This is a genomic window from Paraburkholderia sp. 22099, from assembly GCF_052045835.1.
Lineage (GTDB): Bacteria > Pseudomonadota > Gammaproteobacteria > Burkholderiales > Burkholderiaceae > Paraburkholderia > Paraburkholderia terricola.
Genome location: NZ_JBQEPU010000020.1, coordinates 1 through 57671 on the forward strand (window position 1 = coordinate 1; position 57671 = coordinate 57671).

Sequence of the window (57671 nt, forward strand, 5' to 3'; positions counted from 1 at the left end):
TGTCTGAGGCTCATGGTGTCTCTTGCGTTCCAGGGCATGGTCGGGACCGGGCGTTTTCGTACCCGGAAGTGTCAACCATGTCCTCGCACACCTGTCAGCTATGTCCCCGGTCTGTACACGGCCGGCAAAGAGAAGTAGGTGCCGCCCCGCACAGGGGCAACGCTAATAGACCACTAACAAATCAAGCAAAGGCCAACAAAAACAACACCAAAACCACCACCGCCGAGCAGGCCAAACCACCAAAAACCATCAAACCACAACAGCCTCCCCCCTCACCAACGACTCCCGCATAGCCACCCCAATCCGAGTAGCCTCAACCGCATCCTCCAATGTGGCGCCGCCCTGCCCCCGGCCCTTCCCCCCACCCCGCACCGCCGCGACAAACGCTCGCGCCTCATGCAAAAACGCCTCCTCGAACCGATCAAAAAAACTCGGCGTGCATTCATTGCGAACACCGGTCGCATCATAAATCTCGACACGGTTCGCACGCGGATTGCGCCCGATCGCCAGCGCACCGCCCGTGCCGATCACCTCGCTATGCGTGTCATTCCCATGCGCCTGCGTGCGCGACGCATAGAACATCGCGAGCTTCCCACCTTCGAATTCACAAATCGCCACGCCATTGTCGACATCGCCGAACTCACGCAGCCCCTCGTGCAGCGCAATCGCGCCCGCCGCGAACACCCGCTTCGCGCGCGGCTTGCCCAGCAACCAACGCGCGACGTCGATGTCGTGCACGGTGCAGTCCAGAAAAATGCCGCCGGAGGTTGCCGCAAACCGCACGAAGAAACCATCGGTATCGTTCTTGTCCGTGGTCTGCGAGCGCACGAGAAACGGCCTGCCGATCTTGCCGGCTTCGACCATGTCGAACGCGTTTCTATAGCTCGGATCGAAACGCCGCATGAAGCCGATCGTCGCCTGAAGATGCGGATAGCGCGCGGCCTCGGCCAGCACGCGCTCGCATTCGGCGAGGTCCAGCGACAACGGCTTCTCGCAGAACACATGCTTGCCGGCGTGCAACGCATCCACGATCTGCTGCGCGTGCAACGACGACGGCGTCACGAGCCACACCGCATCCACCTCGGGATCGGCGAGGAGGTCGGCGTAATCGTCATAAAGACGCGGTTCGGGCAGCGCCTCGCGCGCCCACGCCCGCTCTTCCTCCAGAGGGCTGCAAGCGGCGACGAGCACCGCGCCGGGCACGCGATACGCGAGATTCTCCGCATGACGCTTGCCCAACCGCCCAAGACCGACCATACCCAATCGAACCCGCCCCGCGGCCGCCTTCATCACGACGCCTCGCCGAGTTTCACCGCGCGGCCCTCGCGCCACGAACGCGTGGCGGCGTCGGCGAGTTCGAGCGCTTTCAAGCCATCGGCGACGGTCGTGCGCACCGGCTTGCCGTGCGTGACCGCGTCGAAGAAATGCGCGATTTCCAGCGCGTAAGCCGCGCGATAACGCTCGAGAAAAAACGCTTCCGGCACGTCGCTCGACACTTTGGTTCTCGAGTACGCGGTCACTTCCGTGGGCCGCACGTTGCCCGCCTGCAGCATGCCGGCACTGCCGAGCACTTCGAAGCGCTGGTCGTAACCGTACGCGGCGCGGCGCGCGGTATTGATCTGGCACAACCGCCCGCGCTTCGTGCGGATCGTCACCGCGGTCGAATCGATATCGCCCGCTTCCGCGATCGCCGGGTCGGACAGACAACTGCCGGTGGCGTGCAGCGTGTCCGCTTCGTCGTCGAGAATCCAGCGGAAGATGTCGAAGTCGTGAATCAGCATGTCCTTGAAGATGCCGCCGGAATGCTTGATGTACTCCACCGGCGGCGCGCCCGGATCGCGGCTCGTCACCACCAGCATTTCCGGCGTGCCGATCTCGCCGGCATCGATACGCGACTTCAGCGCGGAGAACGTCGGATCGAAGCGGCGCTGAAAGCCGATCATGCACACCACGCCCGCGCGCGCGACCGCTTCGGCGCAGGCGCGCGCACGCTCCAGCGTGAGATCGACCGGCTTCTCGCAGAACACGTGCTTGTTCTGCGCGGCCGATTGCATGATCAGGTCCGCATGCGTGTCCGTGCTCGAACAGATCACCGTCGCGCCGATCGACGCATCGCCCATCGCGCCGTCGATATCCGCGACCTGCGCGCCGTGTTCGGCCGCGAGCGCCGCGGCCGCCTCGCGATTCACGTCGACCACGTACTTGAGCCGCACGCCCGGTTGCCGCGCGAGATTGGCCGCATGAATCTTGCCGATGCGCCCCGCGCCGAATACCGCTACGTCGATCGTCCTTACCGCGTCAGTCATCGTATCCTCCCATGTCCTTGGATTCTTCCACGTTCAATTCGAGCTTGTACGCCAGCGCGATGAACAACGCCTGGCACAAGCAGATCGTGCTGGTCAGCGAGCGGAACGCGAACGCGCTGCCCTCTTTCACATACAGTTGCGTGGTGGCGTAGCGCGCGAGCGGCGACAGTTGGCTATCGGTGATGACCAGCGTCTTCGCCTGATGATGGTGCGCCACGCGCAGGCAATACTGCGTTTCCTTGCCATAGGGCGCGAAGCTGATCGCGATCACCACGTCGCCCTTCTTCACGCTGCGAATCTGTTCGCGGTACATGCCGCCGAATCCCGACACCAGATGCACGCGCTTGGGCGTGTGTTGCAACGCGTAGACGATGTAGCTCGCCACCGGAAACGAGCGCCGCACGCCGACCACGTAGATGTTGTCGGCCTGCTGCAGCATTTTCACGGCGGCGTCGAACTGCTTGTCGTCGAGTCCCGCTTCGAGTTCCTCCAGACCGCCGCGCGAAGCCGCGATGAATTCGCGCGCCACCGAACCGCCGGACAATGCGCCGGGCTTCTCGTCGATCAGCTTGCGAATCCTCTGCTGATAACTCGGCGACGACGTGCCCTGCCCCGTGTAAGCCTGACGGAACACCGCCTGCAAATCGGAGAAGCCGGAAAAGCCGAAGCGCTGCGCGAACCGCACCACGGCGGACGGATGCACGCCGCAACTCGCCGCGATGTCGCTAGTGCGATCCACCATCACGCTCGACCGATGCTGCTCGATATACGTGGCCACGTTTTTCAACTGACGCGGCAACGCTTCGTAGTTTTCCGCGATGCGCTGCATCAATTCATCGACGCTCGGCAATTCCTCGGTGCTCTCTTCCGCCATGGCTCTCTCTCGGGTGCTTTATTGCAGTGCGACAGACGCTTGCAACGCCCGCCCACACTGCCTCCTGACGCTGCCGATTATAGGCAGGGCGCCGAGCAAATGGAACGTATTTTCCATTTTTATTTATCATGAAATTTTCATTGCAACGCTTCGGAAGATGGCCTAATCTTGGTCGTGAGCAATGGTGCAAGGGCGACCCCATACCGGCCGCAAGCGGATGAAAAGCCGCCCGCCAGAGGCTCCCTTCAATAACGACAGACCGAGAAAAGGTGGAGACAATGAGACTTTGCAAGGGCAAGGCTACGCTCAGGATTCTGGTAACGGCATTGACGTTGGCGACGGGATTCGGCGCGGCTTCGGCCGCCCGCGCGGCTGACGCCCACTTCGTGCTGATCAGCCACGCGCCGGATTCGGATTCGTGGTGGAACACCATCAAGAACGCGATCAAGCAGGCCGACGAGGACTTCAACGTCGAGACCGACTATCGCAATCCGCCGAACGGCGACATCGCCGACATGGCGCGTCTGGTCGAACAGGCGGCCGCGCGCAATTACGACGGCGTGATCGTCACCATCGCCGACTACGACGTGCTGAAAAGCTCGATCAGCAAAGTGACCGCGAAGAAGATTCCGCTCGTCACGATCAACTCGGGCACCGAGGAACAAAGCGCGCAACTGGGCGCGATCATGCACGTGGGACAACCCGAATACGTCGCCGGCAAGGCGGCCGGCGAGAAAGCGAAAGCAGCCGGCGTGAAGTCGTTCCTGTGCGTCAATCACATCGCCACCAACACGGTTTCGTTCGACCGTTGCCGCGGTTTCGCCGAAGCGCTCGGCGTCGACTACAAGTCGTCCACGATCGACTCCGGCCAGGACCCGACCGAAATCCAGTCGAAGGTCAGCGCCTATCTGCGCAACCATCCGAACACCGGCGCGATCCTCACGCTCGGACCGACCCCCGCTTCGGCCACGCTGAAAGCGGTTCAGCAGATGGGCCTCGCGGGCAAGATCTATTTCGCCACGTTCGACTTCTCCGACGACATCGCCAAGGCGATCCAGGCCGGCACGATCCAGTTCGCGATCGACCAGCAGCCGTACTTGCAAGGCTATATCCCGGTGGCGGTGCTCGCGATCGTGAAGAAGGAGCACACCACCGATCCGGCGAAGATCCGCCAGATTCTCGAAGCCAATCCGAAGTTCAAGGCGCGCCTCGATACCTACGGTCTCGCGCCGTCGTATGGACCGAAGAACATCCGCTCGGGTCCGGGCTTCATCACCAGGGACAACCTCGACAAGGTCATCAAGTACGCAGGGCAGTATCGCTGATTCTTTCCTCTAGTTAGTCACGCGCGCGGCGGGCGGCCGCTTCGATACGGGCGGCACGCCCGCCTCCACCGCGCATTTCACCGGCTGCCGTTCTCACTCCGCCTTCGCGCGTGAACCGAGACACAGCCGGGCTCCAAGGAGACGTCATGGGTGTAGCCGGCAAACACTTTCCCCCGCCTGTCGAAACGAGCAACACCAATGCGGCGCCGTCGCATTCGGATTCCGATGAGCGCGTGCGCAAGGAATCATGGTTCGGTCATTTGCTGAACCGGCCGGAATTCGCCGCGATTTCCGGCGCGGTGCTGGTGTTCCTGGTTTTCGCGCTGACCGCCGGCAGTTCCGGCATGTTCAATCTCGACGGCGTGATGAACTGGTCGCAAGTGTCCGCCTATCTCGGGATACTGTCGGTCGGCGCATGTCTGTTGATGATCGCCGGCGAGTTCGATCTGTCGATCGGTTCGATGATCGGCTTCTCGGGGATGATGGTCGCGATTCCGTCCGTGTATTTTCACTGGCCGATCTCGCTCGCGATCCTGTTCGCATTCGCCGGCTCCATGCTGCTCGGCGCGCTGAACGGCTATCTGGTGATGCGCACGCGCCTGCCGTCGTTCATCGTCACGCTCGCGTTTCTGTTCATCCTGCGCGGCCTCACGCTGGCGCTATCGATCATGTTCGCGGACCGCACCATCGTTTCCGGCGTGGGCGATCTCGCGCAAAACGACTGGCTCGCCAATACGCTGTTTCATGGCGTGGCGTTCAACGGCTTCTTCACGATGCTCGCGCAACACGGCATCGGCACCATGCTCGATAACGGTCATGCGCTGGTGCCGGGCATTCCCAAAGTGATCTTGTGGTGGATCGCGCTCGCGGCTGTCTGCGCCTTCGTACTCGCCAAGACACGCGCGGGCAACTGGATTCTCGCCGTGGGCGGCGACGCGAACGCCGCGAAAAACGTCGGCGTGCCGGTGCGCCGCGTGAAAATCTCGCTGTTCGTGCTGACCGCGTTCTGCGCATGCCTGTTCGCGGTGCTGCAAGTATGCGACATCGGCTCGGCCGCAGCGGACCGCGGCTTGCAAAAGGAATTCGAGGCGATCATCGCCGCGGTGATCGGCGGCACCTTGCTGACGGGCGGTTACGGCTCGGTGGTCGGCGCCTGTTTCGGCGCGCTGATCTTCGGCGTCGTGCAAATCGGCATCACGTACACCAACGTCAGCTCCGACTGGTTCCGCGTGTTCCTCGGCGTGATGCTGCTGATCGCCGTGCTGTTCAATCACTACGTGCGCCGCCGCGTCGCGCAATCGTAACGAGGAGACGATCATGTCCGATACGACGAATACGGTAAGCACCGCAAGCGCGGCGCAGGACGACATCATTCTCGCGCTGGAGAACGTCAGCAAGTATTTCGGCAAGGTGATCGCGTTGAGCGGCGTGACCTTGCGTCTGAAACGCGGTGAAGTGCATTGCCTGCTCGGCGACAACGGCGCGGGCAAGTCGACGCTCATCAAGACGCTCGCCGGCGTGCATCAGCCCTCTTCCGGCCAGTATCTGGTGGACGGCAAGCCGGTGCTGTTCGAGTCGCCGAAAGACGCGCTCGATCTCGGCATCGCCACCGTCTACCAGGACCTGGCGCTGGTGCCGCTGCTCTCGGTCGCGCGCAACTTCTTCATGGGACGCGAGCCGCAAAAGAAACTGTTCGGCTTTCTGAGCGTGATGGACCTCGAAACCAGCGCAACCACCGCGCGCGACAAACTCGCGGAAATGGGCATCAACGTGCGCGACCCGCATCAGCCGATCGGCACCATGTCGGGCGGCGAGAAACAGTGCCTCGCGATTGCACGGGCGATTCACTTCGGCGCACGCGTGCTGATCCTCGACGAACCGACCGCCGCGCTCGGCGTGAAGCAGAGCTTCAACGTGCTGAAGCTGATTCACAAGGCGCGCGCCAAGGGCATCTCGGTGATCTTCATCACGCACAACGTGCACCACGCGTATCCGATCGGCGACTCGTTCACGCTGCTCAATCGCGGCAAATCGCTCGGCACGTTCACCAAGGACACCATCAGCAAGGACGAAGTGCTCGACATGATGGCCGGCGGCGCCGAGATGCAGAAGATGATCGGCGAACTCGAAGGCGCGGAGATCTGATTCATTCGCGCGGCGTTCCGGTGCTTGCCGCGCCGGTCGCCGCGTACAGCCACTCAGGAATATTCATGGATCATTCCAGCACATCCAGCGGCGCCGCAACCGGAGTCGGGACGGCGGCCAGCCGCTTCGCGCCGGACCGCGGCCGCGACGTCGTCTGCCTCGGCCGCCTCGCCGTCGATCTCTACGCGCAGCAAGTCGGCGCGCGGCTCGAAGACGTGTCGAGCTTCGCGAAGTACCTCGGCGGTTCGTCGGCGAATATCGCGTTCGGCTGCGCGCGCCTCGGCCTCGCCTCGGCGATGCTCGCGCGCGTCGGCAACGATCACATGGGCCGCTTTCTCACCGAAACCTTGACGAAGGAAGGCTGCGACGTCAGCCATGTGCGCGTCGATCAGGAACGCCTCACCGCGTTGGTGCTGCTCGGCCTGAAGGACCGCGACACCTTTCCGCTGATCTTCTATCGCGAGAACTGCGCGGATATGGCCGTGGATGAAGCGGATTTCGACGAAGCGTTCATTGCGTCGTCGAAAGCGCTGCTGATTACCGGCACGCACTTTTCCACCGAGCAGGTGAACCGCACGAGCCGCCGCGCACTCGATTACGCGCGACGCAACCAGGTGCGCACGGTTCTCGATATCGACTACCGTCCGGTGTTGTGGGGGCTTACCGGCAAGGCGGACGGCGAAACCCGCTTTGTCGCGAGCGAAGGCGTGACCGCGCATTTGCAGCGCATTCTGCCGCTGTTCGATCTGGTGATCGGCACGGAAGAGGAATTCCGCATCGCCGGCGGCAAAACGGACCTGGTCGACGCGCTCGCGATGGTGCGCGCCGTCACGCCCGCCACGCTGGTGTTGAAGCGCGGGCCGATGGGTTGCCAGATCATCGACGGCAAGGTGCCCGCCTCGCTCGACGACCTGCCGGTTCACGGCGGCGTGGAAGTCGAAGTATTGAATGTGCTCGGCGCGGGCGACGCGTTCGCCTCGGGCTTTCTCTCGGGATGGTTGCGCGATCAGTCGCTCGAAGCCTGCGCACGCGCCGCGAACGCGAGCGGCGCGCTGGTGGTTTCGCGCCACGGCTGCGCGCCGGCCATGCCGACGCCGGCCGAGCTCGACTACTTCCTGCGCGAAGCGAAAGCCGACCCGCAGCGCATGCGCCGCCCCGATCGCGACGCGACGCTGGCGCGCTTGCATCGCGTCTCGCCCGCGCGCAAGCAATGGAACGAAGTACTCGGCTTCGCGTTCGATCATCGCAACCAGTTCTTCGAACTCGCGCAGCAAACCGGCGCCGATGAAACGCGCATCGCGCGGTTAAAAGGGCTATTCGTCGAAGCGGTGGCGCAGACCGAAAGCGCGTTGGGTCTGCAAGGCCGCATCGCCGTATTGATCGACGACCGCTATGGTCAGGACGCGTTGAACGCCGCGACCGGCCGCGGCTGGTGGCTCGGGCGTCCGGTGGAATTGCCGGGCTCCGTGCCGCTGGTATTCGATCATGGCCGCTCGATCGGCACGACGCTCGTCGCGTGGCCGCGGGAGCATATCGCCAAGTGCCTCGTGCAGTTCCATCCCGACGAACCGATCGAACAGCGCCTCGAACAGGAAGCGCAATTGCGCGCGCTTTACGACGCGGCGCAAGCGAGCGGCCACGAACTGCTGCTCGAAGTGATTCCGCCGAAGCACGCCCATCTGCCACAAGGGCCGGACATCGTGTATCGCGCGTTGAAGCGCCTCTATAACATCGGCATCTATCCGGAATGGTGGAAGCTCGAACCGATGGACGCCGCGCAATGGCAAGCCGTCGACGCGCTGATCGCCGAGCGCGATCCGTATTGCCGGGGCGTGGTGCTGCTCGGTTTGGCGGCGGGCGTCGAACAGTTGAACGAGGGCTTTCGCGCGGCGGCGCAATCCGCGACGTGCCGCGGCTTCACCGTGGGCCGCACGATCTTTCACGAGCCGAGCCATGCGTGGCTCGCCGGCGATATCGGTGACGACGAACTGATCGCACGCGTGCGCCGCACATTCGAAACACTGATCGCATCGTGGCGCGCGGCTCGCGGCACATCAGCCGCGCAGTCCGCCACGGCGAGCCATCACCAGGAGCAGGCGGCATGAACCACCGCGTATTGCATCATGACGATGCGGCGTCCGCTCGAGGCACCGGCGAAGCAAGCTCGCGCCTCGCCGGCACCGTTCGGCTGACGACCGCCCAGGCGCTCGTGCGCTATCTCGCCGCGCAACGCGTCGCGACCGAGGACCGCAGCGGTAGCGAGCCGCTCTTCGGCGGCGTGTTCGCGATCTTCGGGCACGGCAACGTCGCGGGAATGGGCGAAGCCTTGTATCAGCACCGCGACGCATTGCCCACGCTGCGCGCGCATAACGAACAGGCGATGGCGCACAGCGCCATTGCGTATGCGAAGGCGCATTTCCGCCGCCGCATGATGGCGGTCACGACTTCCATCGGGCCGGGCGCGACCAATCTGATCACGGCGGCCGCGCTCGCGCACGTGAACCGTCTGCCGGTGCTGCTGTTGCCCGGCGACATCTTCGTCTCGCGCGCGCCCGATCCGGTCTTGCAGCAGGTCGAGGATTTCAACGATGGCGGCGTGTCCGCCAACGACGCCTTCAAACCCGTGTCGCGTTACTTCGATCGCATCGTGCATCCGGCGCAATTGCTCACCGCGCTGCCGCGCGCGCTTCGCGTGCTGACCGACGCCGCGCTGTGCGGTCCCGTCACGCTCGCGTTGCCGCAGGACGTGCAGGCGCAGGCATGGGATTTCCCCGCGGACTTTTTCGCGCCGCGTGTCGTGACTTTTCATTCGCCCGCGCCGCGCGACGACGAGATCGACGCCGCATTCGCGCATCTGCGGCGCGCCAGGCGTCCGTTGATCGTCGCGGGCGGCGGCGTGCTGTATGGGCGCGCCAGCGACGCGCTGCACCGCTTCGCCACCACGCACGGCATTCCGGTCGCGGAAACGCAGGCCGGCAAGAGTTCGCTTGCATGGAACGATCCGTTGAACGCCGGCGCATTGGGCGTGACGGGCTCGCCCGCCGCGAACGCGCTCGCGCTCGACGCCGACTGCGTGCTGGCGATCGGCTCACGCTTGCAGGATTTCACCACCGGCTCGAACACGCTGTTCACCCAGGCCGAGCTGATCGGCATCAACGCCAACGCCTTCGACGGCGTCAAGCATCGCACGTTGACGGTCGAAGCCGACGCGCGTCTCGCGCTGGAGGCGCTCGCGGAACGCTTGCAAGGCTGGCACGCGGACCGCGCGTGGACGGCACGCGCGCACAAACTCGCGGCGAGCTGGCGCGACACGGTGAGCACGCTCACGCATGCGCCGCAACGCGAGACCGTGCTGCCTTACGAGGGCGACGTGATCGGCGCGGTGCAGCGTTCGAGCGCGGCGTCGGATAAGGACGATATCGTCGTGTGCGCGGCCGGCACCTTGCCCGCCGAATTGCACAAGCTGTGGCGCGCCGGCAGGCCGGGCGCGTATCACGTCGAGTACGGCTATTCGTGCATGGGCTACGAGATTGCCGGCGGTCTCGGCGTGAAACTCGCGCGCCCCGAGCGTGAAGTGATCGTGATGGTCGGCGACGGCAGCTATCTGATGATGAACAGCGAGATCGCGACTTCGGTGATGCTCGGCGCGAAGCTGATCGTCGTGGTGCTCGACAATCGCGGCTACGGTTGCATCAATCGGTTGCAACAGGCCTGCGGCGGCGCGCCGTTCAACAACCTGCTCGACGACTGCCTGCAAGGCCCGCTCGGCGCGCCGCGAATCGACTTCGCCGCGCATGCCCGCGCGCTCGGCGCGCAGGCCGAGCACGCCGCGAATATCGCTGAACTCGAAGCCGCGCTGCAACGCGCGCGCGCCGCCGATCGCACCTACGTGATCAGCATCGACACGGACCCCGCCCGCACCACCGACGACGGCGGCTGGTGGTGGGAAGTGGCCGTGCCCGAGGTGTCGGCGCGCGATAGCGTGCGCGTGGCGCGTGCGAAATACGAAGCACAGCTCGCGGCACGCGCCGAACCGATGGCCGCCGCCGACCGCACCGACAAGGAATGAGGACGCCCGCATGACCACTTTCGACGTACGCATCGGCATCAATCCGCTCTCGTGGATGAACGACGATCTGCCTTCGCTGGGCGGCGAGACGCCGCTCGAATTGGCGTTGACGGAAGGCCGCCAGATCGGCTATCAAGGCTTCGAGCTCGGCAACAAGTTTCCGCGCGAACCGCAGGCATTGAAGACGCTGCTCGCGCAATACGACCTCGCCCTGGTATCCGGCTGGTATTCGGGCCGGCTTGCGCGGCGCAGCGTCGAGGAAGAAATCGCCTCGGTCGGCCCGCATCTCGAACTGCTCGCGCAAAACGGCGCGACCGCAATGGTGTACGGCGAAGTCGCCGATTCAATTCAGGGCGCGCCGCAGCCGCTGTATCAGCGCCCGCGTTTTTTCAGCGAAGCGCAATGGGCTGAATATGCCGCACGTGTCGATGAATTCGCGCGTTACACGCAAAGCCGCGGCGTGCGGCTGGCTTATCACCATCACATGGGCGCTTATGTCGAAACGCCCGCCGACGTCGATCAATTGATGTCGCGCACGAGCGATGCTGTCGGCCTGTTGTTCGACGCGGGGCACATCACGTTCGCCGGCGGCGATCCGCTCGCGGTGCTCGACAAACATATCGCGCGCGTATGCCACGTGCACTGCAAGGACGTGCGCCCCGCGGTGACCAGGCTCGCGCGCAATCGCAACTGGAGTTTTCTCGACGCGGTGATCAATGGCGCCTTCACGGTGCCGGGCGACGGCGCGGTGAATTTCCCGGCGATCATCGACCGGTTGAAGCGGCACGGCTATCGCGGCTGGCTCGTGGTGGAAGCGGAACAGGACCCGGTGGTGGCCCCCTCGTTCGAGTATGCGCAGAAGGGCTACAGAACATTGCGGACGTTGGTCGACGCGCCGCTCGGCGCCGCAAGCAAGACTGAGCAGGAGGCAGCATGAGTTTATTGGTGAAGGCGCAGCGCGAAGGCCAGACGATCGCGCGAGTGACGCCGGAATCGGCGTGCTGGCGGTATGTGGGATTCGCCGCCTACCGGATGGGCACGAGCGAGGTGGTGCATCTGTTCGAGCCGTCGCGTGAGATGTGCATTGTCGTGCTCACGGGTTCGGTGGATATCGAAACCGCGGAGCGCACGTGGAGCTCGCTGGGTTCGCGCGATAGCGTGTTCGAGGATGCCGCGCCATATGCGGTGTATTTGCCGCCCGGCGTGCGCGCGACGGTGCGTGCGCGTCGGGATGCGGAGATTGGCGTGGCTAGCGCGCCGGCGAAGGGCGAGTATGTCGCGAGGTTGATCGAACCTTCCTCGATGAAGCGCTCCACGCGGGGCAAGGGTCTGAATACGCGATACGTATGCGATATTCTTCCGCAGACGGAGCCTGCCGAGTCCTTGCTTGTCGTCGAGGTCAGGACGCCTGGCGGGCACGCGTCGAGCTATCCGCCGCATAAGCATGATACGGATAATGTGCCGCATGAGAGTTCGCTCGAGGAGACTTACTATCATCGGCTCGATCCGCCGCAGGGGTTCGCTTTTCAGCGCGTGTATACGGACATGCGGGATATCGATGAGTCGATGGCCGTTGAGAATCATGACGTGGTGATGGTTCCGCGTGGGTATCATCCGGTCGTTGTGCCTTATGGGTATGACTCTTATTACCTGAATGTCATGGCCGGGGCGCGGAGGGTTTGGCATTTTCGGAATGATCCGGCGCATGAGTGGATTGTTGGGAAGGAAGGTTGATGTTTTTGCCTGCTCGGCGGGTTGTTGTCTACGTGCCTGCGGTGTTGGCCTTTGCTTGATTTGTTAGTGGTCTATTAGCGTTGCCCCTGTGCGGGGCGGCACCTACTTTTCTTTGCCGGCCGCAAAGAAAAGTAGGCAAAAGAAAGCGGCTCACACCGCTAATTCTTAAGTGGGTCCCCTGGCTCGGAGGGGGTAGTGGTGCATCTGGAATCCGTGTTCTCGCACATTCCGCATTAGTGACAAAGCCGTCATTAGCTCCCACTCCGCACTGCGTGCGTCGCGGATGGGGCTGCCAGGGAAACCAACGGGGCGGGGCGTTTGTGCGCCTTGGGGGCCATCGGCTTCGCCTCGGCGATGCTCCGTCGTGAATCGATTGATTGGCGACGTGCCGCGACGGTGCGCGCCGCGTTTCCGCGTGTACGCGTCTGCACACACTGCGACGCTTTATCGCTTCAATATGCGGTCGTCGCATGTTATTTCCAACCTCATGGCTAACATCGAGACGCCTGCTTCGGCCAAAAACATTGGCAAAAACAGGACGCGTCCAATTGAGTCACGCCATGCTTATGGAATACCTTAGCAGGCTATCGAGTCATGCACCCGGTCTTCCAATGACCGATCGTGCTATGCGCCCTCGTCATCCCGTGTTAACTGAACCAGCTTTGGAGCACGACCCATGGCAATAAAAGTCATCGCTGCGGATAGCCATCCGCTCTTTACGCTGGGAATCGAGTCCGCGCTCAGCAAATGCGACGACGTCGACCTGGTCGGAATCGCACACAGTAGTAGCGAACTCTTCACTTTGGCCGCTGACACTCCCTGCGACGTGCTCGTTATCGATCACTGCTCGTGCAGGTGGGAAGGCTTCGGCTCATTGATGTCCGCGCTTCGTGCCGCTCACCCTCATTTGAAAATGGTCGTGCAGGTCTGCATGCACAATGCCGCGCTGCTGGCAACGATGTCGCGCTTAGGCATCGGCGCAGTGTTGCACAAATGCGATGCCGTCAACCACCTGGCGCACGCAATCCAGGCGGCACACGCCGGCGCCATCTACGTATCTCCCGCTCTTCAGTGTCTAAAGCCAATGGCGGGCAATCTCGACGTATCTTGCGTACTGACCGCACGGGAAACGGAAATTCTGCGGCTGTTCCTATCCGGCCTTTCGGTATGCGAGATCGCCCGTAAGCTGCACCGCGCCAAGCAGACAGTCAGTGCCCACAAATCGAAGGCGATGAGAAAGCTGGGCGTGGAGTCAGACGCAGAACTCTTTGGTCTCAGGTATCTGGATGCCCTGTTCGCGATTAATGGTTTCCAGGAAGCTACGCAGACGTGATTGATCTCGCGGCCATTCTTCCACGATTAAGCGACTATCAAAGGCCATGCGTATGAATGCGCAATTCACGGCGCGGCAGTCGATCCATGCGGTAATTGCCCCCTTGCTTGTTTCGGCGCTTAGCGGATGCTCCAACCCATTTGCGGATCACTACCGGCAGTTCGCCAATCACGGTACGTATCTGCCGGACTTCGAAAAGTCGCCGGACCTTGTCGCAACCGAAGCGTTAGAGAGCCGCCGTAATGAACTGAAAGCCCGCAACATGGTTCAGATCGGCCAATCTGTTTTCAGGGAATCGAAGTACGGATGGGCCCTCGAAGACGCGTTGGCACAGGGCCGCGTCACTGGCGCAAGGGTCGTGCTGTTCTCCGAGAGATCGGCTGGCGTACAGTCGAGCACGTTAGCCGTTAACGTCCCGCAAACAAGGCAAGAATACGAGCGCTGGTTGACACGCGGCCACCGCTCCGCGGCATACAACGGCCACGATTCGGGCGACGAGGCTTTCTGCAAACCGGGACAAGCACTGGAAGGCAGGTCACCGTTGGGGTATCCCATGAAGCAGCGCCCAGATGCGACGACATCCTGCATCGTGTCCACGGTCGATGTCGTGGATTATCTCGCTGAGTACTGGGGCGAGAAGCGAGCAGTTGATGCTCCTGCATCGAGCAACGCCGTAGAAAACTGACTCCTATTTTTAATTCCGCAGTACCCCCGCTGCTACGAGGCAGACCAGACTAAAGGGCGTTACGCATGCAACTAACTCGGCGAAGATTGGAAGTGCCCACCGGTACATCGAAGGCGGATACTTTTCAGTTTTCATCCCAACGTATTTCCGTCAATCCTCTGACACTGCTGCGCTCAATTTCGCTCATAACCGCGAGTGCGCAGCAGGCCTATCCCGGCTCATCGTCATTTGAACGCTTGAGGCGTCTACGGTTCTTTTGCAGATCACTGCTGTGGTGGCGGCCTACTGTCAGTTGGCTTGGCTTATGCACCCAACCTCCTCTGGCACACCTGGCGCGACACTGTCCGACCATGCTCGAACGAATGCACCGTCCTTTTCTGCATGGCAGTTTTACCGCGGAGCAGGCTTTTATCGTAAGCGCGCAACACCAGGCATTTACGCAGGCTTCGATTCCGGCGATCGTGAACAGTCTCGCTGCCGGCCATGGGCACAGGGTGGCCAAGTTCGAAGTCGAGTCCGAGAACTGGCATGTGCTCATTGAATCGCTTGACCGATTCCAGAAGGAGGGCGACTGGACGCTCAGCGTCCGTGATATTGGAGGATGGCGCCTGGTTTCATGCACATTCTCGCTCGCGCACATAGGTGGACGGATTTGTCGACCCCGGCTCTTGATCGGATGTGTGCAAGGCCCGGATCGCTCTGCCGGAGGGCAAGACCTTTTTCGTTCGCTGACGCGGAAATGGCACGGTTTACGGCCCAAGGACCTTATTGTTTATTTAGCTCAATCCCTGGCATTCGCGCTCGAAATCCGCAACGTCATGATCGTATGTCACGAGGCGCACATCTATTCGAGCTGGCGCTATCGATTCGGAAGAAACCGGATCGCCGCCGACTACGGGGCGCTCTCGAATCAGAGAGACAAGCGCAAAGTCTGGAAGGGTTGGTTCGTTCTCGGCAAGCCTCGATGCCCACATGAGGCGACGTTCAGGCAAACGACCAGTGCGCCGACTCGTCGGCAACGTCGAGAATCTCTGAAGGCGTCGCTGCATGTTCAGATCGGATCCGCCGTGGCAAGAGCCAGAGAAGCGAATTGCGCTCAAGTGAAAGGCCAGCCATGCAGGCACAGACGTTATCGGCGCCATTGATTACCTCCGCCATTGCCTATGACGTCGTCCGACATTGTCGGTTCGCAATGCGCCAATAGCGCGCTTAACCCTAAAGCTATGACCTACGCCATTCTAAGCACGCCCGATATAGCGGATTTAGTGACCGAAGTGGATTGCGACGCATCGAAATGGATCGAATACACGGACGGCGATTCGGTGTGTATAGCGAGGTTCCCCTCGCCAGTCAGCGAGACAATGCGCCAAGGGCTGCACGAGTATGCTCGCTGGAGTCTATGGGGAAACTTGTTCAGTTCCGGCGAGCAGCCGGTCACCGACGCTGACGTCGTCGACACAACATTGAATTGCCAGGCTGCGCCCACTGCGATCAGTTGGGGAGGATTTCTGGTGACCGCATACGACCAGCGCTCGCAGCATTTTCTGGTGTTCGCGGACCCGACCGGCAAGTTGCAGGCACAGTATCGCCAGGACGAACACGGGCATTTGCACGTAGGCCAAGTGCCAAGGCCATGCAGACGAAGGGAGCCCGTGCAAAAGGCTGGACGGGATCGATTTCCTGCTCGCAACACGTTTCGTGCACACGAACGCCACAGCAACCGTGCGCGCCGGGAGTTCACTGTTTTGCCACAGGGGGCTGTCCTCTTATTCCGAAGCGGAGAGCTAAGCCTGCTGAGTCACATCTACCCGCGGAGCCCGGCGAAGGTGTTAAGCATTATCCAGAGGGCGAAGCTTCGCGTCGGCAATGCCTCTTGATGGAGTACTAGCGCTCCCCTCGAGCCAGCACCGAAGATCGCCAAAAGTACCGCGACGGCGCGCGCAGCGCCGCCGGAAGAATGACTGCTGTGTCACGAACGCGGAGTGCGCGAGAACACGGATTCCAGATGCACCACTACCGTTACTGCGCGAGGGCTCCACTTAAGAATTAGCGGTGTGAGCCGCTTTCTTTTGCCTACTTTTCTTTGCGGCCGGCAAAGAAAAGTAGGTGCCGCCCCGCACAGGGGCAACGCTAATAGACCACTAACAAATCAAGGAAAGGCCAACGCCAACGCCATGTAGTGACAACAAACCCCAAACACCACACCGCAATAAACCAGCCAGGCACCACCCCACCCTCACCCCACGCCAAGCCATTCCCTCGCCACATCGGTCCGCCGCAAAAATACCGCGAGCTCGCCGTCGAACACGATCTCGCCGTGCCCCATCACCGCGACCCGGCTGGCGATGTCCTGTGCGATCACGAGCCGCTGTTCGATCAGCAGCATCGCGACACCGCGATCCCGCAGCATGCGCAGACACTGCGCGACCTGCGCGATCACCTGGCTTGCGAGACCCTCGCCAGGCTCGTCGATCACCAGCAAATCGGGGTCGCCGAGCAGCGCGCGGGCAAGCGTCAGCATTTGCTGCTCGCCGCCCGACAGCGCGCCGGCACGCGTGCGCTTCCGCTCGCGCAAGACGGGAAACAGCGCGTAAGCATCGTCGAAGCTAAAGCGCGGCATGCGGGCGCGCGCATGCGGCACGACACCGAGTTGCAGATTTTCGTGGACGCTCAGCGTCGGGAAAACGTCGCGCTGTTCGGGCACGTAGCCAAGCCCGAGACGCGCGATCTCGAAGGTGCGCAGCCCGCCGAGCGCGTGACCGGCGAAATGCAAGCCGCCCTCGCTGCGCACGAGGCCCATGATCGCGCGGGCGAGCGTCGAGCGGCCCGAGCCGTTGCGCCCGACGAGCGCCAGCACCTCGCCCGCCTCGATCCGCAACGTGACGCCGTGCAGCGCCTGGCTCGCGCCGTACCAGGCGTTGAGTCGACGAATGTCGAGCAAGGCCGTCATGCGCGGAATCCGTCGCCGAGATAGGCGGCGCGCACCGCCGCATCCGCGCGAATCGCCGCCGGTGTGCCGGTCGCGATGATGCGCCCTTGTACCAGCACCGAAATGCGATCGGCGAGTGCGAACACCGCGTCCATGTCGTGCTCGACCATCAGCAGCGTGCGGCCCGCCGTGGTCGCGCGAATCAGCTCGATCGCGCGCGCCGCTTCGGCGCGATTCATGCCGGCCGTCGGCTCATCGAGCAGCAACGTGTGCGCGCCGCCCGCGAGCGCGAGACCGAGGTCGAGCGCGCGCTGCTCGGCATAGCTGAGCGTGCCGGCCTGAAGGTGGCGGCGCGCGCTCAAGCCCACTGCGTCGAGTACCTGGTCGGCGCGCGCGTTCACCGTGGCCGAGCCGGTGAAACGCTGCCACCAGCGCGTGCGGTCGCGCTCGGCGAGCATCGCCGCGCAGCGCAGGTTGTCGAACACCGTCAGCCGGGCAAACACGCTGGTGGTCTGGAAGCTGCGCGCGAGGCCGCGGCGCGTGATCGCGGCCGGTGCGAGTCGCGTGATCTCCGCGCCGAACAGGTCGATGCGCCCCGCGTTCGGCCGCGCGCCGCCGGCGATCAGATTGAAGAGCGTCGACTTGCCCGCGCCGTTCGGGCCGATCAACGCATGGCGCTCGCCCGGCTCGATCGCGAGATCGACGCCGCGCAGAATCCGCGTGGAGCCGAAGCGTTTTTCGATGCCGTACAGCGCGAGCGCCGGGATCATTGCGTGTCTCCGGCGATTCGCGTGGAGCGCGAGTTCATCGCAAGGCGCGCTTGCGCGCGAACGGCGCGCCGCGCCGACAGTGCGCCCAACGCGGCCAGCATGAATACGACGCCGCTGAACCATAGCGCCGACGACGCCATCCACAGCGGCAGGCCGTCGACGCCGAAAGACGCGCTGTCATCGATGCCGAATTGCACCGCGTATGCCCATTGCACCGCGAGCACGACAGCCAGCGTCCACAGCAACGCGGCAGCCGCGCCCCATAGATACATGGCGCGGCACATTCGCCAACCGCATGCCGCGACGCGTGCGATATGCCGTTGCATGAAGCCCGCGATGCCATCGGGTGATATCACCACGACCACGACAAAGAACAGCCCGAGATAGAACAGCCACGCCCGCGTGACGCTCGCCACCGCGACGCTGAAAAACGTCAGCACGACCGCGCCCGCGACCGGTCCGAAGAACGCCGCCGTGCCGCCGATCACCGTCGCGATCAGCACCGCGCCCGAACGCATCATGCCGACGCTTTCGCTCGACACCAGTTCGACGTTGATCAGCCCCAGGGTGCCCGCGACGCCCGCAAAAAACGCCGACAACACCACGACGCCATGGCGAACGCGACGCGGATAGCAGCCGATCGCCGCGGCGCGCGCCGGGTTGTCGCGCACGGCGTTGGCAAGGCGCAGGAACGGCGTGCGCGACAGCGCGAACAGCGCCGCGCTCGCCAGCAGGCACCACAGCGCGATCAGCGCATACGCCTCGCGGGCCGGCCCGAAGCTCCAGCTTCCGAGCGCGTGGCCGCTCGCGCGATCGATCGCCACGCCCGCCTCGCCGCCGAACCAGTCGGGCAGCGTCCATGCGGCCGCCGACACGAGTTCGCCGATGCCGAGCGTGATCATCGCGAAGGCCGTCCCGGCACGCCGCGTCGAGATGAAGCCGAACACGATGCCGCACAGCGCGCCGCCGAGTCCGCCGATCAACGGCAGCAGGACGAGCGGCACGCCGACGCGATTGAACACGTGCGCGGCGACGAGCGCGCCGAGTCCCGAGTAGGCGGCATGGCCGAAGGACAACAAGCCCGTTTCGCCGAGCAGCAGGTTGTACGAGAGCGCGAACACGATCATCGTCGCGGTCTGCGCGAGATAGGCGAGCAGCCAGCTTTGCGGCCAGATGAACGGCGGCACGGCGAAAAACAGCACGAGCGCGAGCCACGGCGCGATCAGCCGCCACATGCGGCGCGACGCCGAGGCGGAGGTGGCGGTCAACGCGGACGGTCCGAAGGGCTCACGCATGCTCGTCGCGCCGCCCGAAGAGTCCGCGCGGACGCAGCGCCAGCATCGCGACGAGCAGCAGATAGGGAATCAGCGGCGCGAGTTGCGCGAGCGTCAAGGCGTCCCATTCGGCGGGCAGCGAGGCGCCGAACGCCGCCAGCACGCCGCCCAGCGACACGTCGCTCGCCACCGCGAAGGTCTGCACGCAGCCGACCAGCAGCGACGCCGCCAGCGCGCCGCTCAACGAGCCCAGGCCGCCGATCACGACCACCACGAACACGATGGAGCCGAGCGATTCCGCCATCGCCGGTTCGATCACGAAGAGCGGCGCGCCGATCACGCCGGCCAACGCCGCGAGCGCCGTGCCGGCCGCGAACACGCCGGTGAATACGCGCGGCACGTCGTGGCCGAGCGCTTCGACGGCGCTCGCGTGCGTGAGCGCGGCGCGCACGATGAGGCCCGTCTTCGAGACGCGCAGCACCGCGTACAGCAGCGCGAGCATCACCAGCGACACCGCCATCATGAACGCCCGATAGCGCGCGAACGCCGCGCCGTAGAGCGTGAACAAAGGGCCGTCGAGCGCGGGCGGCACCGTCGCGCTCAATGGACTCACGCCCCAGCCGAGCTTGACCAGTTCGCCCAACAGATACGCCGCGCCGAACGTCAGCAGCAACTCGGGGAGGTGGCCGTGCACGCGCACGCGACGCAACAGCCAACGCTCGAGCGCCGCGCCGATGGCGCCGACGATCAGCGGCGCGATCACGAGCGCGCTCCAGAAACCCGCATGCGCCGCCACCGAGAAACCGACGTAAGCGCCGAGCATGTAGAAGCTCGCATGCGCGAAATTCAGCACGCCGAGCATGCTGAAAATCAGCGTCAAGCCGGCCGACAGCATGAACAGCAGCAAGCCGTAGCTGACACCGTTGAGCAGATTGATGACGAACGACTGCACGCGCCTAGCCCGCCTGCCCGGCTACGTTTAGCGGTTCGAGCGCCGCGCGCAGATCGGCGGGCAAGCTCACGGGACGACGCGTGACGCGATCGACATACACGTGCACGAAGTGACCCTGCGCGGCGGGCTCGTCGTCGCCTTCCTTGAAGAGCCCCACTTCATAGCGCACGCTCGACGTGCCGAGCCGCGCGACCCGCAAGCCGGCCTCGACGCGATCCGGAAACACCAGCGGCGCGAAGTAATTGCAGTGCGTCTCGACCACCAGACCGATCGTCGCGCCATGCTCGAAGTCGAGCACGCCGGTGCGGATCAGATAGTCGTTCACCACCGTGTCGAAGTAGCTGTAATAGACGACGTTGTTGACGTGCCCGTAGACGTCGTTGTCCATTCAGCGCGTGGTGATCGGCAGGAAATGCGGGTACGCGGCGCGCGCGGCGGGGGCGGGTTTGTTCATGGTGGCGTGGCGTCGGGGGTGGGGTTGCGTTTTGGCTGCGTTTTGGCTGCGTTTGGGTTGCGTTGCGGCCGCGTTTGGGCTGCGTGTGCGTGCGCCGGGCGGGGGCGTTATTGCCCCGGCTTCTCGACGAACTCGAAGGGCAAGCCGCGCCGCCGCATCCATTCGCCGAGCGCCTGGCCGGTGCCCGCTCGCCACGGCCGCAACTTCGCCGGCTCCACCAGCCGGTATTCGAGCAATTCCGGCGACAGCGCGATCGTTCCATACGCCTTCACGTGATACGCGATGATCAGTTCGTTCTTGCGGATGAATTCATACACGCCGATCAGTTCGACGGTCTCCGTGTGCAGCGAGGTTTCCTCGAGCACTTCGCGCGCAATGCCTTGTTCCGGCGTCTCGCCGTTCTCCAGAAAGCCGGTGATCAGCGCGAACATGCCCTCCGGCCACGCCGCGTTGCGCGCCAGCAGAATCTTGCCCTCGTACTCGACGATCGCCGCGACCACCGGCAGCGGGTTATTCCAGTGGACGTAGCCGCATGCCGTATCGGGACAGGTTTGACGGATGCGACCGCCTTCATGCTCGGCATCGGCGCGTTCGATCAACGGCGTGGAACAGCGCGGACAAAATCGGTATTCGGTCATGGCGAGTGGGCGGGTTTCGTGGCGTAGTTCGTGGTGTTGGGCCGGCTAGGTTTTGCGTGTCGTGTCGTGTCGTGTCGTGCGTGTCGTGCGTGTCGTGCGTGTCGTGCGTGTCGTGCGTGTCGTGCGTGTCGTGCGTGTCGTGCGTGTCGTGCAGGTCGTGCGTGTCGTGCGTGTCGTGCAGGTCGTGCAGGTCGTGCAGGTCGTGCAGGTCGTGCAGGTCGTGCAGGTCGTGCAGGTCGTGCAGGTCGTGCAGGTCGTGCAGGTCGTGCAGGTCGTGCAGGTCGTGCGATGCGGGTGTTCAGCAGGTGGTTCCGTGGCTGGTTTTACGCCTGACTTCAACGTGCGGCTATCGCACTTCGCTCGGTATGCGGCTTCAGCACCGCGGTCGACGCGCGATCTCAACGCGAGCGCGGCACCGATGCGGCGTCCAACTCCAATACGAACTCACGCCGCGCACAAGTCCCGCAGTTCGGCGGCGAAACGCTCGACGGTTTCCGGCTGCGTGTCCCACGCGCACATCAGCCGGCAACCGCCCGCGCCGATGAACTCGTAGAACTTCCAGCCGCGCGTGCGCATCGCGCTCGCGGCTTGCGGGGGCAACTGCGCGAAGACCGCGTTCGATTCCGCGGAGAACATGATGCTCACGCCGGGGATTTCCCGCAACCGCGTCTGCAGCAATTGCGCCATTGCGTTCGCATGACGCGCGTTGCGCAGCCATACGTCGTTATCGAGCAGACCGAGCCAGGGCGCGGAGATGAAGCGCATCTTCGAGGCCAGTTGGCCGGCCTGCTTCAGCCGGTAGGCGAAATCGTCGGCGAGCGTCCGGTCGAAAAACACCACCGCTTCACCGACCGGCAAGCCGTTCTTGGTGCCGCCGAAGCACAATACGTCGACGCCCGCGCGCCACGTGATCTCCGACGGATGCACGTCGAGCGCGGCGACCGCGTTCGCAAAACGCGCGCCGTCCATATGCACTTTCAGATGACGCCGTTTGGCGGTCGCCGTGATCGCCCGCACTTCGTCGACGCTGTAGACGGTGCCGACTTCCGTCGATTGGGTCAGCGTGACGACCTTCGGCTTGGGGTAATGGATGTCGGCGCGGCGCGTGACGACCGCTTCGATCGCCTCCGGCGTGAGCTTGCCGCCGACGCCCGGCGCGGTCAGCAGCTTCGAGCCGCCCGAGAAGAATTCCGGGCCGCCGCATTCGTCGGTTTCGATGTGCGCGAGTTCGTGGCAGATCACCGAGTGGTACGACTGACACAGCGACGCGAGCGCCAGCGAATTGGCCGCCGTGCCGTTGAACACGAAGAACACTTCGCAGTCGGTCTGGAACAGTTCGCGCAGACGGTCGCAGACCTGGTTGGTCCAGGAGTCGTCGCCGTAGGCCGGTTCGTGGCCGCTGTGGTTGGCGGCGATCAGCGCCTCGAGCGCTTCGGGACAGATGCCGGCGTAATTGTCGGACGCGAAATGTTGCATGGATGGCGGCGCGTCCGGCGACGGGCGCGCTGAGATGGCGGAAAAGCGGTCATTTTAGAGCGCTGCGGGGTGATTTGTTTTTTTGGCGGTGGGTTGGGTGGCGGTCCGGTGGCGGTTTGACTTGCCGTTGGTCGATGCGTTGGTCGCTGCGGCCGAGGGGGCATGCGTCGACCATCGCGGCGATGGCGCGCGGCCACTTACGGTTTAGGGGCGGCGGTCGGCAGCAGTATCAATCGCGCATTCGGCGATGGTTGCGGCGATGGGCCTTGCGGCGGGTTCGACACGCCATTCGTTGCAGCGGCAAGCGGGCAACCGGCGGTGACAGCGGACAGGTTCGCTACGGACGCGTCGATACGCCCATTAATCGCAATCCGGTGACGGTTACGGCGAACGCCCCTGGCTTGGCACGCCATGCGTTGCAGCGGCAAGCGGCGGTGGTCGCGAACATGTCCGCTACGGTCGCGTCGATACGCCCATTAATCGCAGTTGCAAGCGGCCACCCAGTGACAGTTACGGCGAGCGCCCCTTAGCTCCGCACGCCATGCGTTGCAGCGGCAAGCGGACAACCGGCGGTGGTCGCGAACATGCCCTCTCCGGTCGCCTCGATCCTTCCCTCAACCGCAGTTGCAGGCGGGCATCCGGCCGCGTCCGCGCGACATCCGCGTCACGACGATCAGCCCGGCCGCGCCCAGCAGCAACGCGCCCGCCGCCAGCCACAAGGCGGGCGAAAACGATCCGGTTCGTTCAGCGATCGGCGCGGCGACAAGCGGACCGACGATCTGACCGACGCCGTAGGCCGCCGTCGCGTAGCCCATCAGACCGGCCGCGTCGTCGCCGCGCAGACGCCGCGCCTCGCGCATCGCGAACAGCGTGATCGCGGTGAACGGCAGGCCGATCAGGATGCTGCCGAGCGAAAAGCCGCCCGCCGTCGGCCAGACGATGCCGAGCGCGATGCCCAGGGCCTGTAGCACATAGCAGCCGGCGAGCAGCGTGCGGTTATCCCAATGCACCGGCAGGCGCGCCGCGAGCAGTGCGCCGACCATCAGCGCCGCGCCGAACATCGGCCAGAACAGATCGGGCCACGACGAGCCCGGCAGCGCATGGCGCGCGATCACCGGCAGGAAAGTTGCGGTGATGATGTAGCCGAAGCCGGGGACGCCGTAGAGCAGGATCAGCCAGAAGGCGTCGGCGCGATGCGGGGTTCCGGTCGCCGGGGTTGGGGTCGGCGAGATCCGGTTCGGCGAGGTTGGGTTCGGCGAGGCTGGGTTCGCCGAGGCCGGATTCGCCGAAGTCGGATTCGCCGAGGCCCGGTTCGCCGAGGCCCGGTTCGCCGACGCCGGGTTCGCCGCAGTCGGGTTCGCTGAGGCCGGATCCGCCGGCGTCGGATTCGCCAGAGCGGGATTCGCCACGCTTGAGCCCACAACGTATTGGCTCGTGGCGTGTCGGTCTGCAACACGCTGGTTTGCATCGGTTGCGCCGGCGGAAGCGGCCGCGCGCGCATTCGCACTGCCCGTACTGCTCCCACTGCGCGCCGACGAGCCCGCCGCCGCCCCGAAAACTGGCCAAACCACGATCGACAGCACCGCCGCGATCAGCCCAAAGCCGATCCACCCGGCCGTGGCGCCGTAGCCGCCGGCGGCGCTGACCAGCAAACCCGTCCCGGCAATCCCGAAGCCCGGCCCCGTATAGATCACCCCGCCCCAGCCATGCGCGCCCAGTTCGGCGAGCCGCCGCAAGCCCCACTGCGAGGCGAAAACGAAACTCCACGCGCTGACCGCACCGGCGACGAAGCGTACCGCCGCCCACACCCAGAACTGATTCGTGACGCCCATTGCCAGGGTCAGCAGGGCGGTAGCGACGAGCCCCGCACGCACCATGCGCGCCGGTTCGACCCGCAGCGCCGCGCAGGTCACCGCGCCGACAAAATAGCCCGCGTAGTTGAACGACGCGAGCCAGCCGCCGTGCTGGATATCGATCTGCGGCTGACCCGACGCGCCGCCGTGGAGCATCAGCGGCAACAGCGGCGTGAAGGCAAAGCGCCCGATACCGAGGACCACGGCCAGCGTCACCATGCAGGCGAGCGCCGCGCGCCGGGCGGCGTCCCGTTCGGACGAAACGTGCTGCGTGGGGGAAGCGAGATCGTTCATGAGCAGGCGAAAAATGATATCGGACCCGGCGGTCACCGGTCTCAAAGCATATTAGCTTGACCTTTGGATCATGAAAAATGAATAATTTGGATGCCAACCATCGCTAGGAGAGAATCGTGGATCTGGCCGCCTTGACCATCTTTCGCGCCGTCGTGCGAGAAAACGGCGTGACGCGCGCCGCCGCCAAACTCAATCGCGTGCAATCGAACGTCACCACGCGCATCAAGCAGCTCGAGCAGCAACTGGGCACCGACCTGTTCATCCGCGACGGCCGCCGTCTCGTGCTGACGCCCGCCGGCGAGACGCTGCTGCCCTACGCGGAACGTCTGCTCGCGCTCGCTGACGAGGCGCGTCATGCGGTTCGCGAGGACCGTCCGAGCGGACGCTTGCGGTTGGGCACGATGGAAAGCGTCGCGGCAACGCGTCTGCCGGCCTTGCTCGCGCGCTATCACCAGCAGTGGCCGGCTGTCGCGCTGGAACTCGAGACCGGCACGACCGGCAAGCTGATCGAACGGGTGCGCGAGTTCGAGGTGGATGCGGCTTTGGTGGCCACACCGCCGGATCCGGCCTTGCTCGGTGAAATATTCGAGACGGTGTCGGTGTTCAGGGAAGAACTGGTGATGCTGACGCCGCGCGGGCATCGGCCGATTCACGAGGTGCGGGACATTGCGCTATCGACGCTGATCGCGTTCGAGCGCGGGTGCGCTTACCGGAGCTACATCGAGAATTGGTATCTGGAACATGGCGTGAGGCCGGCTCGCGTGCTGGAGCTGGGTTCGTATCACGCAATCGTGGCATGCGTGGCCGCGGGCGCGGGGGTGGCCGTGGCGCCACGGTCAGTGCTGAATTTGCAGACCGATGCCAGCAATATCGCGGTTCATGCGCTACCGGATATCGGCGTGATCGAGACGCTTCTCGTGTGGCGGCGCGGGCATTTTTCGCCGGCGCTCAATGCGTTGAAGCAGACGCTGCTGGCTCGCGACGATGCGGTGGAATCGCCCGCGGTTACAGCGGTTACAGCGGTTGATGCCGGCTGATCGCAGACCACGCGGGACGCTAAAACCGCAGCGCCCGCGTGGCACACATCAACCTCGACTCAAAGCTGGGCCTCGACCCAGCCCTTGACGCCGGCAAGCGCCGCCGGCAGATTCGCCGGCTCGGTGCCGCCCGCCTGGGCCATGTCCGGCCGGCCACCGCCCTTGCCGCCGACCTGCTGCGCGACGAAGTTGACCAGCTCGCCGGCCTTGACCCGCTTGCTCGCATCGGCCGTCACACCGGCAATCAGGCTCACCTTGCCGCCCTCGACCGAGGCCAGCACGATGGCCGCGCTCTTGAGCTTGTCCTTCAGCTTGTCGACCGTCTCGCGCAGCGTCTTCACGTCCGCGCCGTCGAGCGTTGCCGCCAGCACATGCACGCCGGCCACTTCGATCGCCTGACCGGCCAGTTCGTCGCCCTGGCTCGACGCCATCTTCGACTTCAGCGCGCTCAGTTCCTTCTCGAGCGATTTCACCTGGTCCTGCACCTGCACGATCCGCTGCGTCAGTTCCGACGGCTGCGCCTTCAGCGCGGCTGCTGCCGCGTTGATCTTCGCATCGAGGTCCTGCACGAAGCGCACGGCGTTGTCGCCCGTGATCGCCTCCACGCGACGAATGCCCGCCGCCACGCCGCCTTCCATCACGATCTTGAAGAAGCCGATGTCGCCGGTGCGATGCACGTGCGTGCCGCCGCACAACTCACGCGAGAAACCCAGATCGAGCACGCGCACTTCATCGCCGTACTTTTCGCCGAACAGCGCCATCGCGCCGCCCTTCACCGCTTCGTCGAACGGCATGACGCGCACGATGCCCGGCGCGTTCGCGAGCACTTCGGCGTTGACGATTTCCTCGACGCGGCGGATCTGTTCGTCCGTCATCGGCGCGTTATGCGCGAAGTCGAAACGGGTCTTGTCGGGATCGACCAGCGAGCCCTTCTGCTGCACGTGCGAGCCGAGCACTTCGCGCAGCGCCTTGTGCATCAGGTGGGTCGCCGAGTGATTGCGGGCCGTGCGGGCACGGCGCACCGCGTCGATTTCCGCCTTCACGACGTCGCCGACCTTCAGCGTGCCCTGCTCCAGCGTGCCGTGATGACCGACCACGTCGGCCTGCACCTTCAGCGTGTCGGCGACGGCAAAGCGCACGCTCGCGTTGGCGAGCAAACCCTGGTCGCCGACCTGGCCGCCCGATTCGGCATAGAACGGCGTGTGGTCTAGCACGACGACCGCTTGCTGGCCGTGGCTCACTTCCCGCACCGACGCGCCGTCCACGTACAGCGCGATCACCTTCGCGTCGTCGAAGACAATTTCCTCGTAGCCGTGGAACGTGGTCTTCGCGCCCGAGTATTCGAGGCCCTGCGCCATCTTGAACTTGCCCGCCGCGCGAGCCTGTTCGCGCTGGCGCGCCATGGCTTCGTCGAACGCGGCTTCGTCCACCGTGACTTCGCGCTCGCGGCACACGTCCGCCGTCAGATCGAGCGGGAAGCCGTAGGTGTCGTGCAGCTTGAATGCGAGTTCGCCGTCGAGCGTCTTGCCGCCCTTCGCTTCGAGATCGGCCAGCGCGCTTTCGAGAATCGACATGCCGTGCTCGATGGTCTCGAAGAAGCGCTCTTCTTCCTGGCGCAGCACGTCGGTCACGCGTTGTTCGGCTTGCTTCAGTTCAGGATAGGCGCCGCCCATTTGCGCGACGAGGTCGGCCACCATGCGATGAAAGAACGAACCCTTCTTGCCCAGCTTGTAGCCATGCCGGATCGCGCGGCGCACGATCCGGCGCAGCACGTAGCCGCGGCCCTCGTTGCCCGGAATCACGCCGTCGACGATCAGGAACGAGCACGCGCGAATGTGATCGGCGATCACCTTCAGCGAGTTGTTCGTGAGGTCGCTCACGCCGGTTTCGCGCGCGGCGGCCTGGATGAGCGCCTGGAACAGGTCGATCTCATAGTTGCTGTGCACGTGCTGCAGCACCGCGGCGATACGCTCCAGGCCCATGCCGGTGTCGACGCACTGCTTGGGCAGCGGCGTCATGTTGCCCTGGGCGTCGCGGTTGAACTGCATGAACACGAGATTCCAGATCTCGATGTAGCGGTCGCCGTCTTCCTCAGGCGATCCCGGCGGGCCGCCCCACACCTCGGGACCGTGGTCGTAGAAGATTTCCGAGCATGGGCCGCACGGCCCGGTGTCGGCCATCTGCCAGAAGTTGTCCGACGCGTAGCGCGCGCCCTTGTTGTCGCCGATGCGGATGATGCGCTCGACCGGCACGCCCACTTCCTTCGCCCAGATGTCGTGCGCCTCGTCGTCTTCCTGATAGACCGTCACCCACAGCTTGTCTTTCGGCAACTGATAAACGCCCGTCAGCAATTCCCACGCGTAGTGGATCGCGTCGCGCTTGAAATAGTCGCCGAACGAGAAGTTGCCCAGCATTTCGAAGAACGTGTGGTGACGCGCGGTGTAGCCGACGTTTTCCAGATCGTTGTGCTTGCCGCCGGCGCGCACGCTGCGCTGCGCGGTCGTGGCACGCGAGTACGGACGCGACTCCGCGCCGAGGAACACATCTTTGAACTGCACCATTCCCGAATTGGTGAAGAGCAGCGTGGGGTCGTTGCCGGGCACAAGGCTCGACGAGCGAACGATCGTATGGCCCTTCGATTCGAAGAACTTGAGGAATTTCTCGCGGATTTCGGCGGCTTTCATAGCGTGCGGGGGACGGGTTTGCCAGTTCCCTGGCTGTTACCGGCGGCATCGTAGGATGCGCCAACTGTTTGTTTCTTAATCGGCCGATTATACGGGATCGGCGCGCCTGCGCGGCAGCGCGCCGTGCGGGTTGGCCGTTCGGCCAGGATTCGTCGAGCCGGATCGGACATCGCCGGCGCGTCGTTCGTCCTATGACGTTCGGCCGACTCCACCCGCGTGCCGGAATCGCTTAAGATCGCCTCACATCCGCGGCGCGAGATGCGCCGCCTCGGCTACCAGGAGACAACGACGAATATGGGCGCTCTCAGTCACATCCGCGTGCTGGATCTCACACGCGTGCTCGCCGGACCGTGGTGCGCGCAGACCCTCGCCGATTTCGGCGCCGACGTCATCAAGATCGAGCGCCCGCGGGTCGGCGACGACACGCGCCACTGGGGGCCGCCATACCTCAAAACGCCGGACGGCGCGGATACCCGCGAGGCCGCGTACTACCTCGCCGCGAACCGCAACAAGCGCTCGGTCACCGTGGACATCGCATCGCCCGAAGGCCAGCGGATCATTCGCGAACTGGCCGCGCAAAGCGACGTGGTGCTGGAGAACTACAAGGTCGGCCAGTTGAAGAAATACGGCCTCGATTACGCGTCGCTCAAGGAAGTGAAGCCCGATCTGGTCTATTGCTCGGTGACCGGCTTCGGGCAGACCGGGCCGTATGCGCAGCGAGCGGGCTACGACTTCATCGTGCAGGGCATCGGCGGTTTCATGAGCATTACCGGCGAACGCGACGGCCAGCCGGGCGGCGGTCCGCAAAAGGCCGGCGTGGCGATCGCCGACCTGATGACCGGCATGTATTCGACCATCGCCGTGCTCACCGCGCTCACGCATCGCGACCGCACGGGCGAAGGCCAGTACATCGACATGGCGCTGCTCGACGTGCAGGTGGCGATGCTCGCGAACATGAATTCGAATTACCTCGCCAGCGGCCAGCCGCCAGTGCGGTGGGGCAATGCGCACCCGAACATCGTGCCCTACCAGACCTTCCAGACGAGCGACGGCTGGATCATCGTCGCGGTCGGCAACGACGGGCAGTTCCGCAAATTCGTCGAGGCGGGCGGCCGCGCGGAACTGGCCGACGACGAGCGTTTCGCCACCAACCCGGCCCGCGTACGCCATCGCGAAGTTCTCGTGCCGATTCTGGCGGAAATGGTTCGACTGCAGGGCAAACAGCAGTGGATCGCGGCGCTGGAGGCGGCGGGCGTACCGTGTGGGCCGATCAACGATCTGGGCGAGGTGTTCGAGAACGAGCAGGTGGTGGCGCGCGGCATGCAGGTGGATCTGCCGCATCCGTCGGGCGGCACGGTCAAGCTGGTGCGCAACCCGATCAATATGACGGGCACGCCGCCCGAGGCGTTGACGCATCCGCCCACGCTCGGCGAGCACACCGAGAGCATTTTGCGCGACGTACTCGGTTACGACGAGGCAAGGATCGCGGCGCTGCGGGCGCAGTCGGTGATTTGAGCTTGCCGGCGCGGCGCGGGCACAAACGTCGGGCTCAACCTCGCTCGCCGAATGAGGCCAGCCAGCGCCGCCCTTCTTCCCAATCGCCGAGCCCGCTATCGGCGTTGATGTGGCCGCGCGGACCGAGGTCGATCCAGCGGCTGCCCCAAGCGTTCGCACAGGTCTGAGAGAACGGCACGCCGCCATACGGATCGTCGCTGCTCGCCACGACGATGCTCGCGAACGGCAAGCGCGTGAGCGGCACCGGCGCAAAGCCGCTCGCGTCCTCTGGAAAATGGGCCTCGGACGGATCGGGCACCGCCACCAGCAACGCGCCCGCCACCTTCGCAAGCTGCTTCGCGCTCGCATATCGCGCCGCCCAGAAAGCGGTCGTCAGGCAGCCCAGGCTATGCGCGGCCAACACCACCGGCGCGCGCGCCGCGGCTACGGCGGCGTCGAGCGTGCGGCACCAGGCATCGCGCACCGGATGATCCCAGTCGGGCATTGGCACCCGCAGGCACGAGGCATCGAGGGCTTCCCAGCGCGTTTGCCAGTGACCGGCGCCGGAGTTTTGATAACCGGGCAGGACCAGTGTGGTCATGTTTTGTTGTGTGGTTGCGTGTTGTGTCATTGCGTTCCCCGCCGCCGTTTGCGACGATCTTCGTTGCCATTCTTTCTGGCCGTTGGCTTTGCAGTTCGTTTCGCTCGCGCGGCCGGCGCCCGCTTCAACGGATCACGCGAGCCACACCCGCGCCGCGCGGATCCGCCGCCGGCTCGGGCAGCGTGCCGTCGATGCGAATCATCTGCACGTCGCCGTTGAACGACTGCCCTTCCAGCGCGTAGCCCATGCCTTGCAGTTGCTCGGCCAGCTCGCCCGTAATCGGGTGATACGGCTCGAAGTAGATCGTCTTCGGTGGCAGCAACTGATGATGGAACCGCAGCGCGGCGAGCGCATCGGTGGGCGTCATGTTGAAGTCGTAGAGATCGGTCATCACCTGGAAAATCGACGTCAGGATACGCGAGCCGCCCGGCGTGCCGATCACGAGCGACACCTTGTCGTCCTTCAACAGAATCGTCGGCGTCATCGACGAGAGCGGTCGGCGTCCCGGCGCAATGGTGTTGGTGTCGAGGCTGTTCACGCCAGGCTGACTTGCTCCCGCAGCGCTCGCGCCGCTCGGCTTCGTGACGAAGTCGTCCATGGCGTCGTTCAGCAGAAAGCCGCCGCCGTCCACCACCACCCCCGAGCCGAATGGCCCGTTCAGCGTGTAGGTGTTCGAGACGGCATTGCCCCACTTGTCGACCACCGAGAAATGCGTGGTTTGCGCCTTTTCCGGCATCGCGTCGCCGAGGCCGGGCTTCACCGGCGCCGCGCCCGGCACTTCGTCGGGCTTGACCTCGTCGGCGCGTTGCGCGAGGTAGGCGTCGTCGAGCAGTTTGTCGACCGGCACCTTGAACGAATCCGGATCGCCCATGTATTGCTGCCGATCGGCGAACACGCGGTCCTCGATCTGCGCGATCAAATGGATGTACGGCGCGGAGTTCAACTCGACACCGTCGAACGCCTGCTTCAGTGCGGCCTTCATTTTCAGCATCTGGATCAGGCCCACGCCGCCCGAGCTCGGCGGCGGCGCCGTGACCACCCGGTAGCCGTTCCAGTCGGCGGTGAGCGGCTGGCGCCACACGGCCTTGTATTGAATCAGGTCCTGTTTGGTGACGAGACCGTGGCCGTACATTTGCTGGGCGATCAGTTCGGCGGTGCGGCCTTCGTAAAACTCACGGCCGCCGTCGTCGGCGATACGCGCCAGGGTTTGCGCGAGTTCCGGCTGGCGGTACGTCACGCCCGCCTTGAGATTCGAGAAGTAGGCGTCGAAGTTGGTCTTGCCCGCGAAGGTCTTCACCACGGCGTCGCGGCGCTGCTGCAGCCAGGGCTCGGCCTGGAAGCCGTCGGTGGCATAACGGAGCGCGGGCGCCAGCACCTGCTTCCACTTCAGCTTGCCGAAACGGCGCTGCGCCTGCCACATGCCGTCGACCGTACCCGGCACGGCCACCGCGCGATGGCCGACGGCGCTCATGCCCGGCACCGGGTTGCCCTTGTCGTCGAGATACATCTCGCGGGTCGCCTGTTGCGGCGCGCGCTCGCGGTAGTCCAGAAAGTACGGCTTGCCGTCCATGAACACGGTCATGAATCCGCCGCCGCCGAGGTTCCCCGCGTCCGGCGCGGTCACCGCGAGCGTGAACGCGATCGCCACGGCGGCGTCCACCGCGTTGCCCCCGGCGGCGAAGATCTGCTGCGCGGCGTCCGCGCTGTAGCGATCGGGCACGGCGACCGCCGACGCGTCGAGCGCGGCCTTCGGCGGCGGCGTTTTCGCGAGCGCCGGGGCCGGCGTGACGACGCTGCCGGCGAACGCGACGACCACGGCCGAAACCATGACGAGGCGGGCGAAGGAAACAGAAGCGAAAGGCGCGCGAGGCGCGTCGTGCGTCGGGACTGACATCCGAGAAACTCCGGAAACGAAGGGCGCCACGGGGCGCGAGCAGACAGGATTCGGGCGCGGTGGCAAATGGGCGGTGCGTCTTGCAAGGGCGGCTGCCGTGCTTCTCGCGCGGTGCGGCTTGTGCGGAAATTCAAAGGCGGCGGCGCTTCCCGCGCGGCTCGCATCCCGAACGGCGCGCCTCCGCGCCGCTCGCATCCTAAGTCGGCGGCGCGCGCGTCGACAAAACGTTTTACCTCCTGTTACAGCGCCCGGCCCCGCCCTTGAATTTCCGCGCAAACCGCCCGAACATGGGCCGCGCGCCGCACTCGCCTGCCGCCAAGGGCCTCGTCAGGTAGAATTAACGGATAAGTGGGCGCATTGCGCACCCCCGACAGACTTTCACCTTCTCGCATGAATACCGAACGCAACGACGCGCCAGCGGCATCCAATTTCATCCGCAACATCATCGACGACGACAACCGCAGCGGCAAGTGGGGCCAGCGCGTCGAAACGCGCTTTCCGCCCGAGCCGAACGGCTATCTGCACATCGGTCACGCCAAGAGCATCTGCCTGAATTTCGGCGTGGCGCGCAGCTACGGCGGCGTGTGCCATCTGCGTTTCGACGACACGAACCCGGAAAAGGAAAGCGTCGAATACGTCGACTCGATCATCGACGCCGTGCGCTGGCTCGGCTTCGAATGGGAAAAGGACGGCAAATCGCAGCTCTACTACGCGAGCGACTACTACGACAAGCTCTACGAATTCGCCGAACTGCTGATCGAGCGCGGCAAGGCGTATGTGGACAGCCAGTCGGCGGAAGAAATGCGCGCGAACCGCGGTTCGGCAACCGAGGCCGGCACGCCGTCGCGCTTTCGCGACCGTTCGGTGCAGGACAACCTCGACCTGTTCCGCCGCATGAAGGCCGGCGAGTTCAAGGAAGGCGAGCACGTGCTGCGCGCGAAGATCGACATGGCCTCGCCGAACTTCAACATGCGCGACCCCGTGATCTACCGGATCCGCTTCGCGCATCACTACCGCACCGGCGACAAGTGGTGCGTGTACCCGATGTACGACTACACGCACTGCATCTCGGACGCGCTGGAAAACATCACGCATTCGCTGTGCACGCTCGAGTTCGAGGACCATCGTCCGCTGTACGACTGGATCCTGAACGAGCTTGCCGACGCCGGCATCTTCACGCGTCCGCTGCCGCAGCAAATCGAATTTTCGCGCCTGAATCTGACCTACGCGATCACCAGCAAGCGCAAGCTGCTGCAACTGGTGAACGAAGGCCATGTCGACGGCTGGGACGATCCGCGCATGCCGACCATCGTCGGCGTGCGCCGGCGCGGCTTCACGCCGGAGTCGATCCAGTTGTTCTGCGAGCGCATCGGCGTCACCAAGGTCGATTCATGGATCGACATGAGCGTGTTCGAAGGCGCGCTGCGTGACGATCTCGACGAAAAAGCGCCGCGCATCGCGGCCGTGCTCGATCCGGTCAAGCTGATCATCAATAACTTCCCGATGGGTCTCACCGAGCCGTGCAGCGCGCCGGTCCATCCGCATCATCCGGAACAGGGCATTCGCGAGTTCCCGATCTCACGCGAGCTGTGGATCGAGCGCGACGACTACACGGAAACGCCGCCGAAGGGCTACTTCCGCCTCTTCCCCGGCAACAAGGTGCGCCTGCGTTACGGCTACGTGATCGAATGCACGGGCGCCGACAAGGACGAGAACGGCAACGTCGTCGCGGTCCACTGCAACTACTTCCCGGACAGCAAATCGGGCACCGAAGGCGCGAACAACTACAAGGTGAAGGGCAACATTCACTGGGTCAGCGCGGCCGCCGCGTACCCGGCCGAAGTACGCATCTACGACCGTCTGTTCAAGGAGCCGCAACCGGACGCCGGCGGCCGCGACTTCCTCGAAGCGCTGAATCCCGATTCCAAACGCGTGGTCAACGCGTACCTCGAGCAGGGCGCACACCACGCGCTGCCCGAGCAGCGCTATCAGTTCGAACGCCACGGCTACTTCGTCGCCGACCGTGTCGATTCGAAGCCGGGCAAACCCGTATTCAATCGCATCGTGAGCTTGCGCGACAGTTGGGGCAAGCCGGCGTAAGCTGAAGCGGATGCCGCTCGCGGCATGACCAGCGCTGATCGACGGCGTGCATTCCGCTCACGGGGTGCACGCCGTTTCGTTACCAGTGTTCTATCGACAAACGCGGCGCAGCCATGTTCACGCGCCGGCCCGGAGATCCGATGAAAGTTGCAGCCCGCCGCGAAGCGACTCCAGGGAACACGGCAAGCGGACCGCATCGTCATGCGGGCGCCGTTGCCGCCGCGCACCTCGCGCGCTCATCCCGTGCCGCACGTTTCGCGCATCGCGCGCGCCGCGCGCTCGTGGCGTTGGCGACATTGGGCGCGGCGTCGCTCGCCTGCGCCGCCAACACCGAAGAGCTCACCGGAACGCTGAAAAAGATCCACGACGACGGCGTCGTCACACTCGGCGTGCGTGAAGCATCGATTCCCTTCTCGTACTTCGACGGCAAGCAGACAGTCGGCTATTCGCAAACCATCGCATTGCAGATCGTCGACGAGATCAGAAAGACGCTCGGCATGCCGCAACTGCAAGTGCATGAAGTCACCGTGACCTCGTCGAACCGCACGCCGATGCTGCTGAACAACCAGATCGATCTGGAATGCGGCTCGACCACGCATACGGTGGAACGCGAAAACGCGGTCGCTTTTTCCAACAGTTTTTTCCAGTACGCGGTGCGCATGATCGTGCGCAAGAGCAGCGGCATCAGCGATTTTACGGACCTGGCCGGCAAGACGGTCGTGACCACCGCGAGCACCTCCGACGAACGCCTGCTGCGCCGTCTCAACGCAGACAGGCATCTGAACCTGCGCATTACCGCAGCGCGCGATCACGCGGAAGCATTCGCGGCGCTCAAGGAAGAGCGGGCGGTGGCGTTCGTGATGGACGAGCCGATCGTCTACGGTTTCAAATCGACCGACCCGCGTCCCGGCGACTTCGTGGTGACCGGCACGCCGCTCGGCTACGAGGTTTACGCGTGCATGTTTCGCAAGGGGGACGAGCCGCTCCGCAAGCTCGTGAACGGCGTGATCGCGCGCGGACAAATTTCCGGCGACGCGGAACGGTTGTACAAACAATGGTTCACGCAGCCAATTCCGCCGCACGGCATCAACCTGAATTTCCCGCTGTCGGAGCAGAACCGCGCGCTGTTCGCTCATCCGAACGATCGCGCGCTGGACTGAGGCCGGCTGGCGTCCGGCTGCGATCGACACCGATTGAACTTGCGACTGCCGGCGCGCCGGGGTTGCGCGCCGTCGCGGCCTATAACGACCGATGCAGTTCCGCCAGCGATAGCGTGGTCTGAAAGAGCCGCGTGAGACTGCGGCTCGCATATTTCTCGACTTCGTGCGGCGCGACCCAGCGGTATGAATCCATCTCGGGAATCAGCGTGCCGTCGGAGCGGCGCGGAAACATCGACGTGCAGGTGCATGAACTCAGATCGAGTTCGCATGCCTCGGCGCGTGCCGCGAACAGATGCAGATCCTTGTCGCGCCGGTAGACGAACAGGCCGAGGTCTTTCAGACGCCCGGCCTCGATCGCGATGCCGGTCTCCTCGACCATCTCGCGCAGCGCCGTGACGTGCGGCGCCTCGCCCTCCTCGCCATGTCCTTTCGGAATGTCCCAGTGCGACGTTTCGGTGGCGTGCGCAAGCAGCACTCGCCCGTCCGGATCGAGCAGCACGATGCCGCAGGAGACGACCCGCGCGGCCATCATCGGCGCACCGCGCCGGCCGGATGACCCGCGCCGGGACGCACCCGCGGCAAGCCGACGCGCGTTGTCATGCCGGCTCGCATGCTCAGTGCTTTTTCTGCAACTGCCAGTTGCCGCTGCCCTGCTTGCAGAATTGCGGGCGCAGGTTCATGGATTGCCCCTTCGCATTCAGCACGACGCCGACGTCGCGGCAGGTGCGCTCACCCATCTTCGCCGTGTTCCCGGCGGTGATGGTGGCGTCGATCTTCACGCTATTGCCGGTGCCTTCGTTGAGCCAGTTCGCGCTTTCGCCGTCCTGCTTGTCGTTCAGCACGGCGAAGACGGCCTTCTTGATCGAATCGACGTCGCGTTGCTTCATGTAGCTGACCGGCGTGTCGTTCAGAAAACCGAGATTCGCCGCTTGCGCGCCTACTGCGGTGGCAATCAACAGGGCGCCGGCGGTCAGATGAAGCAGGACGCGAGTTCGCATCGACATGAAGAATTCTCCTCGAGAAGTGTTTGGGGCGGTCTCGAACGCGCTTGTCGCGGCTCGTGATTGGACCCCAAAAGCATAGCATGCCGACCTCGATGCGCCGCCGAAGCAGTGACCATGCCGCGGCGAAATTCGCCGCATTCACCGACGCCCCGATCCACGCGCCGCCGTGGCACACGAACGATCAGGCATGGCAAGCGCTCCGTGTTTTCGGACCCGTCAAGTATGTTTTTATCGGGCGTGTTCCTAAGATCGCTCTATTGCGCACAGCGCGCCAGCGAGCCTTATTCAACACCTCAGATGAACGTCTATCTCACCCTCGAAACGCTCGCCGTCGCGCTTGCGCTGCTTTGTGTGGCGCTCATGCCGGCCTCCATCCGCATCGATACCGGTCTCGCGCGACGCATCGTGCCACTGGACAGAGTGCCCGGCATGCGCTGGCCCGCTCTGCTGACCCGCGCCGGGCTCGTGTGCCTCCTCGCATCCTTCGTCCTGCTGCTCGTCGCCTGCTATTACATTCTGGCCGGCACCGGCTGATAACCGCGGCCTGGCGGCCGCTGTCCTCTTTCATCGGTTCAGTTCGCGGCGACTGCCTTGGTCTTTTCGGCGACCACCTTGCCGCCCGCTTCATATCCATCCGTGAGCGTATTCAGAAACGCCACCACGTCCTTGATTTCCGCCTCGTCGAGCGCCGGCTTGTCGCCCGGCTTGCGGTCGAACGGCGGCTCGGTATTCAGGTTGTCCCAGTAGCGCCGCGGCAAATCGTCGAACTTCCGCACACGGCCGTTGACGACCGGATAGAACTTCTCCGGATGCGTGTCCCGCTCGGCGTAAAAGCGCAGCACCTGTTCCAGCGAATCGTAGATGCCGTTGTGGAAGAAGCGCTTCTTCAACGCGACGTTGCGCAGCGTCGGCGTGCGGAACAGGCCGCAAAACTCGGCGCGGCCCTTCAGATCGGTACGCTCCGGTCCACACGCGCCGAGGTCGTAAAAATGCGGATCGCGATTCACCGGCAACGCGCGATTGCGTGGCACGCCGATCGCGATCAGGCCGAAGTCGCTGAACTGCGGCGGCGCGCCGTCCCGCGTGCGCTGGCTGATGTGGCAGCTCGCGCAATTGCCCTTCGTTTCGTCGTTGAACAGTTGCAGACCGTGAAGTTCGGCCTGAGTCAGTTGCGCCTTGCCCGCCAGAAACGCATCGTACTTGCTGGTGTACGGATAGAAAATCCCGGGTGCCTGTTCGAACGTTTCGAGCGCCTGCAACACGGCTTTGAACGTCGCTTCGTCGCTATCGAAAATGCGCGCGCCGAACGCCGCGCGGAAAGCGTCGGCATACGGCGCGGCTTTCACCGCGGCCGTGACCCTGGCCGGCGTGCTGCCCATTTCGAACGACGACAGCAGCGGAATGCGAGCCTGGTCGGCGCCGCGGTCGACGCGGCCGTCCCATGTCAAACCACCGGTCGGCCCCGCGTCCACGCTTTCGTCGCCTTCGTCGTCCGACTCGTGATAGTGCTCGGCGAACGCGGGCACCGATTGCAGATATTTGAGCGTGGGCGCGGCGCGCATGCCGGTACGGTGCATGTCGCTACCGCCCAGTTGCACGGGCAACGCATTGGCCGGCGAAAACGCATGGTCCGGGCTATGGCACGACGCGCAGGCGAGTTTGCCCGAGCCGGATAACGACGCATCGAAGAAGAGCTGTTTGCCGAGCGCCGTCATTTGCCGCACGGATTCGTAGACTTGCGCGCGGCTTTGACCGGCCTGCTGGCCGGCGACCGGTGTGGCTGAAGCCGCCGTTGGCGCGGCCGCGCGCGATCCGCTGACGGCAGCGCTCGCGCCACTCGCGGCGCTTGCAGCGGCAGCGAGCGTCGCCGCAGCGCCCGCGGCCGGCGCCCCCGCATCGCATGCGGCCAATGTCATCGTCATTCCCCCGAGCATGAACGCCGCCAGCGGCGCTTTCATCGTCGTCGATCCGACGCATCGCCGCGCCCGCGCCACAGCGCTCCGAATCCCCGTCAAGGCAAGCCGCATAGGAATGATGTGAGTTCGCGATATCGAAGTCCGCGAGCGTATTTCATGCATATGTCGCTCACATGACATGCGGCCGACCAAAAGCATCTAGAACCAAGCTGTTCGTAAGGCGAAACACATCGTGCTGTCAACTTTCCTTGCGAAACTTTCCCGGACGGCCATCCATGCAAGGCATCACGCGGCCCGTCCCCAACGCGAGAGAGAACCCACATCTTATGAACAAGAAATTGATCTGCGCGGCGCCCCTGGCGATCGCAGCAGCGTTGAGCCTGTATGCGTGCGGCGGCAATGAGATCACGCAGCCGGACATCACATCGATCAAGACGGTCGTGGTGATTTACGCGGAGAACCGCAGCTTCGACAACCTGTACGGCAACTTCCCCGGCGCGAACGGTCTGCAGAACGTGTCGAGCGCGACGCAGGTGGACCGTGACGGCACGCCGCTCGCGACGCTGCCGCAAGTCTGGAACGGCCTGACGCAAACCGGCGTGACGCCGGTGGTCACGCAGGCGATGACGGCCAATCTGCCGAACAGCCCGTTCGCGATCGACGACCCGAAGGGCTTCAACACGCCGATCACCGCGACCACGCGCGACCTGTATCACCGCTTCTACGAAAACCAGATGCAGATCGACGGCGGCAAGAACGACAAGTTCGCCGCGTGGGCCGATTCGGGCGGCCTCGTGATGGGCCACTACACGCTCGACGCCGACAAGCTGCCGCTGTGGAAGATCGCACAGCAGTACACGCTGGCCGACAACTTCTTCATGGGCGCGTTCGGCGGCTCGTTCCTGAATCACCAGTGGCTGGTGTGCGCATGCACGCCGGTCTATCCGAATGCGGACAAGAGCCCGGCGGCGGCTTCGATTTCCGCGGTGGAAAGCGACGGCGTCACGCTGAAGCTCGCGAGCAACTCGCCCGCCTCGGCGTTGAGCGGGCCGCCGAAATACGTGCTGTCGGGCAACCTGACGCCCGACTTCTACGCGATCAACACGATGCAGCCGCCGTATCAACCGAGCGGCAACAAGGCGGCCGCGGGCGGCGACGCGAACCTCGCCGATCCGGCCGCGGCCACCACGCTGCCGGCGCAAACGCAGCAGCACATCGGCGATCTGCTGAACAACGCCAAGGTATCGTGGGCGTGGTATGGCGGCGCGTGGGGCGCGGCGTTGTCGGCGGCGCAAACCGGCACGTCGAACGTGATCTACGGCGCGAATCTGTCGGCGCCGAACTTCCAGCCGCATCATCAGCCGTTCAATTATTTCGCCGACCTGGCGCCGGGCACCGCGAACCGCGCGCAGCATCTGCTCGACGGCGGCCTCGCCGGCTCGGAGTTCATCAAGGCGATCGATAACGGAACGCTGCCGCAAGTGACGTTCTACAAGCCGCAAGGCAACCTGAACGAGCACCCCGGCTACACGGACGTCGCCTCGGGCGACCAGCACATCGCCGATGTGATCTCGCACCTGCAGAAGAGCCCACAGTGGAACAACATGCTGGTGGTGGTGACATACGATGAAAACGGCGGCTTCTGGGATCACGTCGCGCCGCCGAAGGCCGACCGCTGGGGCCCGAGCACGCGTATTCCGGCGTTGATCATCTCGCCGTACGCGAAGAAGGGCTACGTCGATCACACGCAGTACGACACCACATCGATCCTGCGCTTCATCACGCACCGCTTCTCGCTGCCGACGCTGCCGGGCATCGCCGCGCGCGACGCGGCGCTCGCGAGCAACGGTGGCAAGCCGATGGGCGACCTCACCGCGGCTTTGAACATCCGGCAATGAGTGGCGTAACAGCACGAGGGGTGTGGGGGTTCGCGTCCCCTCCACTCGCGCCGGCGTCGGACGTTCAGCAATGAACGTCCAACGAAAGCGCTCGGCAATCCGGCGTGCGGCCACCGACAGTAAGCAACAGTCGGCCTCGTGACGAGGCTTTGACGGGGTAGCTCCGGCTGCCCTTTTTTGTTTTCGGCGCGCGCACCGGCGACGTCGTCACGCCCGCTCGCCGACGTGCTCGCGTGGCGACACAACGGGGCTTGCAATACAGCGTATGCTTCGACCGAAGGCGCGATCATCGTGTCGTCGCGAGCGGCGGCGGCGCTGAATTCCCGGCAATGCGTCGCAGCTTGGTCCACTCTTCCAGGAGCCCGACAGCATGACTGAAAAAACCATCAAGATCCCCGGCCCCGACCATCCGATCACCGTCGAACCGGCCAACGCGCGCGTCATCGTGACCGTGGCCGGCCGCGTGATCGCGGATACGAACAAAGCGCTGGCGCTGCGTGAAGCGTCGTATCCGGCGGTGTATTACATTCCGCGCGACGATGTCGACATGGCGCTGCTCGAGCGCACCGATCACGCAACTTATTGTCCCTACAAAGGCGATTGCGCTTACTACAGCATTGCGATCGGCGGAGAGCGCGCGGTGAATGCGGTATGGACGTACGAGTCGCCTTATGCGGCCGTGAAGGAGATCGCGCGGCATCTCGCGTTCTATCCCGAGCGGGTCGATTCGATCGACGTGCAGCCGGTAGCTTGAGAGGCAATGCGCGCAAGATTTGAAGTACGGCAGGAGGGACTCGAACCCACCACCCTCGGCTTAGAAGGCCGATGCTCTATCCAGCTGAGCTACTGCCGTAATGAGGAGAGGCGATGCTACGCCAGGCTACGGCGTACAACGTGCATCACCCGCAATGAGAACCCGCGATCGGGAATTGGAATTGTGTGGGATCGCGCCACACACGGTCGTGGCATACCGAAATTCTAACTGACCGGCGCGGAGACTGGAAATCTCGCTCCGCGGGGTCGTCGGCATTCGTCATAGCCACGTCGGAAAACAAACAGGCCCGGCGGGTTGAGCCGGGCCCGGATTATAACCGATCGCTCCTTGCCCGCCAGCACGCGGGCGCGCAACGAGGGCGGACCTCGAACGCGATCAGACCGGTTGCGGATGCAACAGGAACCAGCCGAGAAACACGATCCCCGCGATCACGCAGTACACGCCGAACGAAGCCAGACGTCCGCGACCTTCGAAATAGCGCATCAGGAAACGCACGCTCAGATACGCGGCGATCGCGGTAAGCACGCCGCCCAGCAGGGCGTCCGCCAGTTGACCGGGCGCATGAAAGAGCTTCGGCAATTCGAGCAGGCCCGCCGCGAAAATGATCGGCGTGCCGAGCAGAAACGAGAACTCGGCGGCCTTCTCGGTGGTCAAGCCGGCCGCATTGCCGGCGATCATCGTCAGACCACTGCGCGAAAAACCTGGAATCAGCGCGCCGACCTGAGCCAGCCCGACGAGAAACGCCTGGCGGAACGTCATCTTCTCCGGCGGCTGATGCGCGCGCGAGCGTTGCAGGCGGTCGCCGAACCACAGCAGCACGCCGTTGACGATCAGCGCGATCGCGACGATGCGCAGGTCGTGAAAAATCAGTTCGAGCCGCTTCTCGAGCAGCAGTCCGACGATACCCGCCGGAATCGTGCCGATGATGAGCGCCCACATCATGTGCGCGTCGTCATTGCGGCGGCCGCCGAGCGAGGCGAAGAAGCCGCGCACCAGCGCGCACCAGCGCTCGCGGAAGTACCACAGCAGCGCGAACGCGGTGCCGAGGTGCAACGCGACGAGAAACGGCAGCAACTGCGGCGCGTGCTTGTCGATATGCATGTCGAACAATGCGGGCACCAGCAGCGTATGACCGAGACTGCTCACGGGAAACAGTTCGGTGACGCCTTGCAGCACGCTCAGAAAGATCAGAAACGACAGGTTCACGCGGCGGTCCTTGTAAGGAAAGTGTCGGGGAACAGCGCGCCGCAAGGGAGTGACCGGCGCGTCAAAAGCGCGTCGATTATGCCTGGCTGCAATGTCAGCGCCAAGCGTTTGAGCCTCGATCGGGGAAATATTGATGCGCTGCGTCACAACTGGAAACCGTTGTTACGCGCCGGAAAAAGAAACGGGCCGCCGCGAACGGCGACCCTGTCATCATGAGAAATTCGTGAGCTTCAAGCGACCGGCTTCACGCCAGTGCGCAGTGGCGGGCCGGCAGGCGAAACGAAAGGTGGGATCAGCGCTCGAGCTGGTAGAAAAAGTAGACCGTGCTTGCTGCGAACATGCCGAACAGTGCGACACCCATTGCCATTGCGAGATCCATCACGCCCTCCTGAGCCGGTCTCGCCCGGTGTTCTGATCACCGGGCAGTGAGACGGATTATCTGCAAGGAAGCCCCTTGTGCGACACCCGCAATTTCCCCAGAAGGGTTTCCCCGTAGCACAAAGCGGCGCAAAATCTTCGTCTGACAACGCACATATTCGGCGTTGTCGGGCGTCCGGCACGTTCGTGAGGTATGCGTCGGATGCGTCTGCCAACCTTCACTCAACCTGACCAACCAGCCCATCGACCATGCCCCTTTCCCCGCAACAGGACATTCTCGAAATCGCCCAGGACGCCTCCGTGCTCCGCTTCGCGCCGCAAGCCGGCGGCCGTCTGTTGTCGTGGACGATCGACGGCGAGGCCGTGATTCATTGGCCCGAGCACGCCGACTGGAGTCAGCCCGCGCGGATCCGTGGCGGCAATCCACTGCTGTTTCCGTTTCTCGGCCGCCATCGTGTCGACGGCAAGATCGGCTATTGGCGCGACGCCGCGGGCGCGGTGCGCGAGTTGCCGATGCACGGCTTCGCGCGCGACCTGCCGTTCGACGCCCATGCCGACGTTCATGGCGCCGGCCTGCGCATGGTGCTGACCGACAACGCCGCGACGCGCGTCTTCTATCCGTTCGGCTTCCGGTTCGAGGCGGTCTACACCCTGATCGACGCAGCCACGCTCGAAGTCACGCTGCGCACCGCCAACACCGGCGACGCGCGGCTGCCCTACTACGCCGGCCATCACTTCTACTTCACGCTGCCGCACGCGCAGCGCGGCGAGACCTCGCTGGAACTGCCGCGCACCGAACGCCGCCATCAGCAGGACGACGGTTCGATCAGCGCCGCCGAGCCGGGCGAAGCGCGCTACACGCTCGACGAGGCGCGCATTCATGACCGGTTCCATTGCCTCGTCGGCGAACCGGATCAACCGGTGCGGCTCATCGCGCCTAGGCTCAACCGGCTCGTCACCATCGATCTGCAGCGGCCGGACTCGGTGCCCTGGTACGCCGTCACCACGTGGACCGAAGCCGCTGATTCCGACTTCTACTGCGTCGAGCCGTGGCTGGGACTGCCGGACGCGATCCACAACGGCATGGGTTTGCGCTGGCTCGAACCGGGACAAACCGAGGCGGCCACGCTGCGTATCAACGTCGGCAAGCTGCGCTGATGGCGGCTTTCACGTCGAGCGACGCGCGGTGGATGGGGCCGCGTTGCGCCGCGTTTCATGCCGCGCGTGGTCTTGTCGCTGCCCGTTTTTCGCGTGTTGCAACGCAAAACCGTTAGAATCGGACGCTTTGCATCCACCTGCCGCGTGATCGGGATCGGCGCGCGGCAGCGCTTTGCGAGGTCCAATGCGGGGAACAACAAGAATGATCAAACGGCTCGCCTGCGCGTCGTTGGTGGCGCTGCTCGTCGCGTGCGGGTCGGCGCCGGTGGCGCCAGGCTTCTATCGGGTCGAACGGGGCGATACGCTGTCGAAAATCGCGCGCAGCAACCGGCAATCGGTGCAAAGCATCGTGCGCTGGAACAATCTGACCAACCCGGACAGCATCGAGGTCGGCCAGGTGCTGCGCGTCGTGCCGCCAGGCGGAGCATCGACGAGCGGCGCGACACGCAGTAACGGCGGCGCGAGCGCTTCGGCGTCGCCGCGCCCGGCGCCGGCCTCGGAGGACAGCGCGCCGTCGTCCGCGCCGGCTTCCGCGATTTCGCTGATCTGGCCGGCCGACGGCACCGTGATCCGGCGCTTCGACGGCGCCAATTCCAAGGGCATCGATATTTCGGCGGCCGCGGGCACACCGGTGGTCGCCGCGGCGGCCGGCACGGTCGTGTATGCGGGCAACGGTTTGCGCGGTTACGGCAATCTGCTGATCCTCAAACACAATGCCGAGTACCTGACCGCTTATGCGCACAACCGCGTGCTGCTGGTGAAGGAAGGCCAATCGGTCGCGCGCGGCGAAAAGATCGCCGAGGTGGGCAACACCGATACCGATCGTGTCATGCTGCACTTCGAGTTGCGCTATCAGGGCCGCTCGATCGATCCGTCGAAGGCACTGCCGCCCAGATAGGTCTGAAGCGCTGGCACGCGCCCTGCGTCCGCGGTCGAGGGAACCTCGCGTGCTACGCTCTTTCCGACACGCGACGTGGCCGTGCGCCACGTCTTTCCCGTCATCTGTGAGGAATCTGTCATGAAGAGCGCATTTGCGTCCGTCGCGACCGCGGCGGCGATCGGTCTTGGCCTGCTGACGCTCGGCGGCCTCGGCGGCTGCTCCAGCACCACCACCATGACGTACCTGCCTAGCGGCGAAACCGGCTTTGCAATCAACTGCAGCGGCAGCGACGCCAGTTCCAGTTGGGGCGAGTGCTACAAGCGCGCCGGCGAAGTCTGCGGCAATTACGGCTACGACGTCGTTTCAAAAGACGTCGACAGCGGCGGCACTTCCGGCGGCTCGGTCGGCGGGATTTTCGGCGCGAATGTGAAGAACCGGTCGATGGTGATTCGCTGCAAACAATGACGGCCCGGCCCGCAACAAGCGGCACCGCTGGCACTGGCAGCAGACTCGCCAGAACCGGCAGGCATTAGCGCCTCCGCCGCCTTCGCGAGCGCGGGCGGAGGCCGCAGCGAAATCCAACCGCACGCGCGACGACGCCCTTGGAGAGGCGCCAAAAAAAATCAAGCACATCGTGAGCGACAAAAAGGGATGTCACTTTCACGATCGACGGCGTGTGAATCGGAGCAAAAAAAAGCCCGGCACGAGGCCGGGCTAACGGGGGTTCGGCGCATATCGGCAAAGGACCGGTTCACCATGCGCCAGAACGAAATCTAACAACTCGCTTTTACAAGCGCAATATATTAATTTCTCATGCAATGTGATGCGGCGTACGGATTCCGCATTATGTGAACCAGAAACGTCGGCAATAACCACGCTCAATCCACGCACCATTTCGTCAGGCAAAGCGATTAATCGCGCCGAAGAAAATCCGTGCATCGCCCGACAGACGGGGCACCCAGGCTTATACCCAAAGCGCGTTCAAAAACCCTGAAGAAAGACTAAAAAACCGATTTTGGCGAGGCGCACCCGGCATAATCGTGGCGCATTTCGCGCCGCTCAGACTTGGTGCGCAAACACACCAACGCGGGCATTTAATCCGCGTTGATCCGTACGAATAAATCGAGGGAATTTCGTCACGGGAAAAATTCGCGAATGGCGAAATAATTAAAATCTGGCAATAACATACAAATTGCGAAGTTTTAAAATCAAACCATTATTCATTCTACCAATGGAATGATATGCGCGTCGCCCGTCGATTCGAACCGGCCATTGGTCTCGCCCGGCCGGCTAAAACTCCGGCTCACATGACTCGCAAACCGAGCTCGGTGACGAGCACCGCAGCTTGATGATGCGAAATCGTCGCGCCCTTGAAGAGCGCCGCATCGACAAGCCGCACGCCGCTCAAATCGGCTTCGCGCAAATCGGCGCCGTCGAAGCGTGCGCCCTTCAGATGCGCGTCCTTCAGGCTGCCGCCCTCGAAGATCGCCTCACGGAAATCGACGCCGGCGAGATCGGCATCCGAGAAATCGAGTTGCTGGAGCGTGGCCTTGCGAAACGACAGGCCGCGCAAATGCGCGCCCACCAGCAAGCTCTCGACGAAGCTCAAGCCAAGCGCGGCGCAAGCCTCGAAATTCGCGCCCGTCAGCTTGCAGCCGTGAAACGACACCGACGCGAGCTTGGCGCGCCGCCAACTGGTGTTGTTCAGATCGCTCGACTGGAACGCCGCGTCGACCAGGTCGGCGGACGCGAAATCCGCCTCGCGCCCGCGACAACGGACCCAGCGCGTCTGCGAGAGCGTCGCGCCGAAAAACGAGGTCTCCACAATCGTGCAGCGATGAAATTCGGCGCCGCGCAGATCGAGCCGCGACAGATCGGCGCCTTCGAAATCGCAGTCGGCGAAATGAAGCGGCTGCCGGGGCGGCTCGCTATCGCTCGCGCGATTCGCCGCGATGAGGCGCTCCACGTCGGCCCGCGCAAGCGTGGCGCCGAGCACTTGATGAGCTTGCGCGCCCGCAGCCGGCGCCGTTGAATCGAGTGACATGAGGGTTCAGAATCAGAATTTCGCAAGGCCCAAAGCCTACCGGAATGCGCGCCGCCCTGGCGGTCCGCGCCAATGGTTTATAGTGACGGCCCGTCAAAAACGCGCGAACGATGACTTCCAACGACGCCACCCACAGCCCGCTGTACGCGAAACTGCTCGCCGAAACCGCCAAGATCGGCTGGCCCGAACTCGAACGCTTTTTCGCGCGCGGCATGCTGCTGCGCGTCGCACGCGACCTCGATCTGGTCAGCGTCGCCGAAGCCATCGCCAGCGACGACACCACGCAGGTCACGCAATGGCTGTCCGCCGGCCTCGTCGAACGCGTGCAGGCGGAAACCGCCGCGGATTTCGCCGCGCGCGATCCCGATCTGTGGGCGGTGGTCGTCTCTCCTTGGGTGTGCGTGCAGGAACGCGGTTGAGCGAACCCGCGCACGGCCCGAAGGAAGCCGCCTTGCGAGACGGCGCGGGCGCTGCCATGCCCGCAGTGCCCGCGCACTGGCATCGCCGGGTGCTGACGCTGGCGTTTCCCATCGTCCTCGCCAATCTGACGCAGCCGATTCTCGGCGCGGTCGACACCGCCGTCGCCGGCCATCTCGACGGCGCGTCGTATCTCGGCGGCGTGGCGCTCGGCGGCGTCTTTTTCAACTTCGTGTTCTGGGGCTTCGGCTTTTTGCGCATGGGGACCACGGGCCTCGTCGCGCAAGCGCATGGTGCGCGCGACGAGGCCGGGCTGCGCAACGACGTCGTGCGCGCGCTGCTGCTCGCAGCCGCCATCGGCGCGGCGGTGCTGGCGCTGCAAATGCCGCTGATCGAGTACACGTTGCGCGCGATCGGCGGCAGCGAGGCCGTGCAGCATCAAGCGCGCATCTACTGCCACGCGCGCATCTGGGCGGCCCCGCTCGCGCTCGGCAATTACGTCGTGCTCGGCTGGCTGCTCGGCACGCAGCAAGTGCGACTCGCGCTGCTCTCGCAAGTGTTCATCAACAGCGTGAACATCGTGGCGGTACTGCTGTATGTGCATGGCTTCGACTGGGGCGTGGCCGGCATCGGCGCCGCGACCGCCACGGCCGACGCGCTCGGCTTCGTGCTCGGCGCCGCGCTGCTGTGGCGCGGCCGGCCGCGCGGTTTGCCCGCGCTGAACCGCGCGGCCTTGCTCGACGCGGCGGCGCTCAGGCGTCTGGTGGTGCTCAATCGCGACATCTTCGTCCGCACGCTGTGCCTGCTTCTGTCGTTTGGCTGGTTCGCGCATCTCGGCGCGAGCCAGGGCGACGCCATCCTCGCCGCCAACGCGCTGCTGCTGAATTTTCAAACCTTCATGGCCTACGGACTCGACGGCTTCGCGCACGCCGCCGAAGCGCTCGTCGGCGCGGCGATCGGCGCGCGCGACCGCCACGGCTTCAGACAGGCCATTAGCGTGACGGCGCTGTGGTCCGCGCTCGGCGCGCTGGGTTTCTCGCTCGTGTATTGGGGCGCGGGCGCATGGATCGTCGAGCGACTGACCGATCAGGCCGCGGTGCGCGCCGCCGCTGAAACGTATCTGCCTTGGGCCGCGTTGTCGCCCGTGGTGTCGGTGTGGGGCTTCGTGCTCGACGGCGTGTTCATCGGCGCGACGCGAACGCGCGAACTGATGATGTCGATGGTGGTGTCGTTCGCGGTGTTCGTGGCGGCGTCGTGGCTGTTGCTGGCGCTCTTCGCCAATCACGGTTTGTGGGCCGCGATGCTGATCTTCATGGCCGCGCGGGGCGTGACGCTCGCGCGCTACCTGCCGGGCATCGTGCGCGGCATGGCGGGTGCGAACGGCTAGCCGTCGATTGTGCGTCCGAGTGGCATGCCTTTGTTGCAACGCGAATCTGACGCGAGGCGGTGCTTTGCGCCTGCCGTCAAGGCATGACGCGCAACGATCTCATGCATTCCGGCCGCGGCGCGGTGATGGCTTGAAACAGGCGCATGCGTGTCGCGCATGAGATGGGCTCTGGAATGACCGCAGCCCGCGCGCTCCGTGCGAACTGCATGCGTAACTGTGAGCGCGCGTGCGTCGGCGCTTTCGCTTTGATCTTCAGTCGACGCTCAAGGCGAGACCGGCGCGGGCACCATCGAGGGCGGCCGATTATCGGTGGGCACCCCGTGATAGTCGGCGGGATCTTGCGGCGGCGGACCGCCGTGACGGCCGGGACCGCTCGCACAGCCGGCGAGGCCAGCGACCAGCAGCAGCACAACCAATGGGACGCGAATCATGGACACCAATCTCTCCCGGAACAGAATGAAGTAGCGGCAGCGAGCGCAAACCAGACGCGCTTGCAACCAGGCGCCGAGAGTCTACCCGCAAAGCCCATTCCCCGGCGCCGCGATAAGCGAGGTACATCCCTGAAAGACGCCTGGACACACCGCGACGGATTTCGGTTTCCCGTATTGCGGCAAGCGCTCTTCGGCTCCCAAATCGCCGGGCGTGACCTACTATTGATGTCACAGGCGCACGTCATAGGAGACTGCCATGGACGCTGAATCGATCGCAGGTCTGGTCGGGCTCGCAATAGGTCTGCTCGTGCTGCTGGCGCTGTCGATTTTCGAATCGCGGGAATACAAGCGCGAGCACCACGGCGAAGGCATGCTGCATCACTGGGTCACCCATCAGCACATGCATATGCCGCACTGGATGCGTCGCCGGCACTGAACAGGGTACTCGCGCTCGTTCGGCCTTTTCGTGGATTCGGTTGACAACGCGGTAGCGACTCCCGGGCCAAGCGGGAACCGCACCCGACGGCGCGGCGCTCGCGCACGTCGATTCTTTTGACCACTACGACGACTGTGTCGCCACGGCTACCGCGCGCCGGCTACGATCGTTATCGGCCCGCCCCGGCTGCAACGCCTTGCATGCACGCCGTCGCCCATCAAACACCGCCCCGAATACAGGCGCCGCGCGCGCAAGTTTTTCCTGCCTGCAGTGACATGAAAACACCGTCGCCCCACAACGCGCACCCACACGCCCGGCGGCTTGCCCTGCCCGCCTTGTTCCCCGATAGGCACGTGCCTTGCTCACTCACACCTGAAGGCGCGCATGCCGCGCGCCGATCGTCCCGGCGTGCATGCGCCGACCATCAGACCATGTGGCCCAGCCTCTGAGGGCCGGACAGGAGAACTCGAATGACCATCGGAACCATACTGCTTATCGTGCTCATCCTTCTGCTGATTGGCGCATTGCCGAGTTGGCCGTACAGCAGCGGTTGGGGCTATGCGCCGACCGGCGTGATCGGCGTCGTCTTGATCATCGTGATCGCATTGCTCGTGATGGGGCGGCTATAGAAGCATGGCCGCGCGCTGCCTTTTCGCGCCGGCGCAATTCGTGATTGACTCTGGCACCCAATGCCAGATAGAATCTCGGATTCGTCGGAGCGTAGCGCAGCCTGGTAGCGCATCTGATTTGGGATCAGAGGGTCGAAGGTTCGAATCCTTTCGCTCCGACCACGAAAAGCAATACGAAACCCGCGTCGCCTCCGGCTTCGCGGGTTTTTGCTTTTGGGCGTTGCATTTGCTAGCGGGCGTTTCACTTAGGAATCGATGAGGGCATCGACTTGCGGACTCACAATGCCGCATGCGACAGTGAGTGAAAACGGGCAAAAACCCGCGCAGCCACCCTGGCCGCCAACCGTAGCAAACCCCAGCAACCAGAATCAAGGAGACATGCATGGACCTGATTCTCTGGCGTCACGCCGAAGCCGAAGACTTTGCCGCCAGCGATCTGTCCCGGGCGCTCACTACCCGGGGCCGCAAGCAGGCGCAAAACGTCGCCAAATGGCTGCGCGCGCGGCTGCCCGACGACGCCGTGGTCCTCGCGAGTCCGGCCGTACGCACCATTCAAACCGCCGAGACGTTGAGCGACCAGTATCGCGTGATGCGCGAACTCGCGCCCAACGCCAGCGCCAATGACGTGCTTGAGGCGGCCGGCTGGCCCAAGGGCATCGCGCAAACGGTGGTGGTGGTCGGCCATCAACCCACGCTCGGCCACGTCGCCGCGCGGCTCGTCGGCGACAGCGAGGCAAGCTGGCCACTGAAAAAAGCCGGCGTATGGTGGATCGCGAGCCGTGAACGCGACGGTGATGAACAGGCCGTGCTGCGCGCCGCGATCAGTCCCGATCTGATCTAGGCAACGCGGCGTTCAAAGCCCGCGCAACAACGCGTGCCGCCAGCGCAAAACCCGCTTGCGAAAGCGCGGCATGGCGAGCCGCAAGCTCCTCATGCTGACGGGCAGTCATCCAATCGTCACGGCTTTGCCATGCGAGCGTCACCGGGCGTTACTACATTGGCGAAAAAAGAATTCTCCCTTTTTTCGACCAGGACGCCCCATGCGAGAACTGCCGACGCCTACCCTGCCCCTCGCTTCGATCTTCGAGTTGCGTCGTCTGCCGCGCGCCGAAGAGACGGTCACCGCCCAGCATCGCCTGCAAGTCACGTGGGCCCGCACGGATGAAGAACTGCGCGAGGCGCAGCGTCTGCGCTACCGCGTTTTCGCCGACGAAATGGGCGCGCGCCTGACGGGCCCCACGGGTCTCGACGTCGATGCATTCGACAACTACTGCGATCATCTGCTGGTGCGCGATCTCGACACGCTGAAAGTGGTCGGCACGTATCGCGCGTTGCCGCCACACCAGGCGGCACGCATCGGGCGCCTGTATGCGGAAAGCGAATTCGACGTGTCGCGTCTCACGCACCTGCGCGCGAAGATGGTCGAAGTGGGCCGCTCATGCGTGCATCCCGACTATCGCAGCGGCTCGGTGATCATGTCGCTATGGGCCGGGCTCGCCGGGTACATGAAACACAACGGCTACGAAACGATGCTCGGCTGCGCGAGCGTCGCGATGGTCGACGGCGGCCACTACGCGGCGAATCTGTATTGCTCGCTGCGCGATAACGCCATGACGGCGCCGGAATATCGCGCGTTCCCGCACACGCCGTTGCCCGTGGACGAATTGCAAACGGGCGCCGATGTCGCGCCGCCGCCGCTCGTGAAGGGTTATCTGCGTCTGGGCGCGAAGATTTGCGGCGCGCCCGCATGGGATCCCGACTTCAACACCGCGGACTTCCTGACGCTGTTCCGTCTGTCCGACATCAATGCGCGTTACGCCCGCCACTTCCTCGGCGATGCGATGCCGCGCTGAGCAGCGGCGATGTTCAAAAGAAAAGCCCGGCAATGACCGGGCTTTTCTCTTTTCACCGACGATGAGACGCGCTTCAATCGTCGGTATAAACCACCCGATACGGGATGCCAACCTTCTCCCATTCCGCGGCTTCCTGGATCAGGCTGTAGTCGGTCAGCGGATTGTTCGCCACCCATTCGTTCGGCAGACGCACCTCATAGCCGCCGTTGGCCTGCGCAACCGCGATATTCGGCAAGCCGACATCCGCACGGCGGCGGCACAACAGCGCCGCGAGCCGCAGACAGAAGAGCAGCGGCCATTCCACTTCACGCGTTTGCGAGAGCTTGCCGAGCTTGCCCGCGTGACCGAGCACGAGCGCGGCGAGCCGCGCCTGGTCGGTGCGTGAAAAACCCGGCATGTCCGCGTTGCTGGCGATATAGGCCGAATGCTTGTGATACGCGCTGTGCGAAATCGATAGCCCGATTTCATGCAGCGCCGCCGCCCAACCGAGGAACATGCGGTTTTCCAGCCGGCGTTCCTCGTCCGGCTCCGCGAACTGGTCGTAAAAGCGCACCGCGAGTTCGCCGATACGCCCGGCCTGCGCACGATCCACGCCATAGCGGCGCATGAAGCCCTCCACCGTGACCGTGCGCATGTCTTCGTGCTGCGAACGGCCCAGCAGGTCGTACAGCACGCCGAGACGCAGTGCGCCGTCTGTCGTATCGACGTAATCGACGCCGAGTTCGTCGAACACCGCGATCATGATCGACAGGCCGCCGGCCAGCACCGGCACGCGATCGCTCTTCAACGCGACGAGCTTCAAACGATTGACGTTCTCCGCCTTGATCAACGCGCGCTTGAGCCGCTCCAGCCCGCCGCGCGAAATGCCGTGGGTGACGCCCGGATCGTTGAAGCCGTTGGCCTCGACCAGTTCGGCCAACGCGCGCGCGGTGCCGGACGAACCGATCGCCTGCTCCCAACCGGTTTTCTTGTATTCGGCGGAAATGATCTGGATTTCGCGGCCCGCGGCGAGTTCGGCCTGGCGCATCGTGTATTCGTCGACATTGCCTGCCGGGAAGAACGTCCGGCTATGGCTCACGCAGCCGATGTACAGGCTCTCCATCTTGATCGGCGTGTAATGCGAACCGATGATGAATTCCGTCGAGCCGCCGCCGATGTCGACCACGAGTCGCTTGCCGGCGCTGGCGGGCACCGAGTGCGCGGCGCCCGCATAGATCAGGCGGGCTTCCTCGCGCCCGGCGATCACCTCGATCGGGAAGCCGAGCGCGGCTTGCGCCTCACCGAGAAATTCGCCCGCGTTCTTGGCGATGCGCAGCGTATTGGTGGCGACCGCGCGAACGTGGTCGGGATGAAAGTCGCGCAGCCGCTCGCCGAACCGCTTGAGCGCGTCCCAGCCGCGCACTTGCGAGGCGCGATCGAGCATCTTGTCGCGCGATAAACCGGCGGCAAGACGCACCGGCTCACGCAATGCGTCGACCTGATAGATCTGGCTGCCCGCGTCGGTTTCCTCGACCCGGCCCACGATCAGACGGAAGCTGTTGGAGCCGAGGTCGACGGCGGCGAGGAGTTGTGGCGTATTGACCATCGGGTAAGCGGACTCCATGCGCGCGAGCGCGGCGGCGGTGGATGCGGAAGACACCGGATGCTCACCCGGCGCTTTGGGCGTCTTGTGGCCGGCCGCGCTGTTCAAAGACGCCATTCTAAGCGTACGGGGCCTCACGATGTCACCTCGCAGCAATGGGGGTGCCCCATGGTCCCATATGCACTGCGTCATATTGACGACACGCGGCGAATACGGCGTAGAATTTATAACATCGAGAATGTCATAACCTTGTCATCATACTGTGAGAATTTCCGAGCGTCTTTTCGCGTCTCTACCTGATCCTCCATTCTCGCTGCCGATGTCCATCCGCTACCCGTTATTGAATCGCGAACTGGGCATTCTGGGTTTCAACGAGCGTGTGTTGGCGCAAGCAGCCGACCCCGCCGTTCCTTTGCTCGAACGCCTGCGCTTCATTTGCATCACCAGTAGCAATCTCGACGAATTTTTCGAAGTCCGCATGGCCGGACTGCAGGAACAGATGCGCGACAACCCCGGCGCGTTGTCGCCGGACGGCATGTCGCTGCAGCACGTCTACGACCTCGTGGTCGAGCGCGCGCAGAAGCTCGTGCATCGCCAATACACCATGCTGCACGATACGGTGCTGACCGCGCTCGAAGCGGAAGGCATCTACTTTCACGGCACCGAAGCATGGAACGAAGCGCAGACCGAATGGGCGCGCGACTATTTCTTCAATGAACTGCTGCCGGTGCTCACGCCGATCGGGCTCGACCCCGCGCACCCGTTTCCGCGTGTGCTCAACAAGAGCCTGAACTTCGTCGTCGAACTCGAAGGCAAGGACGCGTTCGGCCGCCAGGCGATGATGGGCATCGTGCAAGCGCCGCGCGCGCTGCCGCGGCTCGTACGCATGCCGCAGGAACTGTCGGGCTATCCGCATGGTTTCGTGCTGCTCAGTTCGCTGTTGCAGCGCTTTGTCGGCGAGCTGTTTCCGAACCTGGTGGTACGAAGCTGCAATCAGTTTCGCATCACGCGCAATAGCGAACTGTTCGTCGACGAAGACGAGATCACCAATCTGCGCGTCGCGTTGCAGGGCGAATTGCCCGCGCGCCATCTGGGCAATGCGGTGCGGTTGGAAGTGTCGGCGGAAACGCCCGCGCACGTCGTGCGGCGCCTGCTCGACGAGAGCAGCCTCACCACCAAGGATTGCTATTTCGCCGACGGCCCCGTCAATCTCGTTCGGCTCATGCAATTGCCGGAGATGGTGGACCGGCCCGACCTGAAGTTCGTGCCGCACATCCCTTCGATTCCGCCGCAGATCGCCAACAGCACCAGCCTGTTCGACGTGATCGATCAGGGCGACGTGCTGCTGCATCATCCGTATGAGAGCTTTCAGCCGGTGCTGGAACTGCTGTTGCAGGCGGCAAAAGATCCGAACGTGGTGGCGATCAAGCAAACCATCTATCGCACCGGCACCGACTCGCCGCTCATGGACGCGCTGATGCAAGCCGCGCGCAACGGCAAGGAGGTGACGGTGGTGGTCGAACTGCTCGCTCGCTTCGACGAGGAAACCAATATCAACTGGGCGGCGCAGCTCGAAGCGGTGGGCGCGCACGTGGTGTATGGCGTGGTGGGCCACAAGTGCCACGCGAAGATGATGCTGATCGTGCGGCGCGTGTCGGCCGGCGGCAAGACCACGTTGAAGCGCTACGTCCACCTCGGCACCGGCAACTATCATCCGCGCACCGCGCGTCTTTATACCGACTTCGGCCTGATGACCGCCGATCAGAAGATCTGCGAAGACGTGCACCACGTGTTCCAGCAACTGACCGGCATTGGCGGCGAACTGAAGCTGCACGAACTGTGGCAATCGCCGTTCACGCTGCATCCAAAACTCGTTGAATCGATTCGCGCCGAGGCCGAGCATGCGCGCGCCGGCAACAAGGCGCGCATCGTCGCGAAGATGAACGCGCTGCTCGAACCCACCGTGATTGCCGAGCTATACGAAGCGTCACAGGCGGGCGTGAAGATCGATCTGATCGTGCGCGGCGTGTGTTCGTTGCAGCCGGGCGTGCCGGGGCTGTCGGAGAACATCACGGTACGCTCGATCGTCGGGCGCTTTCTCGAACATCATCGTATCTATTACTTCTACGACGGCGGCAAGGAACAGGTTTATCTGTCGAGCGCCGACTGGATGGACCGCAATTTCTTCCGTCGTGTCGAAGTCGCGTTTCCGATCAACAACCGGCGCCTGAAGCGGCGTGTGATCGCCGAAGGTCTGTCGGCGTTTCTCGGCGACAACCAGTCCGCGTGGCTGATGCAAAGCGACGGTCACTATCGGCGTCGCCGGCCGGGAAAATCGTCGCGCAATGCGCAGATGAGTTTGCTGGGGAAGTTCTGCCCGTGAGCTGACGGTCGTGGCGCTCGCTTCGGTGAGCGTGAACCGGCCATACGCGGGCCACACGCGATAAAAAGCCCGCCTTGCGTTCTTGCCAGGCGGGCTTGTCTTTTCAGTCGCTGCGCGCGCCGCTCAAGCCGGCGCCGGTTGCCGGCGTGCCGTGCGATATGTCGGAAAGCGCACGGTGAAGGTACTGCCGCGGCCTTCCTCGCTCTTCACTTCGAGTTGTGCATCGTGCCGTTGCAGCACGTGCTTGACGATCGCGAGGCCCAGGCCCGTGCCGCCCGTGTCGCGTGAGCGGCTGCGATCGACGCGATAGAAGCGCTCGGTCAGCCGCGGAATGTCCGCCGCCGGAATGCCCAAGCCGCTATCGGTGACGGAGAACACCGCGCCGCCGCCGCTCGCCTGCCAGTTCACCCTGATTGCGCCGCCGTCCGGCGTGTAGCGAATCGCATTCGTCACGAGATTGCCGAGCGCGCTGAGGATTTCCGTTTCCACCCCGGTCACGGTGAGGCCCTCGTCCACGTCGAACGCGATCTTGTGATGATCGCTCGACAGGCTTTCCGCATCGTGCTTCAGATGCCGCAGCACCGCGCGCATGTCGATCATCTGATCGCTCGGCGGCTTGTTGTCGCCCTCGAGCTTGGCGAGCACCAGCAGATCGTTGACGATATGGCGCATGCGCGAGGCCTGCTGCTCCATCAGTTCCAGATAACGCCCGCGTTCGGCTTCGTTCAGCGGCAATTCGCGCATCGTCTCGAGGAAACCGGAGAGCACCGTGAGCGGCGTCTTCAGTTCATGCGAGACGTTGGCGACGAAGTCGCGCCGCATGGCGTCGGTGCGCTCCAGTTCGGTGATGTCTTGCGACAGCACCAGCTTGCGGTTTTCGCCGTAGGGAAACACCTGCACCGACAGCACGTTCTGGCGCTTGTCGCCCATGCCGCGCATGATCAGCATTTCTTCGTAGCGATGCGAATTCAGGTAGCGGACGAAATCGGGCTGACGCACCAGATGCGTGATGTGCTGACGCAGATCGCGCTTCGCGTCGAGACCGAAATGCAGTTCGGAGATGGCGTTGCACCATTCGATCTGGTCGTGATCGTCGAGCATCGCGACACCGTTCGGCGACGCCTGGATCGCCTGGATGAAACGCGAATGCTGCTGCTCGACCTGGCGCACCTGAGCGTGCCAGCGCTTCGCGAGCTTATGCAGACGGTAGTAG

50 protein-coding genes, 2 tRNA genes and 1 pseudogene (1 of these 53 running past the window's edge) are annotated in these 57671 nt (G+C 64.2%); 30 read left to right on the top strand and 23 right to left on the bottom strand.

What is annotated here, in order from left to right; translation table 11 throughout:
• Positions 1–249 precede the first annotated feature (249 nt).
• From ACTJLC_RS19430 to ACTJLC_RS19440, 3 genes are read right to left on the bottom strand one after another with little or no spacing between them, the layout of a single operon-like run.
• The gene (locus ACTJLC_RS19430) at positions 250–1290 is read right to left on the bottom strand and encodes a Gfo/Idh/MocA family oxidoreductase (protein ID WP_073432691.1); all 1041 of its coding nucleotides are present in this window, start codon (positions 1288–1290) and stop codon (positions 250–252) included.
• Positions 1290–2306 carry an inositol 2-dehydrogenase gene (iolG, locus tag ACTJLC_RS19435; RefSeq protein ID WP_073432689.1) on the bottom strand — a complete coding sequence of 339 codons (1017 nt, stop codon included), beginning with the start codon at positions 2304–2306 and terminating at the stop codon, positions 1290–1292. The genes ACTJLC_RS19430 and iolG overlap by 1 nt, the downstream gene beginning before the upstream one ends.
• Entirely contained in the window at positions 2299–3180 is an 882-nt protein-coding gene (locus ACTJLC_RS19440) for a MurR/RpiR family transcriptional regulator (RefSeq protein WP_073432687.1), read from the bottom strand. Before ACTJLC_RS19440 ends, iolG begins: the two co-directional genes overlap by 8 nt.
• Before the next feature lie 278 nt (positions 3181–3458).
• On the opposite strand from ACTJLC_RS19440, the gene ACTJLC_RS19445 reads away from it, so the two are divergent.
• The 11 genes from ACTJLC_RS19445 to ACTJLC_RS19495 all read left to right on the top strand — a co-directional run bounded on the left by ACTJLC_RS19445 (position 3459) and on the right by ACTJLC_RS19495 (position 16348).
• Entirely contained in the window at positions 3459–4505 is a 1047-nt protein-coding gene (locus ACTJLC_RS19445) for a sugar ABC transporter substrate-binding protein (RefSeq protein ID WP_073432685.1), read from the top strand.
• A 146-nt stretch (positions 4506–4651) separates the two neighbouring features.
• Positions 4652–5809: an ABC transporter permease gene (locus ACTJLC_RS19450; protein WP_073432683.1), complete on the top strand. Its 1158-nt coding sequence runs from the start codon at positions 4652–4654 to the stop codon at positions 5807–5809.
• Between the two features lie 13 nt (positions 5810–5822).
• On the top strand, positions 5823–6650 hold the full coding sequence (locus ACTJLC_RS19455) for an ATP-binding cassette domain-containing protein (RefSeq protein ID WP_073432681.1): 828 nt from the start codon (positions 5823–5825) through the stop codon (positions 6648–6650).
• A gap of 65 nt (positions 6651–6715) precedes the next feature.
• Positions 6716–8755: a bifunctional 5-dehydro-2-deoxygluconokinase/5-dehydro-2-deoxyphosphogluconate aldolase gene (locus ACTJLC_RS19460; RefSeq protein ID WP_073432679.1), complete on the top strand. Its 2040-nt coding sequence runs from the start codon at positions 6716–6718 to the stop codon at positions 8753–8755.
• The gene (gene iolD / locus ACTJLC_RS19465) at positions 8752–10719 is read left to right on the top strand and encodes a 3D-(3,5/4)-trihydroxycyclohexane-1,2-dione acylhydrolase (decyclizing) (RefSeq protein WP_073432677.1); all 1968 of its coding nucleotides are present in this window, start codon (positions 8752–8754) and stop codon (positions 10717–10719) included. Before ACTJLC_RS19460 ends, iolD begins: the two co-directional genes overlap by 4 nt.
• A gap of 10 nt (positions 10720–10729) precedes the next feature.
• On the top strand, positions 10730–11656 hold the full coding sequence (gene iolE / locus ACTJLC_RS19470) for a myo-inosose-2 dehydratase (RefSeq protein ID WP_083086641.1): 927 nt from the start codon (positions 10730–10732) through the stop codon (positions 11654–11656).
• Positions 11653–12453: a 5-deoxy-glucuronate isomerase gene (gene iolB / locus ACTJLC_RS19475; protein ID WP_073432666.1), complete on the top strand. Its 801-nt coding sequence runs from the start codon at positions 11653–11655 to the stop codon at positions 12451–12453. The genes iolE and iolB overlap by 4 nt, the downstream gene beginning before the upstream one ends.
• A 676-nt stretch (positions 12454–13129) precedes the next feature.
• Positions 13130–13786 carry a response regulator transcription factor gene (locus ACTJLC_RS19480; RefSeq protein ID WP_073432665.1) on the top strand — a complete coding sequence of 219 codons (657 nt, stop codon included), beginning with the start codon at positions 13130–13132 and terminating at the stop codon, positions 13784–13786.
• Positions 13787–13838: 52 nt separating this feature from the next.
• Positions 13839–14471, top strand: coding sequence for a hypothetical protein (locus tag ACTJLC_RS19485; RefSeq protein WP_073432663.1), 633 nt, complete (start codon positions 13839–13841; stop codon positions 14469–14471).
• 65 nt (positions 14472–14536) lie between these two features.
• The gene (locus tag ACTJLC_RS19490; protein WP_083086638.1) at positions 14537–15616 is read left to right on the top strand and encodes a DUF535 family protein; all 1080 of its coding nucleotides are present in this window, start codon (positions 14537–14539) and stop codon (positions 15614–15616) included.
• A 78-nt stretch (positions 15617–15694) separates the two neighbouring features.
• A complete protein-coding gene (locus ACTJLC_RS19495; protein WP_073432659.1) occupies positions 15695–16348 on the top strand; it encodes a hypothetical protein in 654 nt (217 codons plus the stop codon).
• Positions 16349–16707: 359 nt separating this feature from the next.
• Here the strand turns inward: ACTJLC_RS19495 and ACTJLC_RS19500 are convergent, their stop codons facing one another.
• From ACTJLC_RS19500 to ACTJLC_RS19525, 6 genes and pseudogenes are all read right to left on the bottom strand, one after another.
• A complete protein-coding gene (locus ACTJLC_RS19500) occupies positions 16708–17421 on the bottom strand; it encodes an ABC transporter ATP-binding protein (protein ID WP_073432657.1) in 714 nt (237 codons plus the stop codon).
• Complete coding sequence (locus ACTJLC_RS19505) at positions 17418–18170, bottom strand: ABC transporter ATP-binding protein (RefSeq protein ID WP_073432655.1); 753 nt, start codon at positions 18168–18170, stop codon at positions 17418–17420. Before ACTJLC_RS19505 ends, ACTJLC_RS19500 begins: the two co-directional genes overlap by 4 nt.
• Entirely contained in the window at positions 18167–19465 is a 1299-nt protein-coding gene (locus ACTJLC_RS19510) for a branched-chain amino acid ABC transporter permease (protein ID WP_440844906.1), read from the bottom strand. Before ACTJLC_RS19510 ends, ACTJLC_RS19505 begins: the two co-directional genes overlap by 4 nt.
• Complete coding sequence (locus tag ACTJLC_RS19515; RefSeq protein WP_073432651.1) at positions 19458–20396, bottom strand: branched-chain amino acid ABC transporter permease; 939 nt, start codon at positions 20394–20396, stop codon at positions 19458–19460. Before ACTJLC_RS19515 ends, ACTJLC_RS19510 begins: the two co-directional genes overlap by 8 nt.
• Before the next feature lie 4 nt (positions 20397–20400).
• Positions 20401–20850: pseudogene (locus ACTJLC_RS19520) on the bottom strand (acyl-CoA thioesterase).
• Between the two features lie 107 nt (positions 20851–20957).
• Complete coding sequence (locus ACTJLC_RS19525; RefSeq protein WP_073432649.1) at positions 20958–21488, bottom strand: NUDIX hydrolase; 531 nt, start codon at positions 21486–21488, stop codon at positions 20958–20960.
• Positions 21489–21549: 61 nt separating this feature from the next.
• On the opposite strand from ACTJLC_RS19525, the gene ACTJLC_RS19530 reads away from it, so the two are divergent.
• Positions 21550–22041 carry a hypothetical protein gene (locus tag ACTJLC_RS19530; protein ID WP_440844907.1) on the top strand — a complete coding sequence of 164 codons (492 nt, stop codon included), beginning with the start codon at positions 21550–21552 and terminating at the stop codon, positions 22039–22041.
• Here ACTJLC_RS19530 and ACTJLC_RS19535 read toward each other — a convergent pair.
• On the bottom strand, positions 21933–22964 hold the full coding sequence (locus ACTJLC_RS19535; RefSeq protein ID WP_073431221.1) for a threonine aldolase family protein: 1032 nt from the start codon (positions 22962–22964) through the stop codon (positions 21933–21935). The genes ACTJLC_RS19530 and ACTJLC_RS19535 overlap by 109 nt on opposite strands.
• 614 nt (positions 22965–23578) lie before the next feature.
• Entirely contained in the window at positions 23579–25111 is a 1533-nt protein-coding gene (locus ACTJLC_RS19540; RefSeq protein ID WP_073431233.1) for a YbfB/YjiJ family MFS transporter, read from the bottom strand.
• Between the two features lie 116 nt (positions 25112–25227).
• On the opposite strand from ACTJLC_RS19540, the gene ACTJLC_RS19545 reads away from it, so the two are divergent.
• Complete coding sequence (locus ACTJLC_RS19545) at positions 25228–26148, top strand: LysR family transcriptional regulator (RefSeq protein WP_073431220.1); 921 nt, start codon at positions 25228–25230, stop codon at positions 26146–26148.
• A 59-nt stretch (positions 26149–26207) separates the two neighbouring features.
• Here the strand turns inward: ACTJLC_RS19545 and alaS are convergent, their stop codons facing one another.
• Positions 26208–28832, bottom strand: coding sequence for an alanine--tRNA ligase (gene alaS / locus ACTJLC_RS19550; RefSeq protein WP_073431219.1), 2625 nt, complete (start codon positions 28830–28832; stop codon positions 26208–26210).
• A gap of 294 nt (positions 28833–29126) precedes the next feature.
• Between alaS and ACTJLC_RS19555 the strand changes: the two genes are divergently transcribed.
• A complete protein-coding gene (locus ACTJLC_RS19555) occupies positions 29127–30347 on the top strand; it encodes a CaiB/BaiF CoA transferase family protein (protein WP_073431232.1) in 1221 nt (406 codons plus the stop codon).
• 34 nt (positions 30348–30381) lie between these two features.
• Here the strand turns inward: ACTJLC_RS19555 and ACTJLC_RS19560 are convergent, their stop codons facing one another.
• The gene (locus ACTJLC_RS19560; protein WP_235004927.1) at positions 30382–30927 is read right to left on the bottom strand and encodes an RBBP9/YdeN family alpha/beta hydrolase; all 546 of its coding nucleotides are present in this window, start codon (positions 30925–30927) and stop codon (positions 30382–30384) included.
• A 124-nt stretch (positions 30928–31051) separates the two neighbouring features.
• Positions 31052–32821, bottom strand: coding sequence for a gamma-glutamyltransferase (ggt, locus tag ACTJLC_RS19565; RefSeq protein ID WP_073431217.1), 1770 nt, complete (start codon positions 32819–32821; stop codon positions 31052–31054).
• A gap of 390 nt (positions 32822–33211) precedes the next feature.
• On the opposite strand from ggt, the gene ACTJLC_RS19570 reads away from it, so the two are divergent.
• Together ACTJLC_RS19570 and ACTJLC_RS19575 are read left to right on the top strand one after the other, a co-directional pair.
• Positions 33212–34921 carry a glutamine--tRNA ligase/YqeY domain fusion protein gene (locus tag ACTJLC_RS19570; protein ID WP_073431216.1) on the top strand — a complete coding sequence of 570 codons (1710 nt, stop codon included), beginning with the start codon at positions 33212–33214 and terminating at the stop codon, positions 34919–34921.
• 140 nt (positions 34922–35061) lie between these two features.
• Positions 35062–36081, top strand: a complete 1020-nt coding sequence (locus ACTJLC_RS19575; protein WP_084561473.1) for a transporter substrate-binding domain-containing protein — start codon at positions 35062–35064, stop codon at positions 36079–36081.
• A gap of 79 nt (positions 36082–36160) precedes the next feature.
• Here ACTJLC_RS19575 and ACTJLC_RS19580 read toward each other — a convergent pair whose 3' ends face one another.
• Together ACTJLC_RS19580 and ACTJLC_RS19585 are read right to left on the bottom strand one after the other, a co-directional pair.
• On the bottom strand, positions 36161–36610 hold the full coding sequence (locus ACTJLC_RS19580) for an NUDIX hydrolase (protein ID WP_073431230.1): 450 nt from the start codon (positions 36608–36610) through the stop codon (positions 36161–36163).
• 85 nt (positions 36611–36695) lie between these two features.
• Entirely contained in the window at positions 36696–37085 is a 390-nt protein-coding gene (locus tag ACTJLC_RS19585) for an RT0821/Lpp0805 family surface protein (RefSeq protein WP_073431215.1), read from the bottom strand.
• Positions 37086–37382: 297 nt separating this feature from the next.
• Here ACTJLC_RS19585 and ACTJLC_RS19590 point away from each other — a divergent pair, with 297 nt between their 5' ends.
• Entirely contained in the window at positions 37383–37619 is a 237-nt protein-coding gene (locus tag ACTJLC_RS19590; protein ID WP_073431214.1) for a hypothetical protein, read from the top strand.
• A 38-nt stretch (positions 37620–37657) separates the two neighbouring features.
• Here the strand turns inward: ACTJLC_RS19590 and ACTJLC_RS19595 are convergent, their stop codons facing one another.
• Positions 37658–39112 (bottom strand): cytochrome-c peroxidase, encoded by a 1455-nt coding sequence (locus tag ACTJLC_RS19595; protein WP_084561472.1) that lies wholly within the window; start codon positions 39110–39112, stop codon positions 37658–37660.
• 215 nt (positions 39113–39327) lie between these two features.
• Between ACTJLC_RS19595 and ACTJLC_RS19600 the strand changes: the two genes are divergently transcribed.
• Both ACTJLC_RS19600 and ACTJLC_RS19605 read left to right on the top strand, forming a co-directional pair.
• A complete protein-coding gene (locus ACTJLC_RS19600) occupies positions 39328–40899 on the top strand; it encodes an acid phosphatase (protein WP_073431212.1) in 1572 nt (523 codons plus the stop codon).
• 370 nt (positions 40900–41269) lie between these two features.
• The gene (locus tag ACTJLC_RS19605) at positions 41270–41653 is read left to right on the top strand and encodes a DUF427 domain-containing protein (protein WP_073431211.1); all 384 of its coding nucleotides are present in this window, start codon (positions 41270–41272) and stop codon (positions 41651–41653) included.
• A 25-nt stretch (positions 41654–41678) separates the two neighbouring features.
• Here the strand turns inward: ACTJLC_RS19605 and ACTJLC_RS19610 are convergent.
• Positions 41679–41752: transfer RNA gene (locus ACTJLC_RS19610), tRNA-Arg, on the bottom strand.
• Between the two features lie 297 nt (positions 41753–42049).
• On the bottom strand, positions 42050–42880 hold the full coding sequence (locus ACTJLC_RS19615) for an undecaprenyl-diphosphate phosphatase (RefSeq protein ID WP_073431210.1): 831 nt from the start codon (positions 42878–42880) through the stop codon (positions 42050–42052).
• A 627-nt stretch (positions 42881–43507) separates the two neighbouring features.
• On the opposite strand from ACTJLC_RS19615, the gene ACTJLC_RS19620 reads away from it, so the two are divergent.
• The 3 genes from ACTJLC_RS19620 (at position 43508) to ACTJLC_RS19630 (ending at position 45761) form a co-directional block, all read left to right on the top strand.
• Positions 43508–44416 carry an aldose epimerase family protein gene (locus ACTJLC_RS19620; protein WP_073431209.1) on the top strand — a complete coding sequence of 303 codons (909 nt, stop codon included), beginning with the start codon at positions 43508–43510 and terminating at the stop codon, positions 44414–44416.
• Positions 44417–44600: 184 nt separating this feature from the next.
• Positions 44601–45314 (top strand): peptidoglycan DD-metalloendopeptidase family protein, encoded by a 714-nt coding sequence (locus ACTJLC_RS19625; RefSeq protein ID WP_073431208.1) that lies wholly within the window; start codon positions 44601–44603, stop codon positions 45312–45314.
• Positions 45315–45434: 120 nt separating this feature from the next.
• The gene (locus ACTJLC_RS19630; protein ID WP_073431207.1) at positions 45435–45761 is read left to right on the top strand and encodes a hypothetical protein; all 327 of its coding nucleotides are present in this window, start codon (positions 45435–45437) and stop codon (positions 45759–45761) included.
• An 838-nt stretch (positions 45762–46599) separates the two neighbouring features.
• Here the strand turns inward: ACTJLC_RS19630 and ACTJLC_RS19635 are convergent.
• Entirely contained in the window at positions 46600–47340 is a 741-nt protein-coding gene (locus ACTJLC_RS19635; RefSeq protein WP_073431206.1) for a pentapeptide repeat-containing protein, read from the bottom strand.
• A 110-nt stretch (positions 47341–47450) separates the two neighbouring features.
• On the opposite strand from ACTJLC_RS19635, the gene ACTJLC_RS19640 reads away from it, so the two are divergent.
• Together ACTJLC_RS19640 and ACTJLC_RS19645 are read left to right on the top strand one after the other, a co-directional pair.
• Positions 47451–47759 (top strand): DUF2288 domain-containing protein, encoded by a 309-nt coding sequence (locus ACTJLC_RS19640; protein WP_073431205.1) that lies wholly within the window; start codon positions 47451–47453, stop codon positions 47757–47759.
• 56 nt (positions 47760–47815) lie between these two features.
• Entirely contained in the window at positions 47816–49144 is a 1329-nt protein-coding gene (locus ACTJLC_RS19645) for an MATE family efflux transporter (RefSeq protein WP_073431229.1), read from the top strand.
• A gap of 263 nt (positions 49145–49407) precedes the next feature.
• On the opposite strand, the gene ACTJLC_RS19650 is transcribed toward ACTJLC_RS19645, so the two are convergent.
• A complete protein-coding gene (locus ACTJLC_RS19650; RefSeq protein ID WP_159442590.1) occupies positions 49408–49581 on the bottom strand; it encodes a hypothetical protein in 174 nt (57 codons plus the stop codon).
• 250 nt (positions 49582–49831) lie between these two features.
• Between ACTJLC_RS19650 and ACTJLC_RS19655 the strand changes: the two genes are divergently transcribed.
• The 5 genes from ACTJLC_RS19655 (at position 49832) to ACTJLC_RS19675 (ending at position 52493) form a co-directional block, all read left to right on the top strand.
• Positions 49832–50011, top strand: coding sequence for a hypothetical protein (locus ACTJLC_RS19655; protein ID WP_073431204.1), 180 nt, complete (start codon positions 49832–49834; stop codon positions 50009–50011).
• A 470-nt stretch (positions 50012–50481) separates the two neighbouring features.
• Positions 50482–50640, top strand: coding sequence for a DUF3309 family protein (locus ACTJLC_RS19660; protein WP_073431203.1), 159 nt, complete (start codon positions 50482–50484; stop codon positions 50638–50640).
• 85 nt (positions 50641–50725) lie between these two features.
• A tRNA-Pro gene (locus ACTJLC_RS19665) sits at positions 50726–50802 on the top strand.
• A gap of 220 nt (positions 50803–51022) precedes the next feature.
• The gene (gene sixA, locus ACTJLC_RS19670; protein ID WP_073431202.1) at positions 51023–51481 is read left to right on the top strand and encodes a phosphohistidine phosphatase SixA; all 459 of its coding nucleotides are present in this window, start codon (positions 51023–51025) and stop codon (positions 51479–51481) included.
• Between the two features lie 199 nt (positions 51482–51680).
• Complete coding sequence (locus tag ACTJLC_RS19675) at positions 51681–52493, top strand: GNAT family N-acetyltransferase (RefSeq protein WP_073431201.1); 813 nt, start codon at positions 51681–51683, stop codon at positions 52491–52493.
• A 73-nt stretch (positions 52494–52566) separates the two neighbouring features.
• Here the strand turns inward: ACTJLC_RS19675 and ppx are convergent, their stop codons facing one another.
• Positions 52567–54192, bottom strand: coding sequence for an exopolyphosphatase (gene ppx / locus ACTJLC_RS19680; protein ID WP_073431200.1), 1626 nt, complete (start codon positions 54190–54192; stop codon positions 52567–52569).
• A 202-nt stretch (positions 54193–54394) separates the two neighbouring features.
• Here ppx and ppk1 point away from each other — a divergent pair, with 202 nt between their 5' ends.
• Complete coding sequence (gene ppk1, locus ACTJLC_RS19685) at positions 54395–56458, top strand: polyphosphate kinase 1 (protein ID WP_083086618.1); 2064 nt, start codon at positions 54395–54397, stop codon at positions 56456–56458.
• Positions 56459–56581: 123 nt separating this feature from the next.
• On the opposite strand, the gene phoR is transcribed toward ppk1, so the two are convergent.
• A protein-coding gene (phoR, locus tag ACTJLC_RS19690; RefSeq protein ID WP_073431198.1) for a phosphate regulon sensor histidine kinase PhoR crosses the window boundary here: on the bottom strand, positions 56582–57671 show its 3' portion. 224 nt of this gene lie beyond the right edge of the window; the window shows 1090 of its 1314 coding nt (coding positions 225–1314); its start codon lies off the right edge, out of view; its stop codon occupies positions 56582–56584.

Coding starts and splice junctions, on each gene's coding strand:
- ACTJLC_RS19645 (WP_073431229.1), top strand. CDS start 47,816: ATGCCCGCAGTGCCCGCGCACTGGCATCGCCGGGTGCTGACGCTGGCG.
- ACTJLC_RS19600 (WP_073431212.1), top strand. CDS start 39,328: ATGAACAAGAAATTGATCTGCGCGGCGCCCCTGGCGATCGCAGCAGCG.
- ACTJLC_RS19635 (WP_073431206.1), bottom strand. CDS start 47,340: ATGTCACTCGATTCAACGGCGCCGGCTGCGGGCGCGCAAGCTCATCAA.
- ACTJLC_RS19485 (WP_073432663.1), top strand. CDS start 13,839: ATGAATGCGCAATTCACGGCGCGGCAGTCGATCCATGCGGTAATTGCC.
- ACTJLC_RS19430 (WP_073432691.1), bottom strand. CDS start 1,290: ATGAAGGCGGCCGCGGGGCGGGTTCGATTGGGTATGGTCGGTCTTGGG.
- ACTJLC_RS19590 (WP_073431214.1), top strand. CDS start 37,383: ATGAACGTCTATCTCACCCTCGAAACGCTCGCCGTCGCGCTTGCGCTG.
- iolB (WP_073432666.1), top strand. CDS start 11,653: ATGAGTTTATTGGTGAAGGCGCAGCGCGAAGGCCAGACGATCGCGCGA.
- ACTJLC_RS19555 (WP_073431232.1), top strand. CDS start 29,127: ATGGGCGCTCTCAGTCACATCCGCGTGCTGGATCTCACACGCGTGCTC.
- ACTJLC_RS19535 (WP_073431221.1), bottom strand. CDS start 22,964: ATGCAACATTTCGCGTCCGACAATTACGCCGGCATCTGTCCCGAAGCG.
- ACTJLC_RS19540 (WP_073431233.1), bottom strand. CDS start 25,111: ATGAACGATCTCGCTTCCCCCACGCAGCACGTTTCGTCCGAACGGGAC.
- ACTJLC_RS19620 (WP_073431209.1), top strand. CDS start 43,508: ATGCCCCTTTCCCCGCAACAGGACATTCTCGAAATCGCCCAGGACGCC.
- ACTJLC_RS19655 (WP_073431204.1), top strand. CDS start 49,832: ATGGACGCTGAATCGATCGCAGGTCTGGTCGGGCTCGCAATAGGTCTG.
- ggt (WP_073431217.1), bottom strand. CDS start 32,821: ATGTCAGTCCCGACGCACGACGCGCCTCGCGCGCCTTTCGCTTCTGTT.
- ACTJLC_RS19480 (WP_073432665.1), top strand. CDS start 13,130: ATGGCAATAAAAGTCATCGCTGCGGATAGCCATCCGCTCTTTACGCTG.
- ACTJLC_RS19510 (WP_440844906.1), bottom strand. CDS start 19,465: ATGCGTGAGCCCTTCGGACCGTCCGCGTTGACCGCCACCTCCGCCTCG.
- ACTJLC_RS19585 (WP_073431215.1), bottom strand. CDS start 37,085: ATGTCGATGCGAACTCGCGTCCTGCTTCATCTGACCGCCGGCGCCCTG.
- ACTJLC_RS19625 (WP_073431208.1), top strand. CDS start 44,601: ATGCGGGGAACAACAAGAATGATCAAACGGCTCGCCTGCGCGTCGTTG.
- ACTJLC_RS19505 (WP_073432655.1), bottom strand. CDS start 18,170: ATGATCCCGGCGCTCGCGCTGTACGGCATCGAAAAACGCTTCGGCTCC.
- alaS (WP_073431219.1), bottom strand. CDS start 28,832: ATGAAAGCCGCCGAAATCCGCGAGAAATTCCTCAAGTTCTTCGAATCG.
- ACTJLC_RS19500 (WP_073432657.1), bottom strand. CDS start 17,421: ATGACGGCCTTGCTCGACATTCGTCGACTCAACGCCTGGTACGGCGCG.
- ppk1 (WP_083086618.1), top strand. CDS start 54,395: ATGTCCATCCGCTACCCGTTATTGAATCGCGAACTGGGCATTCTGGGT.
- iolG (WP_073432689.1), bottom strand. CDS start 2,306: ATGACTGACGCGGTAAGGACGATCGACGTAGCGGTATTCGGCGCGGGG.
- ACTJLC_RS19640 (WP_073431205.1), top strand. CDS start 47,451: ATGACTTCCAACGACGCCACCCACAGCCCGCTGTACGCGAAACTGCTC.
- ACTJLC_RS19445 (WP_073432685.1), top strand. CDS start 3,459: ATGAGACTTTGCAAGGGCAAGGCTACGCTCAGGATTCTGGTAACGGCA.
- ACTJLC_RS19455 (WP_073432681.1), top strand. CDS start 5,823: ATGTCCGATACGACGAATACGGTAAGCACCGCAAGCGCGGCGCAGGAC.
- iolD (WP_073432677.1), top strand. CDS start 8,752: ATGAACCACCGCGTATTGCATCATGACGATGCGGCGTCCGCTCGAGGC.
- ACTJLC_RS19495 (WP_073432659.1), top strand. CDS start 15,695: ATGACCTACGCCATTCTAAGCACGCCCGATATAGCGGATTTAGTGACC.
- ACTJLC_RS19595 (WP_084561472.1), bottom strand. CDS start 39,112: ATGCGGCTTGCCTTGACGGGGATTCGGAGCGCTGTGGCGCGGGCGCGG.
- ACTJLC_RS19605 (WP_073431211.1), top strand. CDS start 41,270: ATGACTGAAAAAACCATCAAGATCCCCGGCCCCGACCATCCGATCACC.
- ACTJLC_RS19460 (WP_073432679.1), top strand. CDS start 6,716: ATGGATCATTCCAGCACATCCAGCGGCGCCGCAACCGGAGTCGGGACG.
- ppx (WP_073431200.1), bottom strand. CDS start 54,192: ATGGCGTCTTTGAACAGCGCGGCCGGCCACAAGACGCCCAAAGCGCCG.
- iolE (WP_083086641.1), top strand. CDS start 10,730: ATGACCACTTTCGACGTACGCATCGGCATCAATCCGCTCTCGTGGATG.
- ACTJLC_RS19440 (WP_073432687.1), bottom strand. CDS start 3,180: ATGGCGGAAGAGAGCACCGAGGAATTGCCGAGCGTCGATGAATTGATG.
- ACTJLC_RS19675 (WP_073431201.1), top strand. CDS start 51,681: ATGCGAGAACTGCCGACGCCTACCCTGCCCCTCGCTTCGATCTTCGAG.
- ACTJLC_RS19630 (WP_073431207.1), top strand. CDS start 45,435: ATGAAGAGCGCATTTGCGTCCGTCGCGACCGCGGCGGCGATCGGTCTT.
- ACTJLC_RS19490 (WP_083086638.1), top strand. CDS start 14,537: ATGCAACTAACTCGGCGAAGATTGGAAGTGCCCACCGGTACATCGAAG.
- ACTJLC_RS19660 (WP_073431203.1), top strand. CDS start 50,482: ATGACCATCGGAACCATACTGCTTATCGTGCTCATCCTTCTGCTGATT.
- ACTJLC_RS19580 (WP_073431230.1), bottom strand. CDS start 36,610: ATGGCCGCGCGGGTCGTCTCCTGCGGCATCGTGCTGCTCGATCCGGAC.
- sixA (WP_073431202.1), top strand. CDS start 51,023: ATGGACCTGATTCTCTGGCGTCACGCCGAAGCCGAAGACTTTGCCGCC.
- ACTJLC_RS19570 (WP_073431216.1), top strand. CDS start 33,212: ATGAATACCGAACGCAACGACGCGCCAGCGGCATCCAATTTCATCCGC.
- ACTJLC_RS19560 (WP_235004927.1), bottom strand. CDS start 30,927: ATGACCACACTGGTCCTGCCCGGTTATCAAAACTCCGGCGCCGGTCAC.
- ACTJLC_RS19575 (WP_084561473.1), top strand. CDS start 35,062: ATGAAAGTTGCAGCCCGCCGCGAAGCGACTCCAGGGAACACGGCAAGC.
- ACTJLC_RS19450 (WP_073432683.1), top strand. CDS start 4,652: ATGGGTGTAGCCGGCAAACACTTTCCCCCGCCTGTCGAAACGAGCAAC.
- ACTJLC_RS19525 (WP_073432649.1), bottom strand. CDS start 21,488: ATGACCGAATACCGATTTTGTCCGCGCTGTTCCACGCCGTTGATCGAA.